Consider the following 56,223-nt stretch of genomic DNA (forward strand, 5'->3'; position numbering starts at 1 on the left):
GTCGAAAGGATTGTACGTTCGGGTTCGATACCACCTAAACAGGTCAAAGTTCCGGGCGCTGTTGTCGATGTGGTGGTTGTCGCGCCGGCTGAAGATCACCCTCAGACGTTTGGCAGCCCGGATTACAACGCGTGTTGGGCGGGGGAGATACGCGTGCCTATGGGACAGGTCCCTCCCATACCGCTTGATGAGCGCAAGGTGATTGCCCGCCGTGCTGCCATGGAGTTGAGGCCGGCATCAATCGTGAACCTTGGATTTGGGATTCCTGAAGGAGTTGCTGCCGTAGCGGCAGAGGAGGGAATCCAGAATGAAATGCTTCTCACCGTTGAGGCCGGAGCGTTTGGCGGAGTGCCGGCGGCAGGTCTGAGCTTCGGAGCAACTTATAATGCCGAGGCGATTTTCGACCACGCCCAGCAGTTTGATTTCTACGATGGTGGAGGTTTGGACATCACGTTTTTAGGCCTGGCGCAGGTCGACAGAGAGGGAAACATTAACGTAAGTAAATTCGGCAGAGTGGTCGGCCCGGGTGGTTTTATCAACATCGCGCAGAACACGCCGAAGGTGGTTTTTTGCGGAACTTTGACTGCAGGCGGGTTGAAGATCGAGGTTAAGGACGGCAGAGTTGGCATAGTCCAGGAAGGCAAATTTAAGAAATTTGTGAACAAAGTGGAGCAGATTACTTTTAGCGGGAAGTATGCTCGCGAAGTCGGCCAAAAAGTTCTTTATATTACTGAGCGGGCCGTTTTCGAGCTGCAGCAGGACGGTCTGGTTCTCACGGAGATAGCACCGGGGATCGACTTGCACGAGCATGTTCTAAGCCAGATTGAATTTCCGGTCAAGATCGCCGAAGATTTGCGGACGATGGATCAGAGAATCTTTTTGGATAAGCCTATGGGACTGAAAGACGATATCAGGTCAGGCGATTCGTGTCTGGTTAAATAAGAGTATTGCAAGGAGGAGGAGCAGCAAATGAAAGACTTCAAGTATTTTTTGATCGAAAAGGACGAGGGGATTGCCGTAATCACGTTTAACCGGCCCGAGGCTCTGAATGCGCTGAGCATCCCTCTCATGGAAGAGCTCGAGGAACTGGTCGACAGCCTGCCTGCGGAAAAAGATATCCAGGTTGCCATTTTTACAGGCGCCGGGGAAAAGGCCTTTATTGCGGGTGGGGATATCAAGGTCATGTATCCCATGACGCCGCATGAGGCGAAAGAGTACGCAAAACTGGGCCAGCGGGTCTTGTACAAGATAGAAAATTTGGAGATCCCAACAATCGGAGCAATTAACGGGTACGCGTTGGGCGGCGGTACGGAAGTCGCGATGGCCTTTGATATCAGGATCGCGTCAGAGCGCGCCGTATTTGGCCAGCCGGAGGTTTATCTTGGAATTACTCCCGGATATGCAGGCACCCAGCGCCTCCCGCGGCTTGTAGGAAAAGGGATGGGTAAAATGCTTATTTTCACGGGAGATCACATCAGCGCCGAAGAGGCTTATAGAATTGGCCTCGTTCAGAAAGTTGTTCCCCACGAGAAGCTGTTGGAGGAAGCCAAAGCTTTAGCGCGCAGGATCATGAAAAACAGCCCCGTTGCCGTGAGGCTGGCAAAAGTTGCGATTAACCAGGGCCTGGAGATGGACTTTTGGTCGGCCTGCGTCTACGAGGCCCATGTCTTTGGTATGTGTTTCACCTACGAGGATCAGTCCGAAGGAATGTCGGCCTTTATTGAAAAACGCAAGCCCCAGTTTTCGGGGAAAATGCTTCCAAAAATCAAGACAAATGGTTGATTGGCAAAATCTTATAAGGAGGTAGCCAAGATGGCTTATCTGTTGTCGGAACAGCATGAACTCATGAGAAGGACCGTCCGGGAATTCGCAGAAAAGGAGATAACTCTTGCCCGCTCCAGGGAAATAGATGATAAATCCGAATTCCCCTGGGATCTTGTTAAGCGAGCCGCCGAATTGAACCTGTTTGGGGTAACCATCCCGGAAGAATACGGCGGAGTCGGCAGCGATATGTTAAGCCGGGCCATCGCGATGGAAGAAATATCGAGGGCCAACGCTACTTTAGGTATTATTGTCGGTGCAAGCGGCCTTTGTGCGGACAGCATCAATATTGCAGGTACGGATGAACAAAAGCGAAAGTATCTTGTACCCCTGGCTAAGGGGGAAGTGCTTGGCGCTTTTGGCCTCACCGAGCCCGGCGCGGGATCTGACGCAGCTGCTCAGCAGTCTACGGCCGTTCGCGACGGCAACTTCTGGGTGATTAACGGAACCAAGTGTTTCATTACCAACTGCGGGCCTGCCGAAGTGTACGTCGTGATTGCTAAAACCCCGGAGGAAGAGGGGGTTAGGGGTCCGAGTGCCTTTATCGTGGAAAAGGGCACCCCAGGGTTCACCATCGGAAAGCTTGAAGAAAAGCTGGGCCTTCACGGTTCTGCTACCGGCGAGCTGATCTTCAGCGACTGCCGGGTCCCCGCTGAAAACCTCCTCGGGCAGTTGGGACGGGGCCTGCATACCGCCCTCCAGGTTTTAGATCTGGGCCGGATTTGTATTGCAGCTATGGGGATCGGAATTGCCCAGGCGAGCCTCGAGGCTGCCGTGGAGTTTGCCAAGCAGCGCAAGACTTTTGGCGTTCCAATAGTGAAGCACCAGGCGATCGCATTTTACCTCGCAGAAATGGCCACCAAGATTGAGGCGGCACGTTCTCTAAACTACCGGGCGGCTTCCCTGTGCGACGCCGGGCAGCCTTTTACTAAAGAAGCTGCGATGGCTAAGTACTTCGCTGGCGAAATCGCCGTCTGGTGTGCCGACCGGGCGATCCAGATCCACGGCGGCTACGGATACAGCAAGAATTTCCCTGTCGAACGCTACTGGAGAGAAGCCAAGCTCTGCGAAATCGGGGAAGGAACTTCAGAAATCCAGAAGATCGTAATCAGCAGGTTGGTGACGGGATAAAAGTATCCTGGCTAAAAAAGGGCCGGAAAGCCGGTTTGCAGGCCCTTTCCGGCCCTCTTCATCATACAAAGGGAGCGTGGATTTTTTGCGGATCGTAGCCTGTTATAAGTATGTGCTGGATGAGCAGGACATCAGGGTAAACCCCGAAACCCAGTCTCTTTTAACCGATCGGGCTGCCTGGAAGATCAGCGACTACGACCGGAACGCCATCGAAGAGGCCGTAAGGATCAAAGAGCAGCAGGGGGGTACGGTGTTTGCGCTGACTGCCGGCCCTTCCCAGGTCAAGGTTTCCTTAAAAGACGTTCTGGCCCGGGGAGCCGATGAGGGAATTTTCGTTCAGGTTGAAAACACGGCATTGGCTGATCCTGCTTTTACGGCCCGGGTGCTGGCTCAGGCGATCCGGAAGATTGGAGACTGCGACCTGGTCATTTGCGGCGAGGGTGCCAGCGACGATTACGCCCAGCAGGTTGGGCCGCGCCTGGCGGTTCTTTTAGGGTGTCCGGCAGTTACTTACGTGGCCAAACTTACAGTTGAAGAAAGAATTTTACGGGCGGAGCGGAAACTGGAGGACGGGATCGAGGTTGTAGAGGCGCCGCTGCCTGCTGTGGTCACGGTAACGGGAGAGATCAACCAGCCCCGCATTCCCACTTTAAAGCAGGTGATGGGAGCCGGCAGGAAGCCGATGCAGACGTGGAAGCTGGAAGATTTAGGGCTCAATCCTTCAGAAGTCCGAATTTGCCTCGAGAATCGCTCATTAAAAGGAGCAGTTGTTTCCAGAAAGCGCCTGGTTTTCAAAGGGGAACCCGCTGAAGCCGTTTTTCATGTTGTAGAGGCTTTGAGCAAAGAAGGGGTTATTTAAAAGTCAAGGAGGCTCGAAAATGGCGCAGAAAAAGGTCTGGGTTATTTCCGAACAACAGAATCTTCTCGCGGAATTGATCGCAGGAGCAAACACCTTGATTCCGGGGGAGATTTCCATTTTTGCTGCGGCGCTTGGAAACCTCGAGGCGGCGAGAGCCGCGGCCGGTGCAGGAGTCCAGCAGGTGTATTACTTCAAACCCGGAGACGGAATTCCCGTTGAGGCTGCTTTTTGCCAGCTGGCCCGGCTAATCAGGGAAAACGGCGGAGATCTGGTCCTTGTGGGAGCTACAAAAAGAGGAAAGACCCTGGCTGCCCTTCTGGCTGCAGAACTGGACAGCGGCCTTGCCACTGAGGCTAAGGTGCGGGACTGGAACGAAGAGTTGCCTGCCACTCAGCGCTTATTATATGGCGGATTGGCAGTAAGCACAGATGCCTTTGTTTCTGGAATTCCCATCATCACCGTTCCCCCCCGGACCTGGGAGTGCCCTGCGCCTGCCGGCGAAACTTCTCACACTTCCCAGGGCGGCTTTACTGAGGTTTCCGTGGAAGAGGGTCCGGTGCGGGTTATAGAGCGGCAGCCGCGCCAGTTGTCTGCTGCGAATCTGGAGGAGGCCCAGGTGGTAATCTGCATCGGCCGGGGTGTGAAAAAGCGGGAGGACCTGGCAATGTTCGAAGAGCTGGCCGGCCTCCTGGAGGGGGCCCTGGCCTGCACCCGCCCTGTGGCCGAAGAGGAGGGCTACCGCTGGTTCCCGGAGGACTCCTACATCGGGATTTCCGGGCGGAAGGTTAAACCCAGGCTCTACATCAGCGTGGGTAGTTCCGGGCAGATCCAGCATGTGGTGGGCTGCCGTGACGCCGGGATCATTCTCGGGATCGATAAGAACGAAGACGCCCCCATTTTTGAGGCGTCCGACTACGGGATTGTGGGTGATCTCTACCAGGTGGTCCCGGAGCTTATCAAAAGGATCAAAGAAGTGAAATCGCGCTGAAACTGGGGTGGAGATTTTGAGCGAAGAGAGGTTTGACTGCATCGTTGTGGGGGCAGGCCCTGCGGGTTCTACTGCCGCCTACGAACTTGCCCGCCAGGGCCTGGAGGTGCTTCTGGTCGAAAGGGGGCCCGCGGCAGGGAGCAAAAACATGATGGGGGGTCGCCTGTACAGCTACTCCCTCCACCGGGTGATTCCCGAGTTCTGGAACGAGGCTCCCGTGGAGCGGTGCGTCGTGAAGGAGGAGTTGAGTTTTCTTACCGAGAGCGCGGCCGTCACCGTGGCCCTCGAGAACGAAGCTTTAGGGGAGGCTCCGTGCCACTCCTTTACCGTGCTGCGCGCCGATTTCGATGCCTGGCTGGCAGGCAAGGCCGAAGAGGCGGGAGCGGTGCTGGCCACCGGGATCCGGGTGGACGACCTCCTCTGGGCGGAAGACCGGATCTGCGGCATCAGGGCAGGGGAAGACGAAATCTTTGCCAATGTGGTCATTGCGGCCGATGGGGTGAACTCCCTGCTCGCCCGGAAGGCGGGCCTCCGGGGGGAACTCCCGCCGGAGCACGTCTCCGTGGGGGTCAAAGAACTGATTGCCCTCCCTGCCCAAACCATAGAGGAGCGCTTCGGCCTGGAGGGGGGGAAAGGCGCGGCCCGCCTCTTCGTCGGCTCCTGCACCAGAGGGGTGCAGGGGGGAGGTTTTTTATACACCAACAAGGAAAGCATTTCCCTGGGCCTTGTCTTCTCCCTTCATGCCCTGGCCCGGGCAGGGGTGAGCGTGGCCGAGGCCGTTGAGGACTTCAAATTTCATCCCGCCCTCCGCCCGCTTCTGGAGGGAGGAGAGGTGCTTGAATACTCTGCCCACCTGGTCCCCGAGGGAGGCCTGGCGATGCGGCCCCGCCTGGTAGCAGGCGGCCTCCTGGTGGCGGGGGATGCCGCGGGATTTGTGATCAATACCGGCTTCATGGTCAGAGGGATGGACCTGGCCATCACCTCGGGGGCTGCCGCCGCCAGGGCCGTAATGCAGGCGCGGGAAGCAGGGGACTTCAGCGCCTCCGGCCTGGGGGTTTACGAGGAGATTCTGCAGCAGACCCATGTCCACCACGATCTCACGGGTTACCGGAACGCTCCCCGCTTTCTCGAAACCCCCGGGCTTTATCATACTTACCCCGAACTTGCCGTGGACATTTTCACGGACCTCTTCAAGGTGAAAGGGGAGCCTCCCCGCAGGGTCAGGCAACTGGTTATGGAGCACCTGCGCAAGAAAGTCCCGCTCTGGCAACTGGTGCGGGATGCCTGGAAGGGAGCGAGGAGCATATGAAGCGCCTGAGCATTTCGGAACGCCTTGCCCTGAATAAATTCGAGGTTGACCACGAAGAACCGCATATTGTACTGAAGAGGGACATCTGCAGGAGCTGCTCGGTTAAGCCCTGCACCTTCGTCTGCCCAGCCGGGCTCTACACCTGGAACGGGGAGGAGATTAACTTTGACTACGCCGGGTGCCTGGAGTGCGGCGCCTGCCGGGTGGTCTGCCCGAAGGGGGCCCTGACCTGGAACTACCCCCGCGGTTCCTTCGGTGTAATCTTTCGTTATGGCTAGGGATTAACCGCAACTTTGGGATAAATTTCAGGCATGGTCATTAATCTCGTACCTGGGCCGCGCCGAGGCGGAAGTTGGCCGGCACCACCAGAAGCGTTCTTGCCCGGAAGAAACAACGCTGGGTTGTTTTTCCCATCTTCCGGTGTTACAATGGAAGTAGGTGAAAGAGGGTGAGTGCCGTGCCTGAGGAAATCGTTAAAGAAACCGCTGCAGGGAACGAGCAGCCGCCCCGCGGCCTGGCTTCCCCAGAGTTCTTCTTCCTGCTCCAGCGCATCGACCGGCTCGATGAAAAGCTGAGCAGCGAAATAAAATCTCTCGACGGAAAGCTGAATGCCCGAATTGATCATCTTGATGAGAAGCTGGGCGTAGAAATCGGCAGGATCAACGTGCGCATCGACCGGCTGGATGAAAAGCTCAGCAGAGAGATTGGCGCTCTGGATGAGAAGCTCAGCAGGGAGATTAGAGCCCTGGATGAAAAGCTCAGCGGAGAGATTAAAGCCCTGGATGGGAAGCTCAGTGGGGAGATTAAAGCCCTGGATGGGAAGCTCAGCAGAGAGATTGGCGCTCTGGATGAAAAGCTCAGCGGAGAGATTAAAGCCCTGGATGAGAAGCTTAGCGGGGAGATTAAAGCCCTGAATGAGAAGGATGAGAAGCTCAGCGGGGAGATTAGAGCCCTGGATGAAAAGCTCAGCGGGGAGATTAAAGCCCTGGATGAGAAGCTCAGCGGCCAGATGAAAACTCAGGAGGCGCGCTTAAACGAACGAATCGACCGGCTGGACGATAAACTTAGCAACCTCAAGTTGTGGATGGTGGGAATGCTCGTTACAGTCATAGTCGGCTTTGGCGGAGTCATCGTTGCCCTGCTTCAGCGTTAAGGCCGTTCAGGCACGCGTGTATCCGTGCTGAAGGCAGCTGAAAATACGGAGGCCGCATCTTTATGGTGCGGCCTTAAGTGTTTTTGCCGTTTTTGGCGATTTGATGCCCTTTTGCGCTTTCACTGCCGCCAGGTGAAGGGTTCTTTCTACGTAGCGCCGCAGGAGCTCGTTGCGAGAGATGTGTTTTTGTTCTTCCAGATCCGCAATGTATTCGGCCAGGAGCTTTAATTTCTCCTCCAGGAGCATCTCATCAACCATCTTCTCAACCCAACCTTTTAAAGAGGGCGGGCCTTGCGCAGCCGGGATAAATGCTGCATATCGAAGTACAGGCGGCGGCTCCTCACCTCGAAGTCTACGCGCCGCTTTTTATCCTTTCCACAACAAGTCTGCCGTATTTGCGAATCTGGTACCGGAGGGGAAGGGGCGCCTGTTCCAGGTCGATTACCTGCACGGGGCGGCAGACGATCTCCTCAAGGGAGATTTCCGGGTCGAGTTTTCTCTCGAAGCGGGTAAATCCGTCCCCCGCCTCTGGTGTATAGAGAACGGCGACATCCACATCGCTCCCGGGCCGGAAGGTTCCCCGGACCAGCGACCCGAACAGGTACGCCGCCGCGATATCAGACTGCTGCTCCAGGTAATCTGCTGCGGCGGCGATGATCTCTTCCCGTGACGGCAAAGCGTTCCCCCCTCTAGGATTTCCTGCCTGCATTGTACCGCTTCCTCAAACGGCCGGCAAGATGCGCCCTTTCGTATTCAGCTTGTTGATTTCGGCAACAAGGTCCTCCGGCTTTTCTGCCGGCTGGCCCCCTCCTGGCACCCGGGCGTCATTGATTGCCCGTTCTTTCAAGGCACCGATTCTAGTCCTTCAGGCTCTTGCGCTCCAGGAGCGCTTTCGCCAGCTTCTTTTTCCTCGCCTCCCGTCGGCTGGTTAGACACAGAAAAAAAGAAAAAAGTTCCCGTATGTCTCGCCGGCTCACCGGCGGTGGTATTACCTGTAAGGCGAAAGCCGGTTCCAAAAAGGACTGCCTGCTCAGACCCGTATCCCCGGCCTGTGAAGGAACGCCATTTTGAAATTTCTTGGTTACAGTGCCAGTCCCTCCGGCCGGCGGAAAATTTCTGCCCCGGGGGCGGTAAATTCAGGGAGCAGGGGAGAAGTGAGGGAGTCTTCCGGCCCGTACACTCCGGCCAAAAGCCAGCCCCTTTCGCCGGCGCTGAATACCTCCACCGTTTCGGCGGCGGGGTCAACCACCCAGTACTCCCTGACTCCGTAGCGCAGGTACAACCTGCTTTTCTGCAGCCGGTCGCGGCGCCCCGAGTTGGGCGAGAGCACCTCCACCACCAGGTCCGGCACCCCTCTCAGGCACTCCTCGCGCAGCAGGGAAAAACGCTCCCGCGAGAGGTAGAGTACATCCGGCTGCAAAACCACGTCCTCGGCCGGCACGATGTCAAAGGGCGCAAATAAAACGAGACCCAGGTTATGCTTTTCCACGAAGGCGCGCAAGAGCGCTGCAATGTTGGCCACGACGTACTGGTGCGAAAACCCCGGCACAGGCGTCAAGACCAAATCCCCCTCCAGCAGCTCGTAGCGCTGCCCATCGTCGATTTTTAAATAGTCGGTATAGGTTAACTTTTTTCCGGAAGGTTCGCGGGTGGCTGTTTTTTCCGGCACTGCACTCACCATCTCTCTGAAGTTTCGCGTGCACCTTGTTTGCAGGTTCATTATAAATGCTCCTAAGAAAAAATTGTAAACAGCTTTTTCGCCCTTATGAGCACGAGCAACTTGACTTAGTTCTTAGCCTAGTCTACAATGAGGTCAGGAGGCGTTGAAAATGCCCAGAAAAGTCAATATTCATGAGGCGAAGACGCATTTTTCAAAACTTTTGGCTCGCGTAAAGGAAGGCGAGGAAATTATCATCGCAAAAGCAGGTAAACCTGTTGCCCGTCTTGTTCCGGTAAAGGAGCAGCCTGCAAAGCGTGTTCCTGGAAGTGCAAAAGGAAAGATCACCATTGCCCCTGATTTTGATGTACCGCTTGCGGAGTCTGTTCTGGAGTTGTTTGAGAAATGAGGGCGCTCCTTGACACCCATACCTTTTTATGGTGGATTACCGATGATCCCCAGTTGTCTCCGCGCGTCAGGGAAATCATCAGCAGCGGTGAAAACAAGTTGTTTCTCAGTGCCGCGAGCGGCTGGGAGATGGCTATTAAAGCTGCTTTAGGAAAATTGACTTTTCCAGGGAGTTTGAAGATCTTCATCATCGAACAACTGGCCGTGAATGGAATCGATTCCTTGCCTGTGGAACTGGCCCACGCCCTTCACGTGTCTACACTGCCGGTTATTCATCGCGATCCGTTTGACCGGCTTCTCATCGCCCAGGCCCAGTTGGAAAATCTCCCGATCCTCACTGCAGATCCTCAAATTGGCCGCTATGATGTGGAAGTCATCTGGTAACACCGGGGAGCCGGAGTACGGCCCGGGGGGCAAGGGGGAACTCATGAGAGCCGCATCTGTCTTGACTGCCCCTTTTAATCAGGATTAGTCATGATAAGATCGTACTTGCCGGTACATTGATAGTTAGTGCAAAGATGTACGAAAGTGAGGTTGGTGAAGATGGTACAGCGCCCGAGCTGTTGGGAGACGAAGCCGGGTGGAGAATGTTTCAAGGTGGATTCTCAAGTTGAACCCCAAGGGGCAGGCGACAATACCTGTGGAACCGCATTAAAATCTTGAACCCCCTGGAAGAGAGCCTGCTGCCGGAGGAGGAGCCGGAGCGGTAGTCAGGGGAACCAACCTGATCCCGGTGATGCTTGTGGTTCCTGAGCTGTATTCATACCGGGGAGCATCAGCGCTGCTCCCCGGTTTCGCTTTAATGACTTGGGCTGCAATGCTGTTTTGTAGGGCAGGAATAAGCTTCCAGTTAAATCGAGGGCCTTCTGTTCTGGTAATGGGAACGTCTTTGCTTTGGCTGGTACGGGGGACAGCCGCTGCTCTGGCTGGCCGGGCCGGGGAGCGGCGGTAAAGTCTGCCTGGCCAATGGTGAGGCAGGAATTTCCACCTCCTTTGTCGAAGTGCAAGATTGTCTGGAAGTTCCGCACGGTGGGTGAGACCTCTGATGCTGAGGGGGCCACCTTTGCCGCCACCGTGAACGCCGCCGGGAGGTGATGGGGGCGTGGCTGGAGCACGAGCGCCTCGGCTACAACTACCGGATGGACGAGATGCCGGCTGCCCTGGGTGTATCCCAGTTCCGGCGCCTCGAGCAGTTTCTGGAGAAACGTGAGCAGGTGGCGCGCCTTTACACGGAGCTGCTCTCTGGTCTGGAGTGGGTGCGGCCGCCGGTTGTGCGGCCCTACGTTCGCATGAGCTGGTTCGTCTACGTGGTCACCCTCGCCGGGGGGATCGACCGGGGTCCTGTAATGCAGGCCCTGGAGGCGCGGGGCATTCCCTGCCGGGGCTACTTTTCCCCGGTCCACCTGCAGCCCTACATCAGGGAGCGGTTCGGTTACAAGGGCGGGGAGCTCCCCGTTACGGAAGCGGTCGCCGGGAGGACGGTGGCCCTGCCCTTTCACAACAATCTTTCCAGAGCCGAAGTGGACATGGTGGTGGACGCCCTGGCCGGCGCCCTGGAAGAGGCTGTTAAATGAATGGTCTCTGTAGGCTGGCGGCCCGTGTTATGTTATAATAGCGGTACCGCTTAAGCGAGGCTGAAAAACCTGGTGAAACTAATTGTAAGGAGAATAACTTAGGAAATAGAAATGTTTAAATTGGGGGAGGGTTTACGTGGACAATGGAGAATGAGGAGTTTCAAGAACTGGTCTTGAAGCAACTTCAAGTGCTTACAGAGGGGCAGTCCAGGCTTGAATCACGCCTTGGCAACGTTGACTCGCGGCTGGGTCAGGTTGAGCTGCGCCTGGACAACGTCGACTCAAGGCTGGGCCAGGTAGAGTCGCGCCTGGACAATGTGGAATCACACCTCCAAAATGTCGACGCGCGGCTGGGTCAGGTCGAGTTGCGCCTGGACAACGTCGACTCGCGGCTGGGTCAAGTAGAATCACGCCTTGACAACGTCGACTCAAGGCTGGGCCAGGTAGAGTCGCGCCTGGACAGTGTGGAATCACACCTCCAAAATGTCGACGCGCGGCTGGAGAATGTGGAAAAAGGCCAGCTGAAAATTGAAACACGCCTTGAAAATGAGGTTATCGAGAAAATCCGGGCGCTCTTCGATGATCGAGAGGTGCAAAGCGCCAAGCTTGACCAGATCATAGCCAGGGAAGAGAATATCCTGGCGGATATCAATTACCTCGTAAGCAGGGTTGTCCGCCTGGAAAAAATGGCGAAGTGACAAAAACATGGACCGGGCTCAAAAAGCTGGTGAAAGACTTGACACTTAACTGGAGGCCTGAGGCGTGTTAACTCCCCGGCAGAAGCAAAGATACATCTCCGGTTGGTTGAAGAGAAAAGAGGAGAGGCAAGCGCAGCTGAAAGAGCAGCAGCGACTGGCACTGGAAAAGGCCTTCGAAATTGCTCGGATGTTAAAGGCAAAGTACAGAGCAAGAAAGGTTATCCTGTTCGGGTCGCTCGTCAAGGGCAAGTATTGGAAGCATTCAGATATCGACATCGCCGTCCATGGCATAGATGAAAGCCGCTATTTGGATGCGGCCTGGGAAGCTTCCCAGATTGCTCTCCCTTTCAAGGTTGACCTGCTTCCTCTTGAGAGTGTTTCCGGGACTCTCAAGAGAAAAATCGAGGACGAGGGGCTGGCAATGTAGTGGAGCAACAGGTAACGGGATTTCTGAATGACCTGTTGGAAATAATGAAGGATCTTTCGTGATTTTCTTCGTTCGGGCAAAACAAGAAAGGATGTATGCGATGCGAATTCTGGTGACGGGCGGGGCGGGGTTCATCGGCTCCCATGTTGTCGACGCTCTGGTTGCCGCAGGGCATGAGGTTGTCGTGGTTGACGACCTCAGCACCGGGAGGGAGGAGAACCTGGCGGCCGCCCTGCGGGGCGGGGCGAAGTTTTACAAAATGGACATCTGCGAGCCGGGGCTGGAGGAGATCTTCCGGGAGGGTAAGTTCGATTTTGTGAACCACCACGCCGCCCAGATCGACGTGCGCCGCTCTGTTGCGGACCCGGTTGAGGACGCCAGGACGAACATCATCGGGCTTTTGAACGTGCTCGAGAACTGCCGCCGCTTCCAGGTGAAGGGCGTGGTCTTTGCCTCTTCAGGCGGGGTCGTCTACGGGGAGCCGCGGAGGCTCCCGGTGGATGAAAACCACCCCAAGGGGCCGCTCTCACCCTACGGGGTGAGCAAGCTCTCCTCGGAGTTCTACTTTGCCTGCTACTGGGGCGTCTTCGGCCTGCCCTACGTCTCCCTTCGCTATTCGAACGTCTACGGCCCGCGCCAGGACCCCCACGGGGAGGCCGGGGTGGTGGCCATCTTCGGGAAAAAGATGCTCCGGGGCGAGGCCCCGGTGATCTACGGGGACGGGGAGCAGGTGCGGGACTACGTCTACGTGGGGGATGTGGTGCGGGCGAACATGCTTGCCCTGGAGCGGCTCGAGCGGCTTGCGGCCGCAGGCCCTGGCCCGGGCGGTGCCGGCTGCGCCATCAATGACTTCGCCTACAACATCGGCACCGGGAGGCCCACCTCGGTGAACGAGCTTTTCCGGATGCTCCGGAAGATCACTGGGTTCTCCGGGGAGGCGGTCCCCGGCCCGGAGCGGCCGGGAGAGCTCAGGCGCATCTTCCTCGACTGCGCCAGGGCGAAGCGGGAGCTGGGCTGGGAGCCCGGGGTTGACCTCGAGCAGGGCCTCCGCCTGACGGTCGCCTCCCTCGCCGGGCAAAATCCGTAATATTTAGGCCGCCTTTTGGTTGTTTATGCAGGGCAGGAGCCTGAAGAAAAGCCAGGCAGTTGCTGCGCCGGTATCGTGGCTTGGTATTGTCCTGCCCAGATGCAGCTGCAGGAGCCATTTTAACTGGCTTGAAGATTTCCCAGGTGCAGTTTTCGTGATGGCTTGACTTTTTCTTAAGTGCGTGTTATTTTTTTCTTGGCGTCATTTCGAATTCGTAATATTCGGTGTCGAAAGGTGACGGTCGTGTCCGAACTCCGCTTCTTCGAGCTATTCTGCAGGGTGCACCGGAAGCTGCTGAAGAGGCTCTTCCCCCTGTGCAGGCGGGAAGGGCTCTCCGGCCCCGAATTCCTGGTGCTCTGGAAGGTAAACAAAAGAGGCTCCTGCCGGGCGACCGACCTCGCCGAGGAAACAGGCATCCCGCCGAGCACCCTGACGGGGATCTTAGACCGGCTGGAGGGACGGGGGTGGATTAAGCGCATCCCTGACCCCGATGACCGGAGGAGCGTGCTGGTGGGGGGAACGCCGCGCCTCAAAAGTTTTCTCGCAGACCTCCTCGCCGGGCTCGAGAAGGAGCTGCAGCGCATCTTCGGGTCGCTCCCCTGTCCCGACATCCTGAGCCGCCTCGAAGACGATCTGCAGCTGCTGCTTGTCTGCCTGGACTCAGGAAAGGGTGAAAGCAATTGACGGGAACCGATCGGGAGCGAGGACTCCGGCATCTCCAGGACCCCCGCGCCGCTGCCCCGGCAGGGGGAAGAAGCGGCTACTTCTGGTTCGTACCTGTGCTGACGTCTTTGATCGGGGCCTTCATGGCGATCCTGGACTCCAGCATCGTCAACGTCGCCATTCCCACCATCATGAACATCTTCAACACCGACATCAGCACCGTGGAGTGGGTGGTCACCATCTACATGCTGGCGCTCGGTGTTGTTGTCCCCTTGAGCGGCTGGCTGGGCGACAGGCTGGGCTTCAAGCGCCTGTACATCCTCTCTCTGCTCATTTTTACGTTCGGGTCGCTTTTGTGCAGCCTGAGCTGGAACATTGACTCCCTCATTGCTGCCCGGGTGATCCAGGCGCTGGGGGGAGGGATGATCATGCCCACGACGATGGCAATGGTCGTCCGGATCGTTCCCCCCGAGATGCTCGGCAGCGGCATGGGGATCTTCGGGATCGCCCTCCTCGTGGCGCCGGCGATAGGCCCTACCCTGGGAGGCTACCTGGTTGAATACGTCAACTGGCGCTGGATCTTCACCATCAACCTGCCCATCGGTGTGCTGGGGACACTGCTTTCGCATTTCTTCATTCCCGACTTCCCTCCCGCCGGGGCGGGCCGCCTCGATACCGGAGGGGTCCTGACTTCTGCCACAGGGTTGTTCTGCCTGCTGCTGGCTCTCAGCAAGGGGAACGACTGGGGGTGGGCCTCGGAGTCTATAGTTCTCCTTCTCTACACGAGCGTGGTGATGCTGGGCCTCTTCGTTTATCTGGAGCTGACCCAGGAGAATCCCCTCCTCGACCTGCGCGTCTTCCGCTACCCCACCTTTGCCCTTGCCAACTTTATGGTGATCGTCACCACCATCGGCCTTTTCGCCGGCGTCTTTTACCTTCCCCTCTTCCTGCAGACGGCGCGGGGGCTGGGGGCGATGGAAACGGGGCTCCTGATGATGCCGGGTGCGCTCGTCTCTGGAGCGGCGATGCCTCTCGTGGGGTTCCTCTACGACCGCGTGGGGCCCAAGGTTCTCTCGGTCTCCGGGCTCCTCTTTCTCTCCCTGATGACTTATCTTCTCCATCACCTGAACCTGGATACCCCCACGACGACCATCGTCACGTGGATGGTCCTGCGCGGCCTGGGCATGTCCTTCGCCAACATGCCGGCCCAGACCGCGGCCCTCGCCGTGATTCCTACCGAGCTGGTAGGGCGGGCCTCGGCGATCACCAACATCATCGGCCGGGTCTCGGGCTCCTTCGGGATCGCGGTGCTGACCTCCATCCTGAACAGGCGGGAGGTCATGCACGCCACGCACATGGCGGGCAACATCACGGCCGCAAACCCGTCGGTGGCGCAGTTCCTGCAGCAGGTGGGGCTGCACCTGGGTGTTGACCCTGCCCGGGCGAGGGAGCTGGGCCTCCTCTACCTCCAGAGGGTGGTCTCTCTGGAGGCCTTCGTGCGGGGCATCGACGACATTTTCATAGTCGCGGCCTGCTTTACCCTGGCGGGGGTCGTTCCTGCCTTGTTTTTGCGCAAAGGGGAAGGCCGCCGCAGGGGAGGGGCGGTTCTCGAGTAAAGATGGGCGGTAAGGAGTGGTTTCGTTGCGGAGACGTCTGGTTATCGCGCTGGTTCTTGCGTTAACGGTTGCCGGAGCGGGCGGCATCGCCTTTTACTACCACTACGAAGGCGAGCATTACGTGAGCACCGAGGATGCCCGCGTGGCCGCGGATGCGGTTACCGTGACTCCGGAGATCGGCGGCAGGCTCCTTGAGTGGAACGTCAGGGAAGGGGACGTAGTCCGGGCGGGGCAGGTGCTCGGGCGGCAGGACCTCGGTTCCGCCCTCACCTCGGGTGCGCTCAACCCTCAAACAATGGGGGCAGTGGCCGGGGTGATGGCAGAGAAGGCGGTGATCAAGGCCCCGATCAGCGGGCAGGTGATCCAGTCGAAAGCCGTCGTGGGGCAGATGGCCACACCCGGGATGCCGCTGGCAGTAATCGCCGATACGGAGAACATTTACATCAGCGCCAACATCAAGGAAAAGGTGATTGAGCGGGTCAGGGTGGGGCAGCCGGTCGATGTCAGGATCGATGCCTATCCGGGGCGCGTCTTCAGCGGCAGGGTGGAAAACATCGGGATGGCCACGACCTCCGTTTTTTCGCTCCTGCCTGCCCAGAACACCGGCGGCAACTACACCAAGGTGACCCAGGTGATCCCCGTGAAGATCCGGCTCGTCAGCGGGCGCGATCTGAGGCTGATGCCGGGGATGAGCGTGACCGTGAAGATCCACGTCAGGTGAACTTTTCTGAAGGGCTTTTTAACCGGTGACTACGGCGAAGGGGAGATTGGGATGAGAAGCTGGAGGAAAGCAGTAGCTGCCATTTTATCGGCGGTGTCTTTGCTCCTGGCGGCGGGGTGCGGCAGCAGGGCCGCCGGCAAGGTGACGGTGGAGGTCCTCCCAGTCGGTGAGGGCGCCGTCACGACGGATCTGGAGATTACCGGGGTCCTGGCCCCGAACAGGACCGTCAACATCTTCAGCAAGCTGGCGGGTGTGGTGGACGTGGTGGGGGCTGATGTGGGCGACCGCGTGGCAGCCGGCCAGCTCCTGCTCCAGATTGACACCAGGGAGCTGAACGCCCAGCTCAAGCAGGCCCAGGCCGCGGTCCGGGTGGCGGAGGCCCAGGCGGAAGACGCCCGGATCGGCGTCGAGGCGGCGCGGGTGGAGCTCGACCTTGCCCGGAAGACCTGCGAGCGCATCAAAAAGCTGGCCGATGCCGGAGCCGCCTCTCCGAGCCAGCTCGATGAGGCGCAGAGCAGGCTGGAAGGAGCTGAGAAAAAGTACCAGGACTTCGCGAAGAAGTACGAGGCGGCAAGCAACGCCGTCGCCGTGCAGCAGGCTGCCGCCGGGGTGATCAGCGCCCAGATCAGCAACAGCAGGATCACCAGCCCGATCGGCGGAGTCGTCACCAACCGCAACATCAACCCCGGGGAGCTGGCCTCGCCAGGAGTGCCTCTTCTTACAGTTGCCGATGTAGGGGTCCTCAAGCTCCAGGGGATGGTATCCCAGGAGGCCGTACCCCTGCTTTCCGTTGGGCAGGAGGTCAAGGTGGCCGTTGATGCCCTCCCGGGGAGGTCCTTTACCGGCAGGATCAGCCGCGTCGGGCCGGTGGCGGCAACAACCGGCCAGTACTTCCCGGTGGAGATCTCGGTCCCTGGAAAAAGCGGCCTGGCCGCGGGGATGACGGCGCGGGCGACGATCAGGATCACCGGGCCAAAAGGGCTTGTCGTCCCCCTTGCGGCGGTGAAGACCGGGGGCGGGCAGAGCTGCGTCTTCGTCGTCAGCCGCGGCAGGGTGGTTCGCAGGCCCGTCAGGTTGGGCCTGAGAGGCAATGGCGAGGTGATGGTCCTGCAGGGGCTGCGGCCGGGCGAGCAGGTTGTCGTGAGCAACGTAGGCGCCCTGCAAGAGGGTATGCCGGTTGCTGCAGTGCCTGCGAAAAAGTGCTGAAGCCCCGTTCTCATTCTTGCCCCTGCCCTGTGGAGGCCGTCTGGGTGAAGAAAAGAGCGTTCCGTTTTTTGTGGTATATTTAGAAAACAAAAGTTGCATAGATAATGAAGATTTTATGCTAAACTGATCTTGAAGGAGGCGCTGGACGTGCGAAAGTGGTGGGTCGGTTGTTTCCTTGTTGTTTTGCTTCTCGGGCTTTTGATCCAGGCCAGTACTGCTGCTCCTCCTATCAAGCTCATCATCAACGGGAAGGAAATCCAGTGCGATGTGCCCAACAAAGCCTAAAAAGCATTATTATTGCGCGGAAGGAGGAGGTCGCTTTGCTTTCGGAATCAGATAAAGATCTTTTTAGTTTTCTGCTAAAACTGGATCCTACCCTTTCCCCCAGGGAAGGCTTGAAGAAAATAATTATTGATCGGATGCGTATGGAAAGTCGTAAGTACGATTTAATAAAGCGCAGATTTGAAAGAAAATACCAGATGGACTTTTTTAGCTTTAAAAACTCGGATCTGATGAAAACTCCTTCCTGGGAAACTGAGGAGGATTATTTCAATTGGGAACTGGCGGTTACGAAACTTGAGGAACTCCGTGAGGAAATCGAAAGGTTGACTAAAAGTTGAATTCCGTTCGCTCTCTCGTGAACGAATTGGAATATCTTCGCCAGATGGAACTGGTAGATTCTATTCAACTAATTGATTATGGCAAGTATACCCTGAAAGCCAGGATATTTATTTACTCGGACCTGTTTATTCAAGTTTATCGGAACGATAAATTTAATACCACGAATTTCGCACTGATATTAGGGAATCAGAGAATATATGGAAGGGATGAATTAGGAGGAGAGTGGCATCGCCATCCTTTCGATGCGCCGAACACTCACGATTGTTCACAGGAAGGGCAACAAAGTGTTACTTTGTTGGAGTTTTGGGAAGAAGTAGAGCAGATCATCGAAGATAATTTTTAGGTGGCCGGGGGCGCCGTGGCGATGGGGAGAACAGGCTGTTCCTCAGTGCTGCCAGCTTAAGGCCGCCCTGTGGGAAAACTGCGTTTCCGTGCAGTCTGGAGTCCTTTCTTTCTTGAACAGCTGGCCTTAAACGGAATCGATTCCTTGCCCGTTCAGATGCGCCATGTCCTCCACGTTTCTGCGCTTCTTCCTTATCGCCGGGATCTCTTTGACCGGCTTCTTGTTGCCCGGGCCCAGTTGGAAAGCCCGTCACCGCCGACCCCCAGATTGCCCGCTGCCCGGTGGGGGCCGTCTGGTGGAGAGAGGGGCTTAAACGAAGTACTCGACGCGGGCGCGGGGGAAGCCTGTCTCGAGCGCGGCGCGGAAGAAGGCTTCGATTTTTTTGCGCACCTCCGGCGGGTAGACGTACTTCCCGTAGCCGAACTGCCCCCATTTGAAAGCCCTCTCCCTTTCGTCGAGCGGGAGTTCCGTTCTTGGGAACAGCTCCCGGATCAGGGCCCGGGCGCGCGCCGTAAAGCGGTGGGTGATCAGCTCAAATGTCAGGTCGGGGAGGGCGGCGAAGGGGGCCAGCTCCTCGAAAAGGGCGCCGTATTCCCTTTCCCAGTCGCCTTCCGCGATGATGGGGGCGATCATGAAGCCCAGGGGGTAGCCTGCCGCCGCAGCCCTCCGGGCGGCCGCCAGGCGCTCCTGCAGCAACGGTGTGGCGTGTTCGTAGGCCCTGATCACCCTTTCCGTGTTGATGGAAAAGCGGAACCGGGTCGCGCCGCGGTGCTCCAGGCGGAGCAGGGGCTCGACATCCGTGAATTTGGTGACGAAGCGGAAGCGCCCCTGAGGCTGCCGGGCGAAGAATTCGATTGCAAGGGCGAGGCTTCCGGTGTACGGCTCTACGGCGAGGGGATCCGACGTGGCGGCCCCCTCGAAAACCGTTGCCTCCGGGAGCCTGGCGCGGATGTAGCCCGCCGCGGCCTCGAGAATTTCTTCAACGTTGACGTAGATCCGGATGTAGGGGCTGCGCCCCAGGTTGGTCAGCAGGTAGCAGTACTCGCAGAGCCCGGGGCAGCCGGTGGCGAGGGGAAGCTGGTAGTGGGCCGAGGGGCGGCAGGTTTCGAAGTCCCTGCTGCGCCGGACCCCCACCACGAGGGTGCGCTTCGCATGAAAGAACTTCGCGGCCCGCGTTTTCCCGGGAATCCCGGTCACCCGGTTGTGGGAGCCGGTGAAGCCCAGCTCCACGCCCTGCGCCCGGAAAAAGCGGTGAAGTTTTTCCCCCAGCGGGTAGGAAAGGGCCTCCCTTTCGAAAAGGACGCGTTCCGGTTTGAACATGCTGAACCCCGGCTTTTCTTTGCGATTGTTTGGCGCGCCTCTTTTGCCTCCTTAGTATGTCCCGGCCGGGAGCCGGTTAAGCATGACCAGTTCGTTTTTAATGATTTCGGGGTCGCCGCTGAGGAGGCGGAGGGCAAGCCAGCGGGGGTTGAGTCCGCCGTTCAGGCCTGCCAGCTCCCGCAGCTCCTCTTCCAGCTTCCCGAGGCAGGCTTCCAGCTCCGGGTCGTAGGCTACCGGCCGCGGGCTGGGGTAGAGGGCTCCGGTGAGGAGGTCGTCAACGGTGTCTTTAAGCTGCAGCAAACCCTCCCCCCGGCGGGCGGCCGTGGGAACCACCGGCACCCCCAGCGCCTCCGCAAGCCCGGCGGCGTCCACCTGGATCCCCTTGCGGCGCGCCTCGTCCATAAGGTTCAGGCAGACCACGGCGCGGGGGGTGATCTCGGTCACCTGCAGGACGAGGTGGAGATTGCGCTCCAGGCAGGTGGCATCCGCGACCACCACGACGGCGCCCGGGCGGGAGAAGCAGAGAAAATCGCGCGCCACCTCCTCCTCCGGAGAATTGGCGAGGAGGGAGTAGGTTCCCGGCAGGTCGACCAGGGTGACCCTTTTCCCCCGGTGGCGGTAATACCCCCGCGCCATCTCCACCGTCTTCCCCGGCCAGTTTCCGGTGTGCTGGTTGAGCCCCGTCAGGGCATTGAAAAGGGTGCTTTTCCCGGTGTTGGGGTTCCCGGCGAGGGCTACCACGTACCGGTCCTCCTTTTTGTTTCTGTTCATTTAGTTCCCTCCGCTTCAGGCGAATTGAGCAGGCAGGTTCCTCTATCGGGGCTTTATTCCTCATTGTGCTTGAAGAGCCAGGCCCGCAGCTCGGCAAGCTTTTCCCCGTCCGGGTAGCGGTGCTCCTGCCGGAGCAGCTCCAGCTCCTGGAGGCGCTCCGGGTTGGCCGCGAAGTACGCGACCAGGTTGCGGATCAGGCACATGGTGGGAGGTGTGATGTAGTGCTCGATCCCCTCCACCTGCTCCTCCACCCCCACCGGCGCCTTGAGCAAGGCCAGGAACTCCTTCAGCATCTGGTCGCGCCAGACCAGAAAACGGCCGAGGGCGGCGCCCCGCCCCGTCAGGGCGATGTTCCGGTACTTCTCGTACCTGATGAAACCCCCCTCGCTCAGCTTCTGGATCATCCTGGTTACAGAGGACGGCTGGACGTTCAGGGCCTCCGCCAGGTCCACGGCCCGCACGTACCCCTTCGCCTCCTGGAGGCGGTAGATCATCTCCAGGTAATCCTCCATGCTCTCCGTCAGCATCTTTCTTCACCTCCCTTGCTTCCCTGACTGCTTTATCGGAAAACCTCCGGGAGCTGCGCCGCAGACCTCCCCGACTCGGCCTGTTGTCGTTTTTGAGTTTTTAAGGGCTGCAGAGCCGCGCCCCGGTCGCCGTGAGGAGGCAGGCGGCCGCGGCAACCAGGGTCGGGATCGCCGCGGCAAGCAGCGTCCACTTCCAGCTCCCCGTTTCCCTGCGGATTGTCAGGAGGGTGGTGGCGCAGGGGTAGTGGAGCAGGGAGAAGAGCATCATGTTCAGGGCCGTCAGCCAGGTCCAGCCTTGGGCCAGGAAAAGCTGCCGGAGGGCTTCCACCCCTTCCACTTTCACCATCGCCCCGGCAGAGAGGTAACCCATCAGGAGGATGGGGAGCACGATCTCGTTGGCCGGAAGCCCGAGGATGAACGCGGCCAGGATGAAGCCGTCGAGCCCGAGCAGCCTTCCCAGGGGGTCGAGCCCGCCTGCGAGCCGTCCGAGCAGGCTGCTTCCCCCGAGGTGGGTGTTGGCAAGGAGCCAGATCACGCCTCCCGCCGGGGCGGCGACCGTAACCGCCCTCCGGAGCACTACCAGGGTGCGGTCGCAGAGGGAGCGGATCAAGATCCGGCCCCACTGGGGGCGCCGGAAGGGGGGAAGCTCCAGCGCAAAGAAGGAGGGGACCCCCTTCAGCAAGGTCCTGGACATCCCCCAGGAAACGAGGAGTGTGACTGCCGTCCCCAGCACCACCGTCCCTGCCACCGTTCCTGCTGCCGCCAGCGTCCTCCACCCGGGGGCCGCCAGCCCCCCGGTCAGGAGGCCGGCCAGGAGGATCAGGGTGGGGAAGCGCCCGTTGCAGGGCACAAAAACGTTCGTCAGCTGAGCGATCAGCCTCTCCCTTGGCGACTCAATGATCCGGCAGGAGACGATCCCTGCTGCATTGCACCCGAACCCCATGCTCATGGTGAGGGCCTGCTTTCCCTGCGCCCCGGCGCTCCGGAAGAACCGGTCGAGGTTGAAGGCAACCCGCGGGAGGTAGCCCAGTTCCTCGAGGAAGGTGAAGAGTGGAAAGAAGATGGCCATTGGGGGGAGCATCACCGAGACGACCCACGCCGCCGTGCGGTAGACGCCCAGAACGAAGAGGCCGTGCACCCAGGCGGGGGCCCCCACTCTGCTGCAGAATGCGGTAAGCTGCGCCTCAAAGCCGAAAAAGATCTTGCTTAAAAAAGCCGAGGGGATGTTCGCCCCGACCAGCGTGATCCAGAAGACGATTCCGAGCAGGGCGAGCATCACCGGATAGCCCAAAAGGCGCGAGGCCAGGATGTCGTCCAGGCGCTTTTCCCAGGCGCACCAGGGGGAGTTCTTCTGGCGGCGCTTCACAACCTGCTTCGCCACCAGCTCTGCTTGACGGTAGACGGCGGCGGCGATCCGGTCCCTTACCCTTCCCCTTTCCCCTTCTCTTCCCTCTATGGCCTCGCGCATCCGGCGCGCCTCTGCTGCAATCCTCTCCAGTTCCGGAGCAGGCCGCGGGGCGGGGTTGCGCTCCAGCTCTTGAGGCCTCATCAGGAGTTCACCCCCGCTCCCTTTTCTCGGGCCGGATCAGGATGGCGCGGCCCGCCTCGCGGCGCAGTGCGATCACGGCGCCCCGGAACCGGAAGGCGACCGGGTCGCCGCCGGGGCTTTTCCGCAGGACCTCCACCCGCGTCCCGGGGACGAGGCCCAGGTCGAGGAGACGCTGGCGGGCGGGCCCGTGCGCTTCAAGGCCGACCACCGTCCCGCTTTCCCCAACGGGCAGGTCGCTTAAGGGAAGAACGCGTTCAGTCTGCAACGGCAGCACCCCTTTCGTCCGGGCAAGATGTTTAATTTTGGGAAAGAATTTTGCGGGGAACTAAAAGTTAAAGCTAATATCAGGGTATGTGGAAAGGGAGGGTGGGGTGACTTCCGCCTCTTTGGGCAGCTTGCCCTGGAGGGGACCCTGATCCACGGGAGGGAGATCGCGATTCTGAGTTTCGCCCTGGGGACGAGCGCCAGCCTCTCAGGGCCTCTGGGATGCCTTTGCCGGTGCGGTGCGGGGGAACGTTCAGGAGACGCCTGGATCAACCTGGATGGTGCAGGTAGCTGCGGCCGGGAGATACCCCCGGCCTTATTTTTTTTGGCGCTGTTGCCCTGGAGTGCTGTTGCGGAGCTTTGCCTGGGCCCGGAAGCTGCGGGCGGCATCGTAGGGAAGGTTGCTGACGATTTCGTGGACCCACTGGGTGCCCATTCCGGCAAAGATGCCTGCGAGCAGCTTCCCGAGCCAGGGTGTTCCCGCCACTCCGATCAGGTCCAGGAAATTAACCTGCATGCCAAAAGCCAGGAGGATGCCGGCGGCAAGCCCCAATGCCTGCCAGAGGGTGCGACAGGCAGGTTCCCCCCGGCTTCCCAGGAAAGGCTTGATCAGGTATTTGGCAATCTCCACCAGGCGCTCCGCAAAAAAGGCAATGAGCAGCAGCGGAACGATTGATTTTCCCATTTCTTATCTCTCCTTATTTTTATTTTTTATTTTATTCAGCTTAGGGAAATCTGGTTCGGGGGGCCGGACCGCAATGTTTTTGGGAGTGTCTCCTTTTGGGAGGATTTTGGAAGGTGTAGGGAGAACTTGAATACGAGATGGGGGTGGAAGCATGGTGCGCTTGACTTTTTACGACGGGGCGAGCTGCATCGGGGGAAACAAGATCCTCTGCGAGGCCGACGGAACTGCGGTGTTCCTGGATTTCGGCACCAATTTCGGGGCCGAAGGAACCTTCTTTGACGAGTTCCTCCGCCCGCGCGCCATCGTGGGGCTGGGCGATCTCCTCGACCTGGGGCTTCTTCCGCCCTTGAGGGGGATTTACCGGCCGGACTTCGAGCTTCCCGGCCGCACCCGCTGGGACCGCGTGAGCAGCCACCCCTGCTACCGCAGCCTGGAGGTCCAGGGGGTGCTCCTTTCCCACGCCCACGTTGACCACAGCGGCTACATTTCCTTTCTCGACCACCGGATCCCCGTTTTCACCGGGCTGGTTACCGCTCTGATCGCGAAGGCGATGCAGGACACGGCGCAGGGCGGCTTCGACCGGGAGACCTGCTATATCACCCCCCGCGAGGTCAGGGAGGGGCTCCTCCAGGCGGCAAACTACAGAAAGGCAGCCTGCGAGCAGCGCCGCTACATCTGTCTGGGGGCTCCCTCGCTCCCCCCGGCTGCCGCCGCCTTCTGGGCGCGGCCCGCCTCCTCCCGCCCCTTGAACTGCTTCCCCCTCGAAGCGGTGGAGGGGGATGTGGAGATCGGAAGCCTCAGGGTGCGCTGGTGGCCTGTGGATCATTCCATCCCCGGGGCGGGAGCCTTCGGGATCGAAACTTCAGAGGGGTGGGTGCTCTACACGGGGGACCTCCGGCTGCACGGGAAGGGGGCGGCGAAGACGCGCCGCTTTATGGAGGAGGCGGCGGCCCTGGCGCCCCTTGCCCTCATCTGCGAGGGGACCCACCCCGGCACGGAGCGGCCCGTCCGGGAGGAGGAGGTGGCGGAGCGCGCCCGGGAGGTGATCGGGCGGGCCGGGGGGCTGGTCGTTGCAGACTTCGGGCCCCGGAACATCGAGAGGCTGCTCGCTTTCCGGGAGGCGGCGGAGGGGGCGGGGCGCCGGCTGGGAATCACCACAAAGGATGCCTACCTTCTGGAGGCCCTTGCCACCGCCGGCGGGGGCATCCCCGATCCCCTGGCAGATGAGACCTTCGCCCTTTACGTGGATCTCAAGGCTGCCAGGCCGCTCTGGGAGCGGGAGCTGCTGGAGCGCTACCGGACCCGCTGCCCCGAGCGGGTGGTGGACGCCGCGGCCGTAAGCCGCGACCAGGGGGCCTACGTCCTCTGCTTTTCCTATTACGACTTCCACGAGCTTCTCGACATCAGCCCGCAGGGCGGGGTTTACATCTACTCCTCCAGCGAGGCCTTCAACGAGGAGATGCACATCGATCTCGACCGGCTCCGCGCCTGGATCCGCTACCTGGGCCTGAATCTCGTGGGGGACCCCGGCGACCGGGAGGGGAGGGGAAGGGAGCCGGGCTTTCATGCCAGCGGCCACATCCACGGCCCGGGCCTGGTGGAACTGGTGGAAACCATCAGGCCGCAGGTGCTGATCCCCGTGCACGGCGAGGACCGCCGGTTCTTCGAGCAGTTCCGGGGGCTTGTCCGGCTCTTCTTCCCGGAGCACGGGGAGACGGTTGTCCTGCCTTAGGGCTTTTCGCCGGTGCCCCCGGTTGCCCGGACCGGTTGCAGGTTATACCAGATGGCACCGCGCCGGGCAGCTTCACCGGACCTGCTTCCGGAGGAGGAAGGTGTCTGCGAGGGTGGTGCTGATTTTCTTCTGCCGGCAGGTGGGGCAGAGTCCTTCTCCCTCCAGGCCGGCTGCAGTTTTCAGGTGCTCGAAGAGCGGCCGGGGGATAAACGGCTTGCCGCAGGAGGCGCACCCTGCCATTTCCAGCTCTACCTGCCAGTTTTCCCCGAAGAGGCGGCTGCCGCTCTCGCTGAACTTCACCTCACCGGTGGGGCAGACCTGGGCGCAGGCCCGGCACCCGAGGCACTCTGCGGCGGGCCTGCCGAAGGGAGGCGTCACCCGGCGGCGCGCGCCCCGGAAGGCGAACCCGATGGCGCAGGCCCCGATCTTTTCGCAGGTGCGGACGCAGAGCCCGCACAGGGTGCACCCGGTCTCTCCGGCCGGCCTGAACCCCGACTCCCGCACCCCCAGCCTCCCGGCCAGCTCCTGCACCACCGGGGCGTCCGGCGTGAGGGCAAGGAGCAGCCGCACCAGCATCCGGCGCACCTCCTGCACGCGGGGGGAATCGGTTTCCACCACGAGCCCGTCTGCCGCCGGGAGGGTGCAGGAAGCCGTGAGCCCCGGCCTCCCCCCTGCCTTCACTTCCACGATGCAGAGCCGGCAGGCTCCGTAGGGGGGAAGCCCCGGGTGGTGGCAGAGGGTGGGGATCCAGATCCCTTCCCGCTGCGCCACCTCGAGAACCGTCGCGGCCCCGTTGATGGGAAAGGGCTTCCCGTTAAGCGTCAGCATCATCACTCAACTCCTTGCGCGGGACTGCTTTAATCGCCTTTCTCCGGCAGACTCCCAGGCACGCCCGGCAGCGGACGCACTTCTTCCTGTCCAGGTGGTGCGGCCTTTCCTTTTCACCGGTAATCGCCCCCTGCGGGCAGACCTTCACGCAGAGGCCGCAGCCCCGGCAGGCGTCTTCCGCGATGACGAGTTCGAAGAGCTCCGGGCAGACTCCCGCAGGGCAGAAGCGGTCCCGGATGTGGGCCTCGTACTCTTCCCGGAAGTATTTCAGGGTGCTCAGGACAGGGGTGGGCGCCGTCTGGCCGAGCCCGCACAGGGAGGCGTCCTTCACGGCTCTGCCGAGTTCTTCCAGCAGTTCGAGGTCCGGCAGCTCCGCTTCCCCGGCGCAGATCCTGTTGAGGATCTCCAGCATCTGCCTGGTGCCCTCCCGGCAGGGGAGGCACTTGCCGCAGGACTCGTCCTGGGTGAAGGCAAGGAAGAAGCGGGCTACGTCCACCATGCACGACCGCTCGTCCATCACCACCATCCCGCCGGAGCCCATGATGGAACCGGCGCCCGTGAGCGCCTCGTAGTCTACCGGGAGGTCGATCATCCCGGCCGGGATGCAGCCGCCCGAAGGCCCTCCTGTCTGGACGGCCTTCAGATCGAAGATTCCCGTCCCTCCCCCCACATCGTAGACGATCTGGCGCAGGGTTGTTCCCATCGGGACCTCCACCAGCCCGTTGTTGCGGATGTCGCCTACCAGGGCGAAGACCTTGGTCCCCTTGCTGGTTCCGGTTCCCATCCCGGCGAACCACCTGCTCCCGCGCGCGATGATCGGGGGGATGTTGGCCCAGGTCTCGACGTTGTTGATGCAGGTGGGCTTCCCCCAGAGCCCCTGCTCGGCCGGGTAGGGGGGGCGCGGCCGGGGCTCTCCCATTCTCCCTTCGATAGACGCGATCAGGGCGGTTTCTTCCCCGCAGACAAAGGCCCCTCTCCCCTCGACGACTTCGATGTGGAAGTCGAACCCGGACCCGAAGATGTTTTCGCCCAGGAAGCCGTGCTCCTCCGCCTGCCTGATGGCCTCCCGCAGGGTCGCCACCGCCAGCGGGTACTCTGCCCGGCAGTAGATGATCCCGCTCTGCGCCCCGATGGCGTAGCCGCCGATCACCATCCCCTCCAGGACGGTGTGGGGATCCCCTTCGAGGATGCTGCGGTCCATGTAGGCGCCCGGGTCCCCCTCGTCGGCGTTGCAGATGACGTACCTGGTCTCACCGGGCGCCTGCCTGGCGAGGGCCCACTTCCGCCCCGTCGGAAAGCCGCCCCCGCCGCGCCCGCGCAGGCCGGAGGCCAGAACTTCTTCAATGATTTCCCCGGGCCGCATCTTTAGGGCCTGCTCCAGCGCCCGGTACCCTCCTCTCGCCACGTACTCGGCGATGCTTCCCGGGTCGATCCAGCCGCAGTTTCTTGTCGCCACTTTAATCTGGGGGGCGTAGAAGGGGATTTCCGCAAGGAGGCGCCCCTCCGGGGCCTCTCCCGTGAGCTTCACCCTTTCCCCGGTGATCAGGACCTCGTCTTCGTAAACCTTCCCGAGCAGCCTCCGCCTGGGAAACCCGCCTCTGGCAACTTCTTCCACAAGCTGCCGCGCCAGTTCGGGGTTCACCCTCCCGTAGACGCGGCGCGGCCCTCCCGGGCACCTTACGGAAACCAGCGGCTCCTCCTGGCAGAGGCCCAGGCAGCCGGTGGAGGCGACCTCGAAGTCAAGCCCCTGCCTTGCCACTTCATCCTGCAGAACCCGGTAGACCTCGTCTGCTCCCGAGGCGCGCCCGCAGGTCGCCCTCCCCACGGTGAATTTTACCTTTTCCGGGTAGAGGGAATTGAGGCCGGCTCTCCGCAGTTCCTCCAACCTGTTCACGTCTGCTCCCCTCCCCGCCAGGCGCTGACGACCTCCGGAATCTGCTCGGGCCTGATGCGGCCGAAAACTTTGCCGTCGATGCTTACAACCGGCGCCAGGCTGCAGCAGCCCAGGCAGCGCACCGCCTCCAGCGTGAACTTTCCGTCTTTTGTCGTTTCCCCCTGTTTGATCTGGAGCTCCGCTTCCAGCCGCTCCGCAAGCTGCTTCGCTCCCCTGACGTGGCAGGTGGTGCCGTGGCAGACGCAGATCAGGTGCTCCCCTTTCGGCTCCAGGCTGAAGGCCGCGTAGAAGGTGGCTACTCCGTAGACCTGGGTCAGGGGGATGCCCAGCTCGCGCGCCACCAGGCGCAGCGCCTCTTCCGGAAGGTAGCGGTATTTCTTCTGGATTTCGCCCAGTATTCCCGAAACTCTGCCGTTCGGCGTCTGGTGCCGGGCGATCAGCTCCCGTACCTCCGCTTCCGTCATTTTTTCGGTCTCCTTCCCTGCGGTTTTGATTCACAGGAGGCGGGGGCGGTGAACACCCCCGCCCCCAGGCCGTTCACCCAGGTTAACGGCCTGTATCGGGTCCTTCGCCAAACCCCCTGCATTTTCCTTCCGGGGGAGCAGCAGAGCACCCCGGTTTCGACGGCAGACCGAGAGCATTCCGTTGGACGAACTGCGGGAGCGCCTGGGAGAGGGTTATCCAGTTTTTAAGAGGTTTTCGAGATCAATGATCAATTCCGGGAAGAGAGGGGAAGTAATTTTGCCTGCATCTTCGTATTCGGCGGCTTTCACCAGTTTGTTTGCTTCATCGCGCCGGTAGATCTCGAAGATGCCCAGTTCCGGGTCGGCCAGCCAGTATTCGATAACGTCGTAACGCTCGTAGAGAGTCCTCTTTGTTTTTTTGTCCAGGCGGCGGGAGGACTCGGAGATCACTTCAACCACCAGGTCGGGGGCGCCCTGCACGTTTTTTTCGGTGAGGCGGTCGCTCCGCTCGTTGCTGATGAAGATCAGATCGGGCTCCACCACGTCGTGAGGCGACAGGACCACATCAAGTGGTGCGAAGAAGACCTCCCCCAGTTTCTTTTCAGATACGTAATCATCAAGAATACTTGACAATTTTCTCAAAAACCTCTGGTGCACGGTGCTTGGTGATGGCGTCACGAAGTGCTCCCCTCCAATCAGTTCGTGCCGCCGCCCGTCGTCGGGAAAGAGCAGGAAGTCCTCGTAGGTGAGTCTGCCGGCGGCCGACTCCATCCTTGCCATTTCCATGCTATCGCCTCCTTCAGGGATGCCGTTGCTCCCTGGAAACATTCTAGCACAGCAAAAAATTGCCAGCAAGCCGGTGCACCGCCGCAGCAGGAAATAAAACAGATCTCCGCAGTCCAGATCGCAGGCGATCTGGCGCAGGGCGGCGCCCGTCGCGGCCTCCACCGGCCCGTTGGTGCGGACGACGCCCGCCCGGGCGAAGGCCTCCGGAACTCTGCCGTTCGGCGTCAGGATTTTTTTCATGGAAAAAAGGTTTTTGAGTCGTTGACAGGGTCTTTGCTTGGGAATATAATTGACGATAGCAAATATTATTTAAGATTGCTGCTTCAGCTTTCCGTTGCTGCCGGTAAGCGGTGGACGGATGGAGGATGGGGGTGAGCCAGGCCGTGGCGCCGCCGGAGCACGATTTCTGCCAGGAAATGATGGAGCTGACGAACGCCTTTCTCCTGTGCTGCCAGCAAAAAGAGCAGCTCCTCCAGCAGGAGGCAGGGATTACGTCCGTTGAGCTGAGGGCGCTCCGGGCGCTTGCTGAAAGGGCGCTCCCGATGCGGGAGCTGGCCGGAGCCCTGGAGCTTTCCCCCAGCAGGATGACCCGTGTTGCGGACAGCCTGGAGCAGAAGAAGCTCGTCCACCGGAAGCGGTGCCCCGAGGACCGGCGCCTCTGCCCGGTGGCCCTGACGCCGCAGGGGAGGGAGGCGCTGGCGCGGGGGGAGGGGGTGCTCCGCCGCTTTCAGGAGCAGGTGAAGGGCCTCCTGAAAGAGGAAGAGCGCGCCCTTGTCTTGCGCGTTTTAAGGGAATTTATCGCCGCTTTCCGGCGGGGAATTGAAGCCTGCTCGCCCGGCGCGGCCCCAGCTGCGGAAGCGGAGCCGCAGCGGGATTTTCCGGCATAGTTCCTGCGCGCCGGGCTCGCGGGCGGAAATCCAGAGCGGCCGCAGGGATAACCTGGCTTGCATTTTCAGGACATAAGCGAGGAGGAGTTGCGATGGGCAAAAAGGTTTGTATCGTGGGCGGCGTTGCAGGTGGCGCAAGCTGCGCCACCAGGCTGCGGCGGCTGGATGAGGAGGCAGAAATTGTTCTGTTCGAGCGCGGCCCCTACATCTCTTTTGCCAGCTGCGGCCTTCCTTACCACGTCAGCGGGGTGATCCCGAAGCGGGAGAGTTTGCTGGTGGCCACTCCGAAGCTGCTGCAGGAGCGCTTCCGGATTGACGTGCGCTCCGAAAACGAAGTCACTGCGATCGACCGGGCGCGGCAGGAGGTGGAGGTGAAGGATCTGAAAACCGGGAGCACTTACCGGGAAAGATACGACTTTCTGGTGCTCTCACCCGGTGCCGCACCCGTCAAGCCATCCCTGCCGGGGATCGACCTGCCCGGTGTTTTTACCCTCAGGACGATTCCCGACATGGACGGCATCCTCCGCTGGCTGGATGAGAAGCAGGCACGGGAAGCGGTGGTTGTAGGGGGAGGCTTCATCGGGCTGGAAATGGCGGAGAGCTTCCGGCTGCGGGGTTTGGGCGTTTCCCTGGTCGAGATGTCGGACCAGGTAATGGCTCCTTTAGACTATGAAATGGCAGCCCTTGTTCATGCCCACCTGCGGGAAAAGGGGGTCCGGCTCTATCTGGGCGAGCAGGTTCAGGAAATCAAGGAGCATGCAGGAAAGCTCGTGGTGCGCACCGGAAGCCGGGAGGTTCCGGCGGACCTGGTGCTGGTGGCGGTGGGGCTTCGCCCGGAGACCAGGCTCGCCGCGGAGGCGGGGCTGGAGCTGGGGCCCACCGGAGGGATCAGGGTCGACGAGTACCTGCGGACCTCGGACCCCAGGATCTACGCGGTGGGTGACGCCGTCGAAGCCAGGCACTTTGTGAGCGGGACACCCGTGATCGTGCCCCTCGCGGGCCCCGCCAACCGCCAGGGCCGGCTCGCGGCCGACAACATCTGCGGGCGGGAGATTGCCTACCGGGGAACGCAGGGGACCTCGGTCTGCAAGGTCTTCGAACTCACCGTTGCGGCAACCGGTTTAAACGCCCGCGTGCTGGCGCGGCACCAGATCCCCTTCCAGAGCGTGATCGTCCATCCCCTTTCTCACGCCGGTTACTATCCAGGCGGCAAGCAGTTGAGCCTGAAGCTTCTTTTCGGCCCGGATGACGGGCGGATTCTCGGCGCCCAGGCGGTAGGGGAGGAGGGTGCTGATAAAAGGATCGATGTGCTGGCAACGGCGCTGCGGGCCGGGATGACGGTCTTCGACCTGGAGCACCTGGAACTGGCCTACGCTCCTCCCTACTCCTCGGCGAAGGACCCGGTGAACATCGCCGGCTTTGCTGCTGCCAACGTGCTGCGCGGGGACGTGGCGGTGACCACCTGGGACCGGATTCCTGCTCACCGGCAGGAGGGCGCCTTTTTCCTGGATGTCCGCACTCCCAAGGAGTTCGCGCGGGGCGCGATCCCCGGTGCCGTCAACATTCCGGTGGACGAACTGCGGGGGCGCCTGGGAGAGCTCCCCCGCGGCCGGAAAATCGTGGTCAGCTGCGGGTCGGGCCTGCGCTCCTACATTGCCTGCCGCATCCTCAGGGCGGCCGGCTTTCAGGATGTCTTCAATCTGAGCGGCGGGTACAGGACTTACCAGGCGGCGGCCGCGCCGGCCGGCTCCCCGGCGCCCGAAACGCCGGAGGTGCGGGCACCGGGTGCGGGGTAACATCAGGCTGGACGCCGGGGAAATCCCTCCGGCACCCGGTTCGGGGTCTTCGCAGGTTGTTTCTTGATCAGGTGGTCTACGAGGGCGCGCCCCGCCTTTTTCTTCCGGCAGGCGGGGCACAGCCTTTCTTCGGGCTGTTTTAGGGAGAAATCGGACTCAAGCCGTTCTTTGACGTACTCGATGAGGGTTTCCGCCATATAGGCGCGGCCGCACGCTTCACACCTCGCCAGCGCGAAGGTTTTGTTCCAGATGACGTGCTCCCCTTCACGTTGCGCCGCCTCGATCGCTCCTGTGGGGCAGACCTGGGCGCAGGCCCGGCACCCGAGGCACTCTGCGGCGGGCCTGCCGAAGGGAGGCGTCACCCGGCGGCGCGCGCCCCGGAAGGCGAACCCGATGGCGCAGGCCCCGATCTTTTCGCAGGTGCGGACGCAGAGCCCGCACAGGGTGCACCCGGTCTCTCCGGCCGGCCTGAACCCCGACTCCCGCACCCCCAGCCTCCCGGCCAGCTCCTGCACCACCGGGGCGTCCGGCGTGAGGGCAAGGAGCAGCCGCACCAGCATCCGGCGCACCTCCTGCACGCGGGGGGAATCGGTTTCCACCACGAGCCCGTCTGCCGCCGGGAGGGTGCAGGAAGCCGTGAGCCCCGGCCTCCCCCCTGCCTTCACTTCCACGATGCAGAGCCGGCAGGCTCCGTAGGGGGGAAGCCCCGGGTGGTGGCAGAGGGTGGGGATCCAGATCCCTTCCCGCTGCGCCACCTCGAGAACCGTCGCGGCCCCGTTGATGGGAAAGGGCTTCCCGTTAAGCGTCAGCATCATCACTCAACTCCTTGCGCGGGACTGCTTTAATCCCGCGGATGTCGCCTACCAGGGCGAAGTCCTGGCCCCCTTGCCGGCCTCCGTTCCCCATCCCGGCGGATCAACAGAGCACCCCGTTTCAACGGCAGACTGAAAGGGGCGGAAATCAGCCGTTTCCGCCCCTTTCTCGACTTTTTCAACCGCCGGCAAGTTTGGGAAAAATTGCGACTTCGTCTGTTTTTTTGAGGGGCGTCTCCAGCCCGGCCAGGTGTTCGATCGCCCTCCCGTTGACGAGGATGATCACGTTCCCGCTTAAAGAGCGCGGACCCTGTGCCTCGCGGGGCGCAAAGACCCACTCCTCGAGCCTTCTTCCGTATTTTGCGCAGAGGCTCTCCAGCAGTTCCCGGACTGTGGCTCCCTGAAAGGCGTCTGTCTCTTTCAATCCCGTAATCTCCCGCAGGAGGGCGAAAAACTTCACCTTCACGGGATCACCCCTGGCTTACAGCTGGCGCCAGGCTTCAAGCCCAAGCTCCCGGAGCTTCGCTTCCGTCGGCTTCCCTTCGGCGTCCCAGCCGCGGACCCGGTAGTATTCGTCCAGCATTTCATCGAGCTTGTGGACTGAACCCTTGAGCGGGCCGTGTCTGATCGGCTCCTTCAGCAGCCGCGGCGGCAGCGTGTCGTCTCCTCTCGTAAACCCGTTCGCCAGGTTGAAGAGGCGCTCCAGGTTCCAGATGCGCTCTCCCGCCCTGACCACGTCATCTGCGGTATATGCAACGCCGGTGGCTGCGGTCAACTGCGCCGCGATTTCCGGCGCCCCGATGGCGAAGGTGAGGAAGAGGCAGAGGCCGGACGAGTCGACGGCAGCGGTGAGGTCCTGGAAGGTCTTCGTCCACTGCGCCTTGTCCTTGGTGCTGAGGTTGTCCAGCTTCTCGGGGATGCCCAGGATTTCCGGGGAGGTCATGTACCCCCGGACGTGGCAGCCGCCCCGGTTGCTGGTGGCGTAGTTCAGGCCGAGGCCCTGGACGCCGCGCGGGTCGTAGGCAGGGAGTTCCTGCTTCTTGACGCTCATCGAGAGTTCGGGGTGGCCGTACTTGCTGGCCAGGCGGAAGGAGCCTTCAGCCAGCTCGTTTCCGAAGCCCTCGCGGCAGGCGGTCAGCCTGGTCAGTTCCACAATCGCTTCGGCGTCCCCGAAAGCAAGCGCCCTCCCGACCTCATCCCTGGTGATTGCGCCGTTTTCGTAGAGTTCCATGGCGCAGGCGATGGTGCTCCCCATCGTGATGGGGTCGAGGCCGAGTTCGTTGCAGAGGTTGTTAGCCTTGATGATCGCCGCCAGGTCCCCTACGCCGCAGTCGGCGCCGTAAGCCCAGACGGCCTCGTATTCGGGGCCTTCTCCAAACCCGGCGAAGGGCCCCTCGGGTACGTTCACAATCCGGCCGCAGCCGATACTGCAGCCCATGCACCCCTTGTTCCTGAGCAGGAACTTCTCTCTCAGGGTCTCGCCGCTCGTGGCTTCGGCGGCGGGGAAGGTGCCGGAATCGCGGAAGTTGTGGACCGGATAGGCGCCGGCCTGGTCGAGAATGTTCACCAGGATCGCGGTCCCGTAGAGCCCGAGGCCCTGGCCGGTAACCGGGTGCGCCTTCACCCTGGCGCGGGCGCTCATAAGGGCTTCCATGAAGCCTTCCGGATCCGCGACCCGGACGCCGCCGCTCCCTTTTACGGCTACGGCCTTCAGGTTCTTGGCGCCCATTACGGCGCCCACGCCCGAGCGGCCGGCCGCTCTGGTGTAGTCGTTTACGATACAGGCGAACCTGACCTGTTTTTCACCGGCGGGCCCGATGCAGGCAACGCGAACGGCATCGTCCGTCTCTTGCCGGATGATGTCTGTGGCTTCGTTGACGCTCCTGCCCCAGAGGTGGGAGGCATCCCGGATCTCGACCTGGTCATCGTTAATATATACATATACCGGCCTGTCTGCTTTTCCCTCAAAGATGATCCCGTCGTAGCCGGCGAATTTCAGTTCCGGGCCCCAGTACCCTCCGGAGTTCGAGGCCGCGATCGCCCCGGTCAGGGGGGACTTGCAGACAACATTGTAGCGGCTGGCGCTTGTTGCCAGGGTTCCCGTCAGGGGTCCGGTCATGAAGATCAGGTTATTTTTTTCACCAAGCGGGTCACCTTCAGGATCGACCTCTTTCATCCACAGACGCGTCCCCAGACCCCGCGCCCCCAGAAAGTCTTTGGCCTCTTTCGGGTCGAGGGGTTCTTTGCTGGCCGTCCTGTTGTTCAAGTTGATCCGCAGGATTTGACCTGCCCAGCCGTACATCACTGCTTCACCTCCCGAAGTAGTTCTTTAAATTTCTCCGCATAGGCTTTCTTTTTGAGCAGCGTCCCCTTCGTCGCCTCCACGTAGGTTACGGCACCGGAAGGGCAGAACTTGACGCACTGGGGGTCGCCGCCGCAGAGGTCGCACTTGAGGATTTTGTTTGTGGCCGCGTCGTAGGTTGTGTTGCCGAAAGGACAGGCGTTCAGGCACATTTTGCAGCGAAGGCACTTTTCGTTGTCTACTGTTAACGCTCCCGTTTCTTTGCTGCGGCTTAAAGCGCCCGACGGGCAAACCTTCAAACAGGCTGCAGCGTCGCACTGCAGGCACATCATCGGCACCGAGATCCCGTCAGATTCCCATGTCAGGACGTTGATGCGGGAAGCGCTGGGTCGAAATTCCTTTTCGTGAAAGAAGGAGCAAGCGAGCTCGCACGTGCGACACGCTGTGCACTTTTCGGGATCCAGCATCAGAACTTTTGCCATTCCCCCGTCCGGCCCTGAAGCAGAACTCCAGGCCGGATGCTCACCTCCTTTGATCTTGGTGGCCTCCTTCATCCCCCTTCAGGACCGGGCCTGTCCCCTTGAGAACATTGTACCGGAAATCACAAATGCTGATGCTTTGTTTCAGGCTTCAGGCCGGTCCGCGCCTTTGAACCTCTTCAGGCCTTTTTGCATCTCTTGAATTAACCGGGGATGATTGGAGGAGGGATCAAGGCGAAGAGAGTTCCGGGGAAGGGGTGAATGAAAGCTGCCTTCGCCATATTTATTCGACATTGAGGCCCTCTTTCCTTCCCCGGTTTGCGATAAATTTCACGAGAAGCCTCCCGCACACTCCCGGCTGCTTGGCAGGACATCTCCGCCGGCAGGCGCGGCGGCCGGGCAAAATGCGAACTTGTCAAAAACCGAACGATCTTTCTGGGCAAAATCGGGGGGATACCAAAGGAGTTCAGGGTGAGCTGCTTTTCGCCTGGGCGAAAGAATTCAGGCCGGGTTCAGATCACCGCAGCAGGGGCAGCTGGGCGCCCGCCTCACCTCCTGCTCGTAAAAGGAGCCTGTCAGGCCGTCGTAAAAGAGAATTCTGCCCGCGAGGGGAGTTCCCACCTTTAGCAGGAGCTTGAGGGCCTCGTGGGCCTGGAGGGTTCCGATCACTCCGGGGCTGGTGGCAAAGACGGGGATGGGCTTCTCAGAAGCCGGGGCTTTGCTGCCGGCGGGCGCGGCCGGGGGAAAGACGCAGCAGTAGCAGGGCCCCCTGCCTGGCAGAACCGTCATGAGCAAGCCGTTGAAGCCCCTCACCCCTCCCTCCACGAGGGGCTTCCCCAGCCTGACGCAGGTCTCGTTCACCAGGTAGCGGGTCTCGAAGTTGTCGAGGGCGCCGACCACGATGTCGTACGGCCCGATCAGGTCGGCGGCATTTGCCCTGTCCAGCCTGATGTGATGGGTGTTGATCTTGATTTCCGGGTTCAGCGCCTTCAGGGTGAGGCCGGCGGAAGCCGCCTTCGGCATCCCGACCCTGCCGGTGGTGTGCAGGATCTGGCGCTGCAGGTTTGAAAGCTCGACTTCCCCGTCGTCGATGATCCCCAGGGTGCCCACCCCTGCCGCCGCCAGGTAAAAGGCGGCCGCAGATCCCAGGCCGCCCGCTCCAACGACCAGGACCCTCCCTGCAGCAAGCCTCATCTGGCCTTCCTCGCCCACCTCTTCCATGATGATCTGCCTCTGGTAGCGATTCCGCTGCGCTTCGGTTAAAGCCATTTCCTCATCCCTCCGGGCTTCCAGATGGATTGCTTTCAAGGGTATCCCTATCAAAGATGTCTTCAGGATAATTAAACACGAAAAGCCGCCCTGGTGGCAATGGGCAAAATTTTTCGCGCCCCTGAAGCCCCTGAAATGAGGAATGGGTTTTGGAATAAAATGTGGATCAAACAAGGAGTTTTCGTGAAAAGAGAGAAAAAATCTAACGCGCGGGCGGGAGTTTGTCAGAGAAGACTGGAGGTTTGAAAGGGATGAGGTTGTTTCTGGTGAGGCACGGCGAGACCAGCTGGAACCGCGCCGAGATCTTCCGGGGTCGGATTGACGTGAAGCTGAACGAGCACGGAGTGGAGCAGGCGCGGCGGACGGCGGCAATTCTCAGCGCCTTAAATCTTGCTGCCGTTTATTCCAGCCCCCTGAGCCGCGCCCTGGAGACGGCGCGTTACATTGCGGAGCCGCACAGGCTCCCCGTGATCGTTGAAGACGGCCTGACCGATCTTGACTACGGGAAGTGGCAGGGGCTTACCCACGAAGAGGTTAAGGAACAGTACGTGGATCTTTACCGCCTGTGGAACACGGCGCCCCACAAGGTGCGCTTTGAAGAAGGGGAGAGCCTGGAGGATGTCCGGAGGCGCGCCCTCGAGGCCCTGGACCGGATCGCAGCCCGCCACAACGGGCAGAATGTCGTGGCCGTCAGCCACCGGGTTGTGACGAAGGTTGTCCTGTGCGCCCTTCTCGGCCTGGATAACTCCCACTTCTGGCACATCAGGCAGGACCCCTGCGCCGTCAACGTGCTCGAGTATTCCGACCGGCACGGCTTCGTGATCTGCCGCCTCAACGACACCTGCCACATCAAACCCTTTTATAAGGGAATGGAGACGATTGATTTTTAGTTTGAGTTTTGAAGCAAATGCGATAAAAAAGGACTATAACCGGCAATTTTGGGAAAAAATAAACCAGGTTTCAGTTCGCGCTTCCCTCCTTTTTGCCTTATAATAAAAGTCAAAGAAAGTCAAAGAAGTTCTGGATCGGGTGGAGGCGCAATGAGTCTTGTCACGGCAATAGAGGCTTACATCAAGGAGCTGCTGAGACGGAGCCCCAGAGGCTGGGTTGAAATCAGGCGGAAAGAGATTGCCGAAAAGTTTGCCTGCGTTCCCTCCCAGGTTACGTACGTCCTTAACACCCGTTTCGACATCAGGCACGGCTATCTCGTGGAAAGCCGCCGGGGTGGAGGCGGCTGCATCAGAATCTGCAGGCTGGATGCCGCGTCGGCATCCGGGAGCCCGGGTGAAGCAAAAGTCGAGACCCTGAGGAGGGATTTCCGGGATGCGCTGCAGTTCCTGGCCGAGAAGGGGATGTTAACGGACCGGGAGCTTGCCCTTTTGAACACCGTTTTCCGGGCCCTCGAAACGAGCGTTTCGGGTGATGACTGGAATTACCTCAAGCTCCAGATCCTCAGGGAGATTATCGCTGCAGGAGGCTTCAGGTAGGAGAGCTGCTGGTCCGGCGGCGCGGCCGGGGGCCGGAAGGGAGTGAAGGAGATGTACTGCGAAGAATGCCAGAAGAGGCCGGCTACGGTGCACCTCACGAAAATCCAGAACAACAAAAAAACAGAACTCCACCTCTGTGAGGAGTGCGCCCGGCGCCATCACGAAATACCTTTCAATTTCGAACCGAATTTTTCGATCCACAAGTTTCTTGCGGGTTTGCTGGACGGCACTCCGCTTGAGGTGGCCCCGGTTGCCAGCCCCCAGTGCCCCAAGTGCAAGCTCACCTACGCCCAGTTCGGTCAGGTGGGGCGTTTCGGGTGCAGCGAGTGCTACCGGACCTTCGAAAGGTGGCTGGGTCCGCTCTTTCGCAGGGTCCAGGGAAGCACCCGGCACGGAGGGAAGGTGCCCCGGCGGGCCGGCGGGAGGCTGAAGTTCAGGCAGGAAATCGAGCGGCTGCGGGAAGAACTGCAAAAAGCCATCCGTGCCGAGGCCTACGAGCGGGCGGCCGAACTGAGGGATCGCATCCGCGCCCTGGAGCAGAAGCTTGAATAGCGCAGGAGAGAGGATCATGACGATTCAGGACCATCTCAATACCGCCTACGCCAGGTGGATGGAAGGGGCGGGGCCTTACGCCCACATTGTGATCAGCAGCCGCATCCGGCTGGCCAGGAACCTCGCCGCCTATCCTTTCCCGCACCTGCAGTCTCCGGAGCAGGGGCGGGAGGTCTTCAGCCGGGTTCGGAGGGCGCTGTCTGCCTCCGAGGTCCGGCAGCAGCTGGGGTCCTTTGCCTTTGCCGCGCTGGAGGCGCTGTCTCCCCTGGACAGGCAGATCCTGGTGGAGAAGCACCTGATCAGCCCCCACCACGCTCAGGATGAGGGAGAGGGGCGGGGGCTCGTTTTGCGGGATGACGAGGCAGTGAGCATCATGGTGAACGAGGAGGATCATCTCCGGATCCAGGTTCTCTTCCCGGCCCTCCAGCTGGAGGCTGCCTGGGAGCTGGCCAGCCAGGTGGACGACGCCCTGGAGAGCAGGCTTGACTTTGCTTACGACGAGCAGTACGGGTATCTCACCTGCTGCCCCACCAACGTCGGGACGGGCCTGCGGGCTTCGGTGATGATGCACCTTCCCGGCCTCGTGATGACGAACCAGGCGAACCGGGTCTTCACGACCCTTGCAAAGCTGGGTTTCGTGGTGCGGGGGCTCTACGGGGAGGGAACCGAGGCAAAGGGGAACCTCTTCCAGATTTCCAACCAGATCACCCTCGGCCCGCGGGAGGAGGAAATAAACGGGAATCTGACGGCGGTCAGCAAGCAGGTCATCGAGCAGGAGGAGCTGGCGCGGGAGAGCCTGCAGAAGGAGAAGAGCGCCCAGCTCAAGGACAGAATCCTCCGCTCCTACGGGATCCTTACCAATGCCTACATCATCAGCTCGGAGGAGGCGATGGACCTCCTCTCGAACCTGCGCCTTGGCCTCGACCTGGGGCTTCTGCGGAACCTCGACAACAGAACCCTGAATGAACTCCTGGTGCGGACGCGGCCCGCCTTTCTTCAGAAGATGGCGGGAAGAGAGATGGATGCCTTTAACCGCGATCTCATGCGGGCGGCGATCATCCGGGAGGCCCTGGCGAGAACATAAACACCTCGCAAAAAGTTTTTGGAAGTTTGATCCGGCGGCGCGAGGATATTTCAAATCAGGAGGTGGCTTGCCCTGATGTTTGGAAGGTTTACGGAAAGGGCACAGAAGGTTTTCTTGCTGGCGCAGGAAGAGGCGCGGAGATTGAAGCATCCGGCGGTGGGGACAGAGCACCTGCTGCTGGGTTTGCTCAGGGAAGGCGAAGGGATTGCGGCGAAGGCCCTCCAGACCCTTGGGGTTGACCTCCAGAAGCTGCGGGAGGAAGTTGAGAAGGTTGTGGCGCCGGGAGAGACCAGGCCCGGGGAGGAGGTCGGCCTTACTCCCCGCGCCAAAAAGGTGCTCGAACTCGCCCACGAGGAAGGGCGCCGGCAGGGCGTCAGCTACGTGGGAACCGAGCACATCCTGCTTGGGCTGATCCGGGAAGGAGAGGGAGTGGCGGCCCGGATTCTGATCAGCCAGGGCCTGAGCCTCGATAAGGTAAGGCGCCAGGTTTTGATGTTGCTGGGCGGGATCGGCCCCGTGCCTCCGGGGCATCCCCATGTCGGAATGGCGCGGGGGCGGAGTCAGACTCCGACCCTCGACGACCTGGGGCGGGATCTGACCCAGCTTGCCCGGGAGGGGAAGCTCGATCCTGTGGTCGGGCGCGACCGGGAAATCGAGCGGGTGATCCAGGTTTTGAGCCGCCGTACGAAAAACAACCCCGTTCTCATCGGCGAGCCTGGTGTCGGGAAAACGGCAATCGCAGAGGGGCTCGCCCAGCGGATCGTGGAGGGAAAGGTGCCGGAGATCCTGGCGGACAAGAGGGTGGTCACCCTCGATATGTCTGCCGTTGTCGCCGGGACCAAGTACCGGGGTGAGTTCGAAGAAAGGCTCAAAAAAGTGATCGACGAGATCCGGAACGCCGGAAACATCATTCTCTTTATCGATGAGGTTCACACCCTCGTGGGCGCCGGGGCGGCCGAAGGGGCGATCGATGCCGCAAACATCCTCAAGCCGGCGCTGGCGCGGGGGGAGCTCCAGTGCATCGGGGCCACGACCCTGGATGAATACCGGAAGCACATCGAGAAGGACGCGGCGCTCGAGCGGCGGTTCCAGCCGGTAACAATTGGGGAGCCCACGGTGGACGAAACCATTGAGATCCTGCGGGGCCTGCGCGACCGGTACGAGGCGCACCACAGGGTGAAGATCACCGACAGCGCCCTTAAGGCGGCTGCCCGGCTCTCGGACCGGTACATCACCGACCGCTTCCTGCCGGACAAGGCCATTGACCTGATGGATGAGGCCGCCTCGCGGGTGCGCCTCCGGGCCTACACCGCGCCTCCAGATGTGAAGGAGCTGGAGGAAAAACTGGAGAAGCTGCAGAAGGAGAAGGAGGCGGCGGTGGTGAGCCAGGAGTTCGAAAAGGCCGCCGCCCTGAGGGATCAGGAGCAGCAGGTCCGGGCCGAGCTGGAAAAGATCAAGAACAGCTGGGCGCAGCGCAAGGAGCTCGACCAGTCGATTGTCACCGAAGAGGACATTGCCGAAATCGTGTCCAGCTGGACCGGGATTCCCGTGAGCAAACTGAGGGAGGAGGAAACGGAGCGGCTCCTCCGCATGGAGGAAATCCTGCACCAGCGCGTCATCGGCCAGGACGAGGCGGTGAGAGCAGTTGCGCGGGCGATCCGGCGGGCGCGCGCCGGACTCAAGGACCCCAAGCGCCCCATCGGCTCCTTCATCTTCCTCGGCCCCACCGGGGTTGGAAAGACGGAGCTGGCGCGGGCGCTGGCCGAGGCCCTCTTCGGCGACGAAGAGGCGATGATCAGGTTCGACATGTCCGAGTACATGGAGAAGCATACGGTTTCCCGCCTGCTCGGCGCCCCGCCGGGGTACGTGGGGTACGAGGAGGCCGGGCAGCTCACCGAGGCCGTGAGAAGGCGCCCCTACTCGGTGGTGCTCTTCGATGAGATCGAAAAGGCCCATCCCGACGTCTTCCACGTGCTCCTTCAGGTGATCGAGGACGGCCGCCTCACGGACGCCAAGGGGCGCACCGTTGACTTCCGGAACACCGTGATCATCATGACCTCGAACGTCGGCGCCCAGTTCATCAAGCGGGAGGGCCGGCTCGGCTTCAAGGCCGGGGCAAGGGAAGCGGAGGAGAACTACGAGGCGATGAAGGAGCGGGTTACCGAGGAGCTGCGGCGCACCTTCAGGCCCGAGTTTCTGAACCGGATCGATGAAATCATCGTGTTCCACGCTCTGAACGAAGAGCACATGAAGGAGATCGTGGAATTGATGCTCAGGAACCTGGGCAGGCGGATTGCGGAGTACGGCCTCTACCTCGAGTTCACCGGGGCGGCGAAGGAGCTCCTGGTCAGGAAGGGGTACGACCCGATGTACGGGGCGCGCCCGCTGCGCCGGGTGATCCAGCGGATGGTCGAGGACCGGCTCTCCGAGGAGATGCTGGAAGGGAAGTTCAAGGCCGGCGACGAGATCGTTGTGGACGCCAAAGGGGAGGAGCTGACCTTCAGCCTGAAAAGGGTGGACGCTCCTGCCGCCACCTGATTCTGGTTGCAACCTGGCCTGTTCCACCTGCAGGGGTTGAAGCGGCCGGAAGGCTTGCCGGCCGTTTTTTCTTTTTTTATAATAGGGACAGGCAGCTTTCCTGATTCGAGTTGCGTTTACCCTCAACTATTTTCTTAATCCGCAGAGGCAGCCTCAGGCAGAACCCCTTGTCAGAAGATCAGGCTTTCCCTCATTCAGTCAGCCGGCCTTTGGTTTTAAAAACAAAGCATTCTGCGATCAGCCAGAGGAAACACCACTGCATTTCGTGTGCGACAAACGCCGGGAATAGGCAGTCAACCGTCAGGCATCTTTGTGAGGCATCTTTGGGAAGGGAGTTGATGTTGGTGTTCCCGGAATACCGTAATGAGGAGTTGTGCGCCGAGTGCGGCGGAAAATGCTGTCTGGTCTACGGCCCTCCTTACAATTTGACCTGGTCCCGGCTGCACGGAGACAGGAAGCGCCGCTACGGCGGCGGCTACCATGAAGAATACGGGGTTGAGCCGCTGGCGGAGAAGATCCACCCCTATGCCTGCGAGTATTTGAGCGAAACCGGCTGCATCATCCCCTGGGAGAAGCGCCCCCCGGTCTGCAAAAACTACCGCTGCGGCATGTGGCGCGACATGGTACATAGAAGGTAAGGCTTTTAGTGCAAGGGTTTGAAGAGGTCAGCCCACGGCGCCCTGCAGGTGGCCGAAGTGGAGCCGGCCGTTAAGAATGAGCTTCAGGAATTTCCGGACATCCGTTTTTTTGCGCATCAGGGCGGCCAGGATTCCGCCCTGGGCGATGTCCCCCACCAGGATCACCCCGGCAAGGGCGCCGTCTTTCAAGACCAGCTTCCGGTAGAGGTTCTGCTGCGGCCGGTGGACGGTAAACACCTCGTAGCTGCCGTCCGGTGGGCTGGTAATCCCCAGCGCGAGGGCCGGAGTGCTGCCGAACTGGACCACATTCTGCATTTCCCGGGGGCCCGCATAGGGCCGCGGTCTCCCGGCCATGCCGGAGGCCGCGGCGGCTCCCTGGGCGGTGGCGCTGGGCCAGGTGGGGTTCAGCCCCGCAGCTGTTTCTGCCACATCCCCTGCGGCGTAAACATCCGGGAGGGAGGTCTGCATGCAGTCGTCCACCAGGATCCCCCGGTTGGTTTTCACCCCGCCCTCCCGGGCGAGCTCCACATTGGGCCTGATCCCGGTGGCGGCGATGACCAGCTCCGCCTCCAGCGTTGTCCCGTTGTCCAGCACCAGCTTCCAGCACCTGCCCGGGGAAGAAGGCGCCGCCGCTTCCCGCACCCCGGCACCAGGGATGATGCGAACTCCTGCGGCCTCCAGAAGGCGCGCCAGGATTCCTGCCGCCGCCGGATCGAACTGCTGGGGGAGGATATGGGGCGCCTTCTCCACAACAGCGACCTCCAGACCGCGCCGGGCCAGGGCGGAGGCTGCCTCCAGCCCTACCAGACCGGCTCCCAGGATCGTCACCCGGAGCGCCTGCCCGCAGCGGGCGAGGATCTGCCTGGCATCGCTCAGGTTCCTCAGGCCGAAGAGGCCGCGCCCCTCCAGCCCCGGAACGGGCGGGAAGGCGGTGCTGCTCCCGGTGGCTATAAGGAGCCTGTCATAACCGATCCCGACGCCGTCCTCCAGAATCACCTGTTTCTGCCTGAAGTCTACTCCGACTGCCTTCCTGCCGAAAAGAGTGATGATCCGGTTTTTCCTGTAAAAGTCGCCGGGCCTGATATAGAGCTCTGCCGCGCTTTTCTCCCCGGCCAGCAGCGCCGGGAGCAGGCAGCGGGAGTAGGCGGGGCCGGGCTCTTCGGAAATCATGATGATCCGGCCGTCTCCGTCCAGCCTCCTCAGGGTTTCGGCGGCGCTGATCCCGGCTGCGCTGTTCCCGATGATTACGTAGCGCCTTCGCATTCTCATCACCCTCCCTGGCCGCAGGCCTCCGGTGCCGTTCCCCCGACAAGGCCGGCGGCCAGGCTCCGGCGCCGCGCCTCCGCGAAGCTGTTGACCTCCTCGTAGGCCAGTGCTCCGTTGGGGCAGGATTCCACGCAGGCCGGTATTTCCCGGCCCGGGCAGCCGTCGCATTTCAGGGCAAGGCGCGCACCGGGCGCCTGGATGATCGCCCCATAGGGACAGGCCATCACGCACATCCAGCAGCCCACGCATGCCTGGGGATGCCCTTCGTTGCTCACCAGGCCGGTTGTGGAGTCCTGCTGCATCGCCCCGGTCATGCAGGCGCCGACACAGGGAGCACCCTCGCAGTGGCGGCAGAGGATGGGCACCGGCTGTTTTCCGGCTGCCTCCACCAGGATCCGCCCCGGCACCCCCTCCTGCATCGCCCCGGTAATGGTGCCGGAACTGGAGTGAGCTGCCCCGCAGGCCAGGCTGCAGGTCAGGCAGCCGTAGCACTTTTCCAGGTAAACCAATACAGTCTTCACCATTGATTCCCCCCAAGTCGCGGGCTTGCGGTTGCCCGCCGGATTTTCAGGAAAGCCCCCCGGCGGTGCGCGGCCTGCCGGAGGGCTGGAATTTTGGCTGGTTTCCGGTTCCCGGCCTCTGGAGCGGCTAGATCCCCAGCGCCGCCCTCTTTTTCATGATGTGGTCGCAGAGCGCTTCTGCCGCCCGGACAGGCTCCTCCTCTACAAGTACCTTCCCGCCTGTGAGCCCTTCCAGGTCTCTGGTCAGAATGTCTGTCACCAGCCGGCTCCCACCGGTGAAAGGAGGGCTTCCCAGGTGCACCAGGAGGCCCAGGGCAAGGGCGAAGGCACCGTCGGCAAGCGCCTGCTCTTCCAGCCACTGGGGCGCTGAGACCGCCAGCGGGAGCTGCGGGAGGTCCACCTTGAGGGCTGCGGCCAGTTCTGCTGCCACCTCCTCCAGGCGGCCGATGGCCAGGCAGGGGCCGAAGTTCAAGACCGGCGGGATCCCCAGCTCGCTGCAGACGGACTGCAGGTTCTCCCCGGCCTGCGCTGCCGCCTCCGGGAGCATCATCCCGCAGTTGGCGAGCCCGCCGCTGGTGCAGCCAGCCGTGAGGACCAGGATGTCCCGCCTGATCAGCTCTCTGGTGAGTTCCAGGGTGAAAACATCGTGCCCCTTTGTGGTCAGGTTGGAGCACCCCACAACCCCTGCGAGGCCCCGAATGCGGCCTGTAGCGATCAGGTCCAGGAGGGGTTTATAGCTGCCGCCCAGGAACTTTTTCAGGGACTTCTCTCCCACCCCGGCCAGGGAGCCCTCGCAGCCGTGCTCCGGCACCGTGACCGCCACCTGGCTCCTCCGGTTCCTGTAGCTTTCCGCGGCAGCCTCAATGATTTTCCAGGCCGTCTCCCGGCTCTTCTTGAAATCATAGGGCAGGTATTCGGCGTTCTGCTTTTTGGCCACATCGTCGATGCAGATCTGCCTGACCCGGGACTTTTCGCAGATTTCTTCGATGCCGGGGAGGGCGCAGTTGAATTCCGTCACCACCAGATCGATGCCGCCTGTGGCCAGGAGCGGCTCGCTGGTAAAGTTGTTCCCGGCATGGCCGGCAAAGACTCCGCCGGCGTGAGCACACCTTGCCTCCATGTCCTGGCCTACACAGGTGGCTCCTACGATCCGGAACCCGCGCGCCCCCGCCTGTCGGGCGCTTTCCTCCGCCCGGGGTGCGGTCAACTCCCGCTGCAGGGCGGCCAGCAGGGCGTGCTGGTGCCCGATCACCATGATATTGATGAATTCCGGGTCCACCACCGAGAAGCCGACCCTGACGGTGCCGAGCTCCGGTTCCCCTGCCAGGATGTCGTTGATCTTGTTTGTAAGCATCAGGCTGTAGAGGCCGGTGGCAATCCCGAGGCGCAGGGCGTGAAGCAGCATGTCTGCGGGATCGCTGGAGAGGTTGGTGCTGGTTTTCACCAGGGCGTCAAAGACCTCGGACTTGGCTCCCCCGGGGAGGATTCCCAGCTCCTGCCACCGCTTGAAGCGGGGGGCGCAGGAAAGCTTCTCCGCAAGCTCCATCTTTGCGCTGCGGGGCCGGTAGAGATCGGCAAGGATGCGGTTCGCCAGTTCTCCTGCCTTCCCCCTGGGGTCCTGCGCCTGGAGCCCGAACCTGGAGGCAAGCTCTTCCAGGACCGCCTCCCCCGGGAAGGGCGGCTCCGCGTTTTTCAAAACATTTGCCGCGTTCTCCACCACATGCAGGTAGCAGGCTGCCCCGGCCGCCACGGCGCGCAGGAAGTTCCGGGCCACCATGGTGTCTGCCGTTGCTCCACAGATGCCCCGCGCCGCTTTCAGGGTAATCCGGCAGGGTCCGTTGGAGCAGAGGCGGCAGCAGACGCCCTGGAGGCCGAACCCGCACTTCACCGCCTGACCGGGAACCCGGTCGAACGAGGTTTCCACATCTTCCTTTTCCTGCAGGAAGGCACACAGTTTTTCATCAGCAGAACACAAAAGGGGCACGGTCGATGACCTCCTTTGAATTAAAAGATTTTTATTTAGGTTTTATCCGGCTGGTTCTGCATTTTGCCGGCAAGATTCAAAAACTATACTAATTTAGTATAGTTAGGGGTGCTTTAAAAGGCGGCCTGTTAGCGGCGCGACACCTCCCCTGTGCGGCCAGGCGGCCGTTGTTTGTTGGCTGCCTTCACCCTTTGCGGCTTTTACTGCATCCTCCGGAGGCCGGTGCACAGATCTGCAAAGTTCCGCCTCTTAAATTCCGCGGCAATTGCCTGCTGGATGGAGGCGAGGGTCTGGTGTACGGGGCAGTGGGGGGCTGCCCTTCTGCTGCACTCTTCCGGGGCGATCAGGCACCGGTTGACCTTGATGGGCCCCTCCACCGCCTCGATGACGTCCAGCATGGTGATTTCCTCGGGCGGCCGGGCCAGGGCATACCCGCCGTTGATCCCCTGGTAGGACTCTGTGAGCCCGGCGCGGGTCAGGAGGCGTAAGATCTTGAGCAGGAAGCGCATGGGGATCTGCTGGGCCTCTGCGATGGTTTTCGCCTCTACCACCTGCCCCCGGGGGAGGGACGAGAGATGGAGCACTGCCCTGAAAGCGTAATCTGTAGCCTGACTCAGTCTCATTTCAGCATCCTATCGTATACTGTTTTAGTCTAGTTTTATTCCATCATCGCGCAGGGAAAATTTCCAGGTCAACTGTCTTCTGGGTTCGTTTTGGCCTCACTTTTCCTTTGCTCCAATCTTTAGCTCTGAATTTCTCCTTCACAAGCCGCCCCCGTTTTTTTCTCACTTTTTACTCCTTCACCGAAAAGAAGGGTTCAGGGCCCCTCGGGGCTGTTTAAAAAATTTGTGAATTTCGTTACAATGCCGGCAGGAATTTGTCGAAAGGCGTCGAATAACAAAGTAACAGAAAATTTACTACCTTAATCCCATTACACATCCCCCTACCTGCTTGCTGCACTCGTTGCGGTGAGTTCCTTCCCCACGCACTGCAGGAAGAACTGAGTAATCCCTGCCAGCTGCATCTATAATTCCCATACGATTGTCTTTCAAAAAATTTTAGAGATGGAGGTGGTGCGCCGGGAGCGGTTTTGATTTTGGAGGGAGGTAGATACCGTCCACCTGAGGCCAAAGAAACCGGGTAAGCAGCTGTAGGCGAAAGGATTCGGTTTGCGTGTTTTAAGAAAATCCTTGGTGTGGGGTGGTGTTTGTGAGCGAGGAAAAAAGGTTTTCCCGGAGAGAGTTCTTGAAGCTGTCGGGAATGGCAGGAGCAGGCGCGCTTTTTTCCGTTGCACCCCCGTTGCGCAACCTGGAGGCCGTAACGCCGTTCGGTTCACACCCCCAGGAACAGCCTCCTTACCTGGTGAAAAAGAAGGTTCCCCAGGTCTGTGCCCGCGCCTGTGAGTGCGATTGTGCCTACAACGTCGTTGTGGGGGTGGATCCGGTCACAGGCCTTGAAAGGGCCCTCACAGTTGAGGGGAGGCCCGAGGACCCCGTTTCCCGGGGCAGGTACTGCATCAAGGCACTGGGCTTCGTGGATTCCCTGTACAACCCGGACCGCCTGCTGGTGGCTTTGAAGCGAACCAATCCCCAAAAGGGCCCGGACCAGGACCCGGGCTGGGTTGCCGTCCCCAGCGCCCAGGCGGTCAAGGAAATCATCTCCATCATGAAAAAATACCGCAGGGAGGAAATGGTTTTCTGCTCCCCTGGGGACCCCTATACGAACTACCTCTGCAAGTCCCTGGGGGTGAGGAGGAGCGACCAGCGCACCGAGTGTTTCGGCACCCACTACTATATAAATTCTTTAATGATCACAAACCCTCCAAACAGGTATTATTCCAGCACCTATACCGTAACCCACTCCATCTGGGGTTTTGACTACAGTGGCACGAAATACATGATCTGGTTCGGCTTCGACTCCTTTTCCAAGTGCGGCAAGGCCGGGATTCTCAACCATATCGTCGAAGGAAAGAAAAAGGGCGCCAAGATCGTTGCCTTCAACCCCGTGAAAACACCCATTGCCGACTACATCGCGGACGAGTGGTACCCCATCAAACCCGGTACCGACCTGGCTGTTGCCCTGGCCCTGATCCGGGTAATCCTGAATGAGAGGCTGTACAATGTCGACTTCCTGAAGAACTTCAGTGATGCCGCCGCTCTTATCGACGGGGAGACGAAGCTTCACCTGGCCGGGGAGGACGGCAGGTGGATTGCTTGGTGCACGGCCCACAACAGGCCTGAACCCCTGGCTGCCTGCGACTCTCCCGCCTTTGAAGGGGGTCCCTATACCTTCGAGTTCGGCGGGAAAACCGTGACGGCCAGGCCGGTGCTCCAGCTCTTGAAGAATGCGGTTAAGGACTGCACTCCCGAGTGGGCTGCGGGAATCAGCGAGGTTCCCGCCGGGGCCATCGCCCGCATCGCGCGGGAGTTTGCCGGGGCGGCGCCCACGGTGTGCATTCCTAACCTGAAACGGGATGCTGCGGGCCCCAACTATGCCAACAGCTGGCGGCTTATGCAGGCCATCAACATCTTGCACGGCCTCACCGGCGCTCTGGATCACGAGGGGGGAGTCCTCTTCCTGCACGGTGTCAAGATCCCCTGGATTGAGGAGATAAACCCTCCCGCAAAACCGTTTCCTTCCCAGCCTGCCAGGAGCCCGGATTTCCGGCACGAGTTCCCCGTCACCGAAAACCTCTACAAAGAAAAGGATTTCTCCGCGCCGGGCCACTACGGGATGCTTGGCTACGGTCTCTATAAAGGAGGCCAGGTGAAGGTGGTCTTCTTCCGGAGCCCGCACCGGGGCCTGCACGCCCTGATCCAGCCCCAGATGGTCGAGAAGGCGCTGGAGAAAATGGACCTGGTGGTGGACTGGAACCTGTACCTGGACGACCTTGCCTACTGGTGTGACTACGTCCTTCCTGCTTCCCACCAGTTCGAGGAAGGGAAGCTGGACAACAGGCAGTATTACCCGAAGTACCCCTGTCTTGTAGGGGGAGAGGCGGTGCAGCAGCCGCCTGGCGATGTCATTGGCTGGGGAAAGATTGCCTCCCAGATCGGCCTTGCCCTTGCCCCCGATTACTGGACCACGGATGGGAGTGGGGATCCGGCAAAAATGATTTCTACCAACACTTCGGAGGCCGCGCTCAAGGGGATGGGGATCGCGAAGGACGTGAACGAGTTCATGACCGCAAAGAAGGGGATCTGGATCCAGCAGAAACCCTACGAGAACTGGAAGACCCTCAGGGAAATCGGCTACGGCAGGCCGGAGGGGAGGGTTCGCTTCTACATTGACGAGTTTGTGGAGGTGGATCACGATCCCCTGCCGAAATGGGCGCCGCGCTGGTCAAAGCCCGAGGGTGAGTATCGCTTCTCCCTGCTGGTGACCCGGGCGCCCTGGTACATGCACGCCGACCCCAACTTTATCAACAACCCTATCCTGAATGAGCTTGCGGTTAAGAACCACATCGACTGTGTCTGGGTCCATCCCGAGGCCGGCCGCGCCCTGGGCCTGCAGGAAGGGGACTGGGTGCTGCTGGAAACGAACCCCAGGTACCTGGCGGAGGTGCCCCGCCCGGTGAAGGCAAAGGTTCACTTCTCGAAGCGGGTTGGAAGAAAGGACTGCGTGCTCCTCTTTCACGGGCTGGGACACCGCTCCAGGTGGCTCCGCTACGGGAAGGGCTTTGGATACCGGGACGGCGACCTGATCCCCCAAAAGGACCCCCGGGTGGTCAAGGAGCACGACCCGACGGGGATGGGTTGGGTTGAAGATGTCTATGTCCGGATCAAGAAAGCCTGAAGGGGTGAGAGACGATGGCGGAATATGCGGTTCTCATTGACACCAGGTTCTGCACCGGCTGCAACACCTGTTTTTACAAGTGCATTCAGGAGAACAGGCTCCATGGTGCAGCAGCCCAGGGAATTGCCAGGACCACGGTCCTGATCAGGGATGAGGGAATGTATCATCACAGGTGCATGCACTGTAAGGACCCTTCCTGTGCTGCGGTTTGCCCTACAGGGGCCCTCGCCCGGACCGGGTACGGGGCGGTTCTCTATGATGTAAGCCTCTGCATCGGCTGCAGGTCCTGTGTCGCGGCCTGCCCTTTCCACGTTCCGCAGTGGAATGAGGCCCGCAAAGAGATCGTGAAGTGCAGCCTGTGTGCCCACAGGATTCAGGTGCAGGGCACAGGGAAGGTTCAGCCCGCCTGCGTGGAGGCCTGCCCCACAGGCGCCCTGATGTTTGGAGAATTTGACACCCTTGCGGCGGCCGCAGAAAAGATTGCCGCGGAGGAGAAGCTCCACCTTTACGGGCGCGCCGAAAACGGGGGGACGCGCCTGTTTGTTCTTACAAAGGAAGACCCCCTTGCCGTTGGCTACCCCAGGGTGCCCCGGGATCCTGCAGGGAGCAGGGAAGTTAAGACCGTCGGCGGCGTTGTAGTCGGGGCCGCGGCCGTGGCTGCGCTGGCCTACGCGGGTTTCAAGAAGTATAGTGAGCGCCGGAGCCGGATGGAGTCCGGTGACCAGAAGTTGCGAGGCTAAGAGGAGGTGCAAGCAATGGTTTGGAAGTGGTATTTGCCTGCTTTCATGACCTCGGCCGGAATCGGGGCTTTCCTCTACCTGCTGGGGGTCTTCTTCGACTGGAAGTACCGGGAGAAGTTGGAGCCTGCAGCTAAGTTCGCCGTGATTTTTAGCTGGATGATTCTCGCCCTGGCCGGTTTCTTCGTGCTCCTGGATCTGGGGAAACCCGCAGGTTCGGAAACGGGGATCCTGCATATCCTCAATGTTTTCAGGCGGTGGCCTGCATCTCCACTCTCCCTGGAAACCTCCGTGCTGCTGGCCACCCTTGCCTTTGGCCTGCTGGCGACCCTGGGTTACCTTGCCGGCTGGCTTCGCACCTGGCCGCGCTACCTGGTGGAAGCTGCAGGAGCCGTACCTGCCCTGATTTTAGGGCTCGGGTACGGCGGCCTCCTCTACCTGGTAGCCTATACCGTGAATCCCGTCTGGCACACACCGGTCCTCAGCCTGCTCACCCTCTCTCTTACCGTAGCGGCAGCTGCGGCGGTGATGAATCTTCCCAATGCCTCTTTCTTTGGCGACCTGCTTCCCCGGTGCGGGAGCAGGGAGGCCTCCCGGATTCTTGCTGAGCTAACCCGGTGGGCGCTGCTGGCAGCGCTGGTGCTCACCCCGGTTTACCTCCTGGTCATCCTGGAAAGCGCCCGCTTTCTGCTCGGGGGAGGCTCCGGAGTAAAATTCTGGACGGCACTGGTGCTGGGCGTGATTGCTCCCCTGGTGCTGGGCTTTTCCCGGAATAACAGAGAACAGGGGGGCGTTCTGCTGCTCCAGATCGTTCTGGTGGTGCTGGGGGCCTACCTGTTGAACCTGGCGGTGGTCCAGGCGGGCCAGCTCTTGATTTAGGCCCGTCTGGAAGCCCTGCCTTAACGGGGAGGTGTGAAAACCGATGGGAGAAGGACTTGCGGGCGGCTCCCGGGAGCACCCTGTTCCTGCTGAGGGGCGCGCGGTGGTTTACGGACTCCTTGCCCGGGCGCTGGATTACCCCGGCGAGGACCTGGCGGCAGAACTGGTTGCAGGAGAGTTTGTGGCAAGACTGCGATGGGCAGGGACGGGGTTGATCGGGGAGGAGTGCCTGGCCGGGGAGGCTGGTGCCATTGCAGATTACACGGCTTCTTTCACGGATCGGGACGGGGAAAGGAGGCTTCTTCTGGAGCTCCAGAAGGACTACACCCGGCTTTCCTTTGCTTCGAAACCGCGCCTTGTTCCTCTCTTCGAATCAGTGTACCGGGAAGGAAAGCTTTTGCAGGAATCCACTTTTGAGGTGGCCAGGCTTTACCACGAGGCCGGGCTCAGGTTGCGGCCCGGCTTCACGCTTCCCCCGGACCACATTGCCCTGGAACTGGAGTGCATGGCATACCTTTGCTTTCAGGAGGCGGTGGCTGCGGGGGTGCAGGATGGTGAGAAAAGGGAAAAGGAGGCCGTGAGACTGCAACGGGAAGTGCTGGGGCAGCACCTGGGGGAATTTGGGGCGCGCTTTGCGGAGCGGTTAAAGGCCCATGCAGGCACCTCTTTTTACCGGAGCGTGGCGCGCCTCCTGGCGGACTTCCTGGCCCGGGAGGAGACGCGTCTTCTCCCGGTTCCCGGCTGAGCGGTCGCCGGTTCCGGCTGCCCCATGAATGCAAAGGCTCTATCGCTTGTAACAAGGAATCTGTGTGCCACTAGGAGTGGACCAGCGGCCCAGGCCAACCTGCTGTATTCCCTCTCAAGCTACAATGGCTTGGAGGATTGTAATGTCCAACATACACTTTTACAACATTTTTTATTTTTCTCTTCAGCAAGGCTCGTTTAAGTTTTCTTGTAAGCGTTAAAAAAGAAGCCGCCAGAAAACAAGATAAGAAAGGAGGGAGAGTTGTATCTGGCGACTTTCAGGGGAGCCTCAAAATTAAATGGGCGCCACATACCTTAATCTGTGTACCGCATTTTCGTGCCAGTTCTCCGGTACTTTCACAGGCTGATAAATATGTGCGTTGCTCATATATAAAGAGCTCAAGCAGCTGTAAAATGTAAATTGCTCAAGCGGGGAGGCCGGTCTTGACAGAGTTAATGGCACCGCTGTTATCTAATACAACCTGGCCGTAGAAGCTTGCCGGGCATCCGGACCCAATAAATCCAGTAGGGCAGATACGCCGGCATGCTCTGCAACAGTCACCCGGTGATAGCCAAACAGTCCCCCGCAGTTATCTTGATGCAGCTCCATAGCAAGTAGCAAGCCCGGCATACTGCTTGCTTGTACTATTTCAGATACCTTATGGAATGGTAGTCAATATATGCCGATAACGTTAGCTCGCCAGCCATTTCTCTGCCAATACCGCTATTTTTTACTCCACCGAACGGCATGCCTAAGGTGGTTGATTCAAAACTATGTGTGTTGATGAACGTCGAACCCGCTTCGATTTTTCTGGCTACATCCAATGCTCTCTGGAAATCGCTGGACCAGACGGATGAGCAAAGGCCATATTCTGTCTCATTCGCAAATTCAATCGCTTCTTCAATCGTTCTGTAAGGGACAATTGGTATTACCGGACCGAATTGCTCGCAAGAGACAATTTCTGAGGAGTGAGACTCGGTTTTTACTACGTGCGGTAGAATGTAGTAGCCATTATCCCAGCCCTCCGGGTCCAGCTTGGATCCCAGTTCTCTAACGATAGCGCCGCTATTCTTAGTCCTTTCAATAAGATTTTTGACGAAGGTGAATTGTTTTTTATTGTTCAAAGGCCCGAACGATGCGCGTGGGTCTAAACCATGACCTACTTTGTACTCGTCCACGAATTCGCAAAGCGTGTTAAAGAATTTATCAACCATGCTCTGGGGAACATAGATCCGTTTGACGGCATAACAAATTTGACCGGCCCTTGTATAAATTCCCTTTAATAACTTGGGAATAATATCTACCGGGTTAACATCATCCAGAACGATTGCCGGATCGTTACCACCTAATTCTAGAGTAATCGCTTTAAGGGTTAAGGAACTGGAGGCATTTCTCATTACTTCTTTACCTGTTTCAATGCCTCCGGTGAAGGCCACCTTTTTCACCAATGGATGTCGAGTCAGGGCTATGCCAACATCAGCGCCTCCGGTTACTACGTTGATTACCCCGTCTGGTAACACTGCTGCCATTCTTTTCAAGAGAATACTTAAAGCGATCGGTGCTGTTGGTGAGGGCTTAACTACGACGGTATTACCCGTTACCAAAGCAGGAGCCAATTTCATCATGGTCAAGACGACTGGCATATTCCAAGGAACGATTACGCCAACCACACCTTTTGGTACCTTCTCAATGCTCATCCAGCTGGCGTCATTTTCAATTTGTTCTGGCTTTAGAAAATTTTCTACCAGGCCAGAATAGTATCTCAAATTGGCGGCACCTTTAAGAAAATCGGTTTCTGCTTCCCACAACATGCCTCCATGCTCTCTTACCAGAAGAGGTACCAGCTCGGACATGGAATCTTCCAGTACGGCTACAGTCGCAAGTATCTTCTCTATTCTTTCCTTGACGTCAACGTTTCTCCAGGACAGAAACGCTTTATGGGCAGCGGTTACCGCCTGATCCACATCTGCACCAGTACCTATTGCAACTGTACCAACGATATCAGTAAGTTTTCCAGGGTCCCTTACTTGAACGTACTGTTGCGTTGGTATTTCTTTATTATCAATAAGCAGGTCGATTCTATAATCCGAGTTTATATTTTTCATGTTCTTCCCTCCGCGAAAATGGAATTTAAAGACAGATACGTCTCCGGAATCTCCTCAGTCTTTCATGTGCAGTCCCCCGAAGTTACTTTGATGCAGCCAACGGATAGGTTTCACAGCAGGTCCAGCACTTCGGGCAAAGCTGCAGATCAGCAACGAAGCGGTCCTTGCCAGATCTAAGCATCACCGTCCCACTGGGGCAAACAAGATAGCATAAAGCTTTGCAATTAAAGCTTTGCAAGATACGGCAGGCACTTACCCTTGATGTGTGCTTCATACTTGGCCTGGAAGTATTTCAGGATGGTCAATACCGAATTGGCTGCAGTCTGCTCCAGCCGCAGAGAGCCAGCTCACCGATAGCCCCACCCCAAGGGGCCCCGCTTTTTTGCGGATTTGCCTGCTAAAAAAGAGGGTCGTAAAGATGCCCGGGGGTTGGCGGCAGCCTGAACTTTAAGATTGGGGTTTTGTCTTGAGGGCTCCCAGCCAGCCGAGCCACCAGAGGGCCTGAAGCTGGCAGCTGCTGCAGATGAACCGGAGTATAGTTATAGTTAGTTATAAGTATAGGTTTCGTGGCTTCGCCGTCTTGGGGAGGGACGCAAGCCGTACTCCTGGATTTTCCTGTACAATGTTGACTTGCTCAATCCCAAGATAGCTGCCGCCTCGCGGATGTTGTAATCTGTTTGCAGCAAGGCTCTTGTAATGGCTCTTTTTTCCATTTCTTTCACTGGGAGAAGGGCTTCATCACTACCTGAAAGAGCTGAAGAATCCGGAGAAAGAGCAGCAGAAGCGGACACTCCGGACGGAGCAGGCAAGGAAAGCAGGGTCTCGTTTCCTCCGATTTCTTCGGGGAGGTCGCTGGCACGGATCACTCCGCCTTGACACATGCTGACCGCGTGGAGAATGGCATTTTGCAACTCTCTTACATTACCGGGCCAGGGGTGTTCGAGAAGCCTTCTTTTCGCATCATCACTCAAGGCAGGTGGGGGAATTTCTAGTTTCTCAGAAACAGCCTGAATGAAGTAATGAGCCAACTCGAGGATATCCGAACCGCGATCTCGCAAGGGAGGAAGCGTGATCTTGAAAATCGCAATTCGGTAGTATAAGTCCAGGCGAAAGTTACCCCTCCTTACCTCTTCTAAAAGGTTTCTGTTTGATGCCGCGATGAGCCGGAAATCAACCGGGAGATAGCAGTTTCCTCCCACGCGCATGAGTCTCTTTTCTTCGAGTACCCGCAGGAGCGCCGGCTGG

The 56,223-nt window shown here is 60.1% G+C and carries 59 protein-coding genes (2 of these 59 only partly in view); 35 read left to right on the forward strand and 24 right to left on the reverse strand.

Annotated features, from left to right (window positions below; all coding sequences use genetic code 11):
- The 8 genes from HPY58_10295 to HPY58_10330 all read left to right on the forward strand — a co-directional run.
- Positions 1-942, forward strand: the 3' portion of a protein-coding gene (locus tag HPY58_10295) for an acyl CoA:acetate/3-ketoacid CoA transferase (GenBank protein ID NPV30014.1). It extends 639 nt beyond the left edge of the window; 942 of the gene's 1,581 nt are visible here — the last part of the coding sequence; its start codon lies off the left edge, out of view; it ends in the stop codon at positions 940-942.
- 27 nt (positions 943-969) lie between these two features.
- Positions 970-1,782, forward strand: a complete 813-nt coding sequence (locus HPY58_10300; GenBank protein NPV30015.1) for a crotonase — start codon at positions 970-972, stop codon at positions 1,780-1,782.
- 30 nt (positions 1,783-1,812) lie between these two features.
- Complete coding sequence (locus HPY58_10305) at positions 1,813-2,952, forward strand: acyl-CoA dehydrogenase (protein NPV30016.1); 1,140 nt, start codon at positions 1,813-1,815, stop codon at positions 2,950-2,952.
- A gap of 85 nt (positions 2,953-3,037) precedes the next feature.
- Positions 3,038-3,811 (forward strand): electron transfer flavoprotein subunit beta/FixA family protein, encoded by a 774-nt coding sequence (locus HPY58_10310; GenBank protein NPV30017.1) that lies wholly within the window; start codon positions 3,038-3,040, stop codon positions 3,809-3,811.
- Between the two features lie 19 nt (positions 3,812-3,830).
- On the forward strand, positions 3,831-4,799 hold the full coding sequence (locus HPY58_10315; GenBank protein ID NPV30018.1) for an electron transfer flavoprotein subunit alpha/FixB family protein: 969 nt from the start codon (positions 3,831-3,833) through the stop codon (positions 4,797-4,799).
- A 16-nt stretch (positions 4,800-4,815) separates the two neighbouring features.
- The gene (locus tag HPY58_10320) at positions 4,816-6,108 is read left to right on the forward strand and encodes an FAD-dependent oxidoreductase (protein ID NPV30019.1); all 1,293 of its coding nucleotides are present in this window, start codon (positions 4,816-4,818) and stop codon (positions 6,106-6,108) included.
- The gene (locus HPY58_10325; GenBank protein NPV30020.1) at positions 6,105-6,386 is read left to right on the forward strand and encodes a ferredoxin family protein; all 282 of its coding nucleotides are present in this window, start codon (positions 6,105-6,107) and stop codon (positions 6,384-6,386) included. The genes HPY58_10320 and HPY58_10325 overlap by 4 nt, the downstream gene beginning before the upstream one ends.
- A gap of 179 nt (positions 6,387-6,565) precedes the next feature.
- A complete protein-coding gene (locus tag HPY58_10330; protein NPV30021.1) occupies positions 6,566-7,261 on the forward strand; it encodes an apolipoprotein A1/A4/E family protein in 696 nt (231 codons plus the stop codon).
- 60 nt (positions 7,262-7,321) lie between these two features.
- Here HPY58_10330 and HPY58_10335 read toward each other — a convergent pair whose 3' ends face one another.
- From HPY58_10335 to HPY58_10345, 3 genes are all read right to left on the reverse strand, one after another.
- Entirely contained in the window at positions 7,322-7,519 is a 198-nt protein-coding gene (locus tag HPY58_10335) for a hypothetical protein (GenBank protein NPV30022.1), read from the reverse strand.
- A 94-nt stretch (positions 7,520-7,613) separates the two neighbouring features.
- Positions 7,614-7,937: a nucleotidyltransferase domain-containing protein gene (locus HPY58_10340; GenBank protein NPV30023.1), complete on the reverse strand. Its 324-nt coding sequence runs from the start codon at positions 7,935-7,937 to the stop codon at positions 7,614-7,616.
- Positions 7,938-8,342: 405 nt separating this feature from the next.
- The gene (locus HPY58_10345) at positions 8,343-8,942 is read right to left on the reverse strand and encodes a Uma2 family endonuclease (GenBank protein ID NPV30024.1); all 600 of its coding nucleotides are present in this window, start codon (positions 8,940-8,942) and stop codon (positions 8,343-8,345) included.
- A gap of 148 nt (positions 8,943-9,090) precedes the next feature.
- Here HPY58_10345 and HPY58_10350 point away from each other — a divergent pair, with 148 nt between their 5' ends.
- From HPY58_10350 to HPY58_10415, 14 genes are all read left to right on the forward strand, one after another.
- Positions 9,091-9,327, forward strand: coding sequence for a type II toxin-antitoxin system Phd/YefM family antitoxin (locus tag HPY58_10350; protein NPV30025.1), 237 nt, complete (start codon positions 9,091-9,093; stop codon positions 9,325-9,327).
- Complete coding sequence (locus HPY58_10355; GenBank protein NPV30026.1) at positions 9,324-9,710, forward strand: type II toxin-antitoxin system VapC family toxin; 387 nt, start codon at positions 9,324-9,326, stop codon at positions 9,708-9,710. The genes HPY58_10350 and HPY58_10355 overlap by 4 nt, the downstream gene beginning before the upstream one ends.
- A gap of 510 nt (positions 9,711-10,220) precedes the next feature.
- The gene (locus tag HPY58_10360) at positions 10,221-10,421 is read left to right on the forward strand and encodes a hypothetical protein (GenBank protein NPV30027.1); all 201 of its coding nucleotides are present in this window, start codon (positions 10,221-10,223) and stop codon (positions 10,419-10,421) included.
- Positions 10,421-10,900: a hypothetical protein gene (locus tag HPY58_10365; protein NPV30028.1), complete on the forward strand. Its 480-nt coding sequence runs from the start codon at positions 10,421-10,423 to the stop codon at positions 10,898-10,900. Before HPY58_10360 ends, HPY58_10365 begins: the two co-directional genes overlap by 1 nt.
- Before the next feature lie 143 nt (positions 10,901-11,043).
- Positions 11,044-11,598: a hypothetical protein gene (locus HPY58_10370; GenBank protein NPV30029.1), complete on the forward strand. Its 555-nt coding sequence runs from the start codon at positions 11,044-11,046 to the stop codon at positions 11,596-11,598.
- Between the two features lie 64 nt (positions 11,599-11,662).
- Positions 11,663-12,025, forward strand: a complete 363-nt coding sequence (locus HPY58_10375) for a nucleotidyltransferase domain-containing protein (protein ID NPV30030.1) — start codon at positions 11,663-11,665, stop codon at positions 12,023-12,025.
- Between the two features lie 100 nt (positions 12,026-12,125).
- Positions 12,126-13,112, forward strand: coding sequence for an NAD-dependent epimerase/dehydratase family protein (locus HPY58_10380; GenBank protein NPV30031.1), 987 nt, complete (start codon positions 12,126-12,128; stop codon positions 13,110-13,112).
- A 234-nt stretch (positions 13,113-13,346) separates the two neighbouring features.
- Positions 13,347-13,796 carry a MarR family transcriptional regulator gene (locus HPY58_10385; protein ID NPV30032.1) on the forward strand — a complete coding sequence of 150 codons (450 nt, stop codon included), beginning with the start codon at positions 13,347-13,349 and terminating at the stop codon, positions 13,794-13,796.
- Between the two features lie 122 nt (positions 13,797-13,918).
- Positions 13,919-15,391, forward strand: a complete 1,473-nt coding sequence (locus HPY58_10390) for a DHA2 family efflux MFS transporter permease subunit (protein ID NPV30033.1) — start codon at positions 13,919-13,921, stop codon at positions 15,389-15,391.
- A gap of 25 nt (positions 15,392-15,416) precedes the next feature.
- A complete protein-coding gene (locus HPY58_10395; protein NPV30034.1) occupies positions 15,417-16,112 on the forward strand; it encodes an HlyD family secretion protein in 696 nt (231 codons plus the stop codon).
- A 51-nt stretch (positions 16,113-16,163) separates the two neighbouring features.
- Complete coding sequence (locus HPY58_10400) at positions 16,164-17,318, forward strand: efflux RND transporter periplasmic adaptor subunit (GenBank protein NPV30035.1); 1,155 nt, start codon at positions 16,164-16,166, stop codon at positions 17,316-17,318.
- A 147-nt stretch (positions 17,319-17,465) separates the two neighbouring features.
- On the forward strand, positions 17,466-17,603 hold the full coding sequence (locus tag HPY58_10405) for a hypothetical protein (GenBank protein NPV30036.1): 138 nt from the start codon (positions 17,466-17,468) through the stop codon (positions 17,601-17,603).
- Between the two features lie 35 nt (positions 17,604-17,638).
- A complete protein-coding gene (locus HPY58_10410; protein NPV30037.1) occupies positions 17,639-17,938 on the forward strand; it encodes a hypothetical protein in 300 nt (99 codons plus the stop codon).
- The gene (locus tag HPY58_10415) at positions 17,935-18,282 is read left to right on the forward strand and encodes a hypothetical protein (protein NPV30038.1); all 348 of its coding nucleotides are present in this window, start codon (positions 17,935-17,937) and stop codon (positions 18,280-18,282) included. Before HPY58_10410 ends, HPY58_10415 begins: the two co-directional genes overlap by 4 nt.
- Positions 18,283-18,591: 309 nt before the next feature.
- Here the strand turns inward: HPY58_10415 and splB are convergent, their stop codons facing one another.
- From splB to HPY58_10445, 6 genes are all read right to left on the reverse strand, one after another.
- Positions 18,592-19,602: a spore photoproduct lyase gene (gene splB, locus HPY58_10420; GenBank protein NPV30039.1), complete on the reverse strand. Its 1,011-nt coding sequence runs from the start codon at positions 19,600-19,602 to the stop codon at positions 18,592-18,594.
- A 51-nt stretch (positions 19,603-19,653) separates the two neighbouring features.
- Positions 19,654-20,373, reverse strand: coding sequence for an iron transporter FeoB (locus HPY58_10425; GenBank protein NPV30040.1), 720 nt, complete (start codon positions 20,371-20,373; stop codon positions 19,654-19,656).
- A 53-nt stretch (positions 20,374-20,426) separates the two neighbouring features.
- Entirely contained in the window at positions 20,427-20,900 is a 474-nt protein-coding gene (gene mntR / locus HPY58_10430) for a transcriptional regulator MntR (GenBank protein ID NPV30041.1), read from the reverse strand.
- A 100-nt stretch (positions 20,901-21,000) separates the two neighbouring features.
- Positions 21,001-22,449, reverse strand: a complete 1,449-nt coding sequence (locus HPY58_10435; protein ID NPV30042.1) for a ferrous iron transporter B — start codon at positions 22,447-22,449, stop codon at positions 21,001-21,003.
- Positions 22,450-22,456: 7 nt separating this feature from the next.
- The gene (locus HPY58_10440) at positions 22,457-22,714 is read right to left on the reverse strand and encodes a ferrous iron transport protein A (GenBank protein ID NPV30043.1); all 258 of its coding nucleotides are present in this window, start codon (positions 22,712-22,714) and stop codon (positions 22,457-22,459) included.
- A 315-nt stretch (positions 22,715-23,029) separates the two neighbouring features.
- A complete protein-coding gene (locus HPY58_10445) occupies positions 23,030-23,398 on the reverse strand; it encodes a hypothetical protein (GenBank protein ID NPV30044.1) in 369 nt (122 codons plus the stop codon).
- Positions 23,399-23,549: 151 nt separating this feature from the next.
- Here HPY58_10445 and HPY58_10450 point away from each other — a divergent pair, with 151 nt between their 5' ends.
- On the forward strand, positions 23,550-25,130 hold the full coding sequence (locus tag HPY58_10450; protein NPV30045.1) for an exonuclease: 1,581 nt from the start codon (positions 23,550-23,552) through the stop codon (positions 25,128-25,130).
- 72 nt (positions 25,131-25,202) lie between these two features.
- On the opposite strand, the gene HPY58_10455 is transcribed toward HPY58_10450, so the two are convergent.
- The 4 genes from HPY58_10455 to HPY58_10470 all read right to left on the reverse strand — a co-directional run bounded on the left by HPY58_10455 (position 25,203) and on the right by HPY58_10470 (position 29,342).
- Positions 25,203-25,961, reverse strand: a complete 759-nt coding sequence (locus HPY58_10455; protein NPV30046.1) for a 2Fe-2S iron-sulfur cluster binding domain-containing protein — start codon at positions 25,959-25,961, stop codon at positions 25,203-25,205.
- Entirely contained in the window at positions 25,945-27,852 is a 1,908-nt protein-coding gene (locus HPY58_10460; GenBank protein ID NPV30047.1) for a 4Fe-4S binding protein, read from the reverse strand. Before HPY58_10460 ends, HPY58_10455 begins: the two co-directional genes overlap by 17 nt.
- Positions 27,849-28,316: an NADH-quinone oxidoreductase subunit NuoE gene (gene nuoE, locus HPY58_10465; GenBank protein NPV30048.1), complete on the reverse strand. Its 468-nt coding sequence runs from the start codon at positions 28,314-28,316 to the stop codon at positions 27,849-27,851. The genes HPY58_10460 and nuoE overlap by 4 nt, the downstream gene beginning before the upstream one ends.
- 213 nt (positions 28,317-28,529) lie before the next feature.
- Complete coding sequence (locus HPY58_10470; protein NPV30049.1) at positions 28,530-29,342, reverse strand: Uma2 family endonuclease; 813 nt, start codon at positions 29,340-29,342, stop codon at positions 28,530-28,532.
- Positions 29,343-29,452: 110 nt separating this feature from the next.
- Here HPY58_10470 and HPY58_10475 point away from each other — a divergent pair, with 110 nt between their 5' ends.
- Together HPY58_10475 and HPY58_10480 are read left to right on the forward strand one after the other, a co-directional pair.
- Positions 29,453-29,989: a MarR family transcriptional regulator gene (locus HPY58_10475; protein ID NPV30050.1), complete on the forward strand. Its 537-nt coding sequence runs from the start codon at positions 29,453-29,455 to the stop codon at positions 29,987-29,989.
- Between the two features lie 92 nt (positions 29,990-30,081).
- Positions 30,082-31,785 carry an FAD-dependent oxidoreductase gene (locus HPY58_10480; protein ID NPV30051.1) on the forward strand — a complete coding sequence of 568 codons (1,704 nt, stop codon included), beginning with the start codon at positions 30,082-30,084 and terminating at the stop codon, positions 31,783-31,785.
- A gap of 2 nt (positions 31,786-31,787) precedes the next feature.
- Here the strand turns inward: HPY58_10480 and HPY58_10485 are convergent, their stop codons facing one another.
- The 5 genes from HPY58_10485 to HPY58_10505 form a co-directional block, all read right to left on the reverse strand.
- A complete protein-coding gene (locus tag HPY58_10485; GenBank protein ID NPV30052.1) occupies positions 31,788-32,600 on the reverse strand; it encodes a 2Fe-2S iron-sulfur cluster binding domain-containing protein in 813 nt (270 codons plus the stop codon).
- Between the two features lie 175 nt (positions 32,601-32,775).
- On the reverse strand, positions 32,776-33,063 hold the full coding sequence (locus HPY58_10490) for a MoaD/ThiS family protein (protein NPV30053.1): 288 nt from the start codon (positions 33,061-33,063) through the stop codon (positions 32,776-32,778).
- 15 nt (positions 33,064-33,078) lie between these two features.
- Entirely contained in the window at positions 33,079-34,902 is a 1,824-nt protein-coding gene (locus HPY58_10495) for an aldehyde ferredoxin oxidoreductase family protein (GenBank protein NPV30054.1), read from the reverse strand.
- A complete protein-coding gene (locus HPY58_10500) occupies positions 34,899-35,381 on the reverse strand; it encodes a 4Fe-4S dicluster domain-containing protein (GenBank protein ID NPV30055.1) in 483 nt (160 codons plus the stop codon). The genes HPY58_10495 and HPY58_10500 overlap by 4 nt, the downstream gene beginning before the upstream one ends.
- A gap of 498 nt (positions 35,382-35,879) precedes the next feature.
- Positions 35,880-36,647 (reverse strand): HesA/MoeB/ThiF family protein, encoded by a 768-nt coding sequence (locus HPY58_10505; protein NPV30056.1) that lies wholly within the window; start codon positions 36,645-36,647, stop codon positions 35,880-35,882.
- 251 nt (positions 36,648-36,898) lie between these two features.
- Between HPY58_10505 and HPY58_10510 the strand changes: the two genes are divergently transcribed.
- The 6 genes from HPY58_10510 (at position 36,899) to HPY58_10535 (ending at position 42,946) form a co-directional block, all read left to right on the forward strand.
- The gene (locus HPY58_10510; protein ID NPV30057.1) at positions 36,899-37,537 is read left to right on the forward strand and encodes a histidine phosphatase family protein; all 639 of its coding nucleotides are present in this window, start codon (positions 36,899-36,901) and stop codon (positions 37,535-37,537) included.
- Between the two features lie 150 nt (positions 37,538-37,687).
- Positions 37,688-38,134: a CtsR family transcriptional regulator gene (locus HPY58_10515; GenBank protein NPV30058.1), complete on the forward strand. Its 447-nt coding sequence runs from the start codon at positions 37,688-37,690 to the stop codon at positions 38,132-38,134.
- 51 nt (positions 38,135-38,185) lie between these two features.
- Complete coding sequence (locus tag HPY58_10520) at positions 38,186-38,686, forward strand: hypothetical protein (protein ID NPV30059.1); 501 nt, start codon at positions 38,186-38,188, stop codon at positions 38,684-38,686.
- A 16-nt stretch (positions 38,687-38,702) separates the two neighbouring features.
- Positions 38,703-39,770, forward strand: coding sequence for a protein arginine kinase (locus HPY58_10525; GenBank protein NPV30060.1), 1,068 nt, complete (start codon positions 38,703-38,705; stop codon positions 39,768-39,770).
- A 75-nt stretch (positions 39,771-39,845) separates the two neighbouring features.
- Positions 39,846-42,308, forward strand: coding sequence for an ATP-dependent Clp protease ATP-binding subunit (locus tag HPY58_10530; GenBank protein ID NPV30061.1), 2,463 nt, complete (start codon positions 39,846-39,848; stop codon positions 42,306-42,308).
- Between the two features lie 338 nt (positions 42,309-42,646).
- Positions 42,647-42,946 (forward strand): hypothetical protein, encoded by a 300-nt coding sequence (locus HPY58_10535; GenBank protein ID NPV30062.1) that lies wholly within the window; start codon positions 42,647-42,649, stop codon positions 42,944-42,946.
- Between the two features lie 27 nt (positions 42,947-42,973).
- Here HPY58_10535 and HPY58_10540 read toward each other — a convergent pair whose 3' ends face one another.
- The 4 genes from HPY58_10540 to HPY58_10555 all read right to left on the reverse strand — a co-directional run bounded on the left by HPY58_10540 (position 42,974) and on the right by HPY58_10555 (position 47,340).
- A complete protein-coding gene (locus tag HPY58_10540) occupies positions 42,974-44,209 on the reverse strand; it encodes an NAD(P)/FAD-dependent oxidoreductase (GenBank protein NPV30063.1) in 1,236 nt (411 codons plus the stop codon).
- 5 nt (positions 44,210-44,214) lie between these two features.
- Positions 44,215-44,733: a 4Fe-4S dicluster domain-containing protein gene (locus tag HPY58_10545; protein ID NPV30064.1), complete on the reverse strand. Its 519-nt coding sequence runs from the start codon at positions 44,731-44,733 to the stop codon at positions 44,215-44,217.
- Positions 44,734-44,860: 127 nt separating this feature from the next.
- Positions 44,861-46,717, reverse strand: coding sequence for an anaerobic carbon-monoxide dehydrogenase catalytic subunit (cooS, locus tag HPY58_10550; GenBank protein NPV30065.1), 1,857 nt, complete (start codon positions 46,715-46,717; stop codon positions 44,861-44,863).
- 200 nt (positions 46,718-46,917) lie between these two features.
- Positions 46,918-47,340 (reverse strand): Rrf2 family transcriptional regulator, encoded by a 423-nt coding sequence (locus tag HPY58_10555; protein NPV30066.1) that lies wholly within the window; start codon positions 47,338-47,340, stop codon positions 46,918-46,920.
- A gap of 586 nt (positions 47,341-47,926) precedes the next feature.
- On the opposite strand from HPY58_10555, the gene HPY58_10560 reads away from it, so the two are divergent.
- From HPY58_10560 to HPY58_10575, 4 genes are read left to right on the forward strand one after another with little or no spacing between them, the layout of a single operon-like run.
- Positions 47,927-50,512: a molybdopterin-dependent oxidoreductase gene (locus HPY58_10560; protein ID NPV30067.1), complete on the forward strand. Its 2,586-nt coding sequence runs from the start codon at positions 47,927-47,929 to the stop codon at positions 50,510-50,512.
- Between the two features lie 14 nt (positions 50,513-50,526).
- Entirely contained in the window at positions 50,527-51,252 is a 726-nt protein-coding gene (locus tag HPY58_10565; protein ID NPV30068.1) for a 4Fe-4S dicluster domain-containing protein, read from the forward strand.
- Positions 51,253-51,267: 15 nt separating this feature from the next.
- A complete protein-coding gene (locus HPY58_10570) occupies positions 51,268-52,128 on the forward strand; it encodes a hypothetical protein (protein ID NPV30069.1) in 861 nt (286 codons plus the stop codon).
- 43 nt (positions 52,129-52,171) lie between these two features.
- Positions 52,172-52,873, forward strand: coding sequence for a molecular chaperone TorD family protein (locus tag HPY58_10575; protein NPV30070.1), 702 nt, complete (start codon positions 52,172-52,174; stop codon positions 52,871-52,873).
- A gap of 644 nt (positions 52,874-53,517) precedes the next feature.
- Here HPY58_10575 and HPY58_10580 read toward each other — a convergent pair.
- Positions 53,518-54,978, reverse strand: a complete 1,461-nt coding sequence (locus HPY58_10580) for an aldehyde dehydrogenase family protein (protein NPV30071.1) — start codon at positions 54,976-54,978, stop codon at positions 53,518-53,520.
- A gap of 545 nt (positions 54,979-55,523) precedes the next feature.
- Positions 55,524-56,223, reverse strand: partial view of a sigma 54-interacting transcriptional regulator gene (locus tag HPY58_10585; protein NPV30072.1) — the final stretch only. Its footprint extends 1,259 nt past the window's final position; 700 of the gene's 1,959 nt are visible here — the last part of the coding sequence; its start codon lies beyond the right edge, outside the window; its stop codon occupies positions 55,524-55,526.

The sequence above is a fragment of the Bacillota bacterium genome, assembly GCA_013177945.1.
GTDB lineage: Bacteria > Bacillota > DSM-12270 > Thermacetogeniales > Thermacetogeniaceae > Ch130.

Bases quoted from the DNA above. Each gene is read 5' to 3' on its own strand.
- HPY58_10445 (NPV30044.1), bottom strand. From the start codon at position 23,398: ATGGGAAAATCAATCGTTCCGCTGCTGCTCATTGCCTTTTTTGCGGAG.
- HPY58_10540 (NPV30063.1), bottom strand. From the start codon at position 44,209: ATGCGAAGGCGCTACGTAATCATCGGGAACAGCGCAGCCGGGATCAGC.
- HPY58_10365 (NPV30028.1), top strand. From the start codon at position 10,421: ATGGGGGCGTGGCTGGAGCACGAGCGCCTCGGCTACAACTACCGGATG.
- HPY58_10575 (NPV30070.1), top strand. From the start codon at position 52,172: ATGGGAGAAGGACTTGCGGGCGGCTCCCGGGAGCACCCTGTTCCTGCT.
- HPY58_10335 (NPV30022.1), bottom strand. From the start codon at position 7,519: ATGGTTGATGAGATGCTCCTGGAGGAGAAATTAAAGCTCCTGGCCGAA.
- HPY58_10580 (NPV30071.1), bottom strand. From the start codon at position 54,978: ATGAAAAATATAAACTCGGATTATAGAATCGACCTGCTTATTGATAAT.
- HPY58_10525 (NPV30060.1), top strand. From the start codon at position 38,703: ATGACGATTCAGGACCATCTCAATACCGCCTACGCCAGGTGGATGGAA.
- HPY58_10485 (NPV30052.1), bottom strand. From the start codon at position 32,600: ATGATGCTGACGCTTAACGGGAAGCCCTTTCCCATCAACGGGGCCGCG.
- HPY58_10425 (NPV30040.1), bottom strand. From the start codon at position 20,373: ATGAACAGAAACAAAAAGGAGGACCGGTACGTGGTAGCCCTCGCCGGG.
- HPY58_10500 (NPV30055.1), bottom strand. From the start codon at position 35,381: ATGGCAAAAGTTCTGATGCTGGATCCCGAAAAGTGCACAGCGTGTCGC.
- HPY58_10435 (NPV30042.1), bottom strand. From the start codon at position 22,449: ATGAGGCCTCAAGAGCTGGAGCGCAACCCCGCCCCGCGGCCTGCTCCG.
- splB (NPV30039.1), bottom strand. From the start codon at position 19,602: ATGTTCAAACCGGAACGCGTCCTTTTCGAAAGGGAGGCCCTTTCCTAC.
- HPY58_10400 (NPV30035.1), top strand. From the start codon at position 16,164: ATGAGAAGCTGGAGGAAAGCAGTAGCTGCCATTTTATCGGCGGTGTCT.
- HPY58_10355 (NPV30026.1), top strand. From the start codon at position 9,324: ATGAGGGCGCTCCTTGACACCCATACCTTTTTATGGTGGATTACCGAT.
- HPY58_10380 (NPV30031.1), top strand. From the start codon at position 12,126: ATGCGAATTCTGGTGACGGGCGGGGCGGGGTTCATCGGCTCCCATGTT.
- HPY58_10480 (NPV30051.1), top strand. From the start codon at position 30,082: ATGGGCAAAAAGGTTTGTATCGTGGGCGGCGTTGCAGGTGGCGCAAGC.
- HPY58_10520 (NPV30059.1), top strand. From the start codon at position 38,186: ATGTACTGCGAAGAATGCCAGAAGAGGCCGGCTACGGTGCACCTCACG.
- HPY58_10390 (NPV30033.1), top strand. From the start codon at position 13,919: ATGGCGATCCTGGACTCCAGCATCGTCAACGTCGCCATTCCCACCATC.
- HPY58_10350 (NPV30025.1), top strand. From the start codon at position 9,091: ATGCCCAGAAAAGTCAATATTCATGAGGCGAAGACGCATTTTTCAAAA.
- HPY58_10505 (NPV30056.1), bottom strand. From the start codon at position 36,647: ATGGCTTTAACCGAAGCGCAGCGGAATCGCTACCAGAGGCAGATCATC.
- HPY58_10345 (NPV30024.1), bottom strand. From the start codon at position 8,942: ATGGTGAGTGCAGTGCCGGAAAAAACAGCCACCCGCGAACCTTCCGGA.
- HPY58_10515 (NPV30058.1), top strand. From the start codon at position 37,688: ATGAGTCTTGTCACGGCAATAGAGGCTTACATCAAGGAGCTGCTGAGA.
- HPY58_10325 (NPV30020.1), top strand. From the start codon at position 6,105: ATGAAGCGCCTGAGCATTTCGGAACGCCTTGCCCTGAATAAATTCGAG.
- HPY58_10450 (NPV30045.1), top strand. From the start codon at position 23,550: ATGGTGCGCTTGACTTTTTACGACGGGGCGAGCTGCATCGGGGGAAAC.
- HPY58_10300 (NPV30015.1), top strand. From the start codon at position 970: ATGAAAGACTTCAAGTATTTTTTGATCGAAAAGGACGAGGGGATTGCC.
- mntR (NPV30041.1), bottom strand. From the start codon at position 20,900: ATGCTGACGGAGAGCATGGAGGATTACCTGGAGATGATCTACCGCCTC.
- HPY58_10470 (NPV30049.1), bottom strand. From the start codon at position 29,342: ATGAAAAAAATCCTGACGCCGAACGGCAGAGTTCCGGAGGCCTTCGCC.
- HPY58_10530 (NPV30061.1), top strand. From the start codon at position 39,846: ATGTTTGGAAGGTTTACGGAAAGGGCACAGAAGGTTTTCTTGCTGGCG.
- HPY58_10305 (NPV30016.1), top strand. From the start codon at position 1,813: ATGGCTTATCTGTTGTCGGAACAGCATGAACTCATGAGAAGGACCGTC.
- HPY58_10570 (NPV30069.1), top strand. From the start codon at position 51,268: ATGGTTTGGAAGTGGTATTTGCCTGCTTTCATGACCTCGGCCGGAATC.
- HPY58_10555 (NPV30066.1), bottom strand. From the start codon at position 47,340: ATGAGACTGAGTCAGGCTACAGATTACGCTTTCAGGGCAGTGCTCCAT.
- HPY58_10455 (NPV30046.1), bottom strand. From the start codon at position 25,961: ATGATGCTGACGCTTAACGGGAAGCCCTTTCCCATCAACGGGGCCGCG.
- HPY58_10535 (NPV30062.1), top strand. From the start codon at position 42,647: ATGTTGGTGTTCCCGGAATACCGTAATGAGGAGTTGTGCGCCGAGTGC.
- HPY58_10565 (NPV30068.1), top strand. From the start codon at position 50,527: ATGGCGGAATATGCGGTTCTCATTGACACCAGGTTCTGCACCGGCTGC.
- nuoE (NPV30048.1), bottom strand. From the start codon at position 28,316: ATGACGGAAGCGGAGGTACGGGAGCTGATCGCCCGGCACCAGACGCCG.
- HPY58_10510 (NPV30057.1), top strand. From the start codon at position 36,899: ATGAGGTTGTTTCTGGTGAGGCACGGCGAGACCAGCTGGAACCGCGCC.
- HPY58_10370 (NPV30029.1), top strand. From the start codon at position 11,044: ATGGAGAATGAGGAGTTTCAAGAACTGGTCTTGAAGCAACTTCAAGTG.
- HPY58_10315 (NPV30018.1), top strand. From the start codon at position 3,831: ATGGCGCAGAAAAAGGTCTGGGTTATTTCCGAACAACAGAATCTTCTC.